Here is a 57671-nt window from a genome sequence, read left to right as displayed (position 1 = left end):
CTACAAAAAATGGTATATCGGATTTTCATGCACCAGTCTTTAGATTAGGCACTCAAAGTGATAACATATGGCTATATGAGGTTTATTAAAAATAAATAAAAGATGGTTGATATAATGGAAACACCATACAGCTTTTTGAAATTCGTTACACAAGATAGAATTGATATTTTAAAAGATGGATATATTAGATTTACTCCCCCTAAAGACTTGAATGACCCCTTCGAAGTTAACCCTGTAGTAATTCCTCATGACCCTTACAATATTCAAATGATAGAATCCGGGTATGATTATCAAAATCATGAATTCACAGCAAGTGATCATGATTTTTCATGGAAACGATTCAATAAAATTGGACACTATAAAACTGAATATTCAAAGTTCTCTAATAAATATGGAATTCTTTCTCTTTCCAGTTCTAAAGATATGTGTTCAATGCCATCAGTAGCAATTTTTAGTGAAGAAGATCCAAGACGTAATTTATTAATGTGGTCCCATTACACAGACGAACACAGAGGTTTTATTATTGAATTCCATAGTGACTTTATTGATGACACTGAAATATCAAAAATAACGTACTCTCATGAAAGGCCAATGGTCACCCAAGAAGACATAGAATCAGGAGTCATTTTTCCTTTTTTTGTTAAAGGTAAGAAATGGTGTTATGAAAAAGAGTGCAGAATCATAAAACCTTTGGAACAAGCTGATAAAATAGTACATTTGGACAATGGCAATACCATACATCTATTTAAAATAAAAAAGTCTCAAATTCGCTCTATAACTACAGGCTGTAACATGGACACGAATAAAATTGAAGAACTAAAAAAAATTGTATTCACTGACCCAGAATTAAAAAACTGTGTATTTTATGTTTCAAAGATAGACAATGAGGGGTTCGCTTTGGATTTCAGATCATATTCAGCCAATGGTTGGACTAATGATGATGTATTTGGATTCCCAATGATATCCAAACATCCCTTATTGATAAACCCTGAGAATGTAAAAAACAAGTATAAGAATAATTAACAAACACCTAAGAGCTAACTTAAGGATATTTATGATTATGTTATATAAATTAATGAATATGAGGGGTTTCTTATTTTGGGGTTATTTGATCAGCATATTAATGTCATCATTAATTTTGATCTGGGTCTACTTCCAGCCCCTTAATTACATTATTTGGCTGTTTGTCCCACTAATTGTCCCTATATTATTTTCAATTTGCATAATAATAACGCGCAATAAGGAACAACGCGATTTAATAAAATCCTTAAATGATTCCACATTGTTCTCAATTAGTGCTATTACAACAGCTTTGGCGATTATCAAAACTATCGATTTAACCCCAGTAGATGCTTTTGACTTACTGATGAAAAACAGAGTCGGATATATTCTGATATGTGGGCACACGATTTTATATACAATAAAAGCCACCATAGCTATGTGTGAAAGTTATGAAAACTGGATTAAAATATCAAAAGAAAAATAATTTATTTTTTTAGCATGACGGCAAAAAACACAATCACAAGCGGAGTTGTGAAAAAAGAGACTATTATAGCACTATAAATTGCTATATATATTTCAGAAGCCCCCTCCACATTAAGTATGTTAAACTCGCTTGCATTGCACAATATAATAACAAAAAACATTATTAATATAAAATAAATTGCTACGATTATTTTCGTTTTCATCTCACTATCTCTCTCTTTAACCTTATAATATATACATATCAATTATAATCTTGCTGTCAATAGCATTTGAGAATGTTAATATGCAAGGGCTAACTTATCGAAGCTACGCTTCACTAAGTTGCCTTGCTTTTCTGCCCTTTGGTTGAAAAGAAAAACAATCTGATTTTTTGGATAATCACATTGCTCACGCACAGCTCCACTTTAAAAAAAATAAGACAGAACAATACTAATTCTCTAAAGAAAATTAGATGTAAGATGCAATACCCACCGCAAATGTGATGTCGATCACGATTTTCACAATTATAGCTAAATCCTATTGATGTTATAATAATAAAATACGTAGAGAATATCGTTTCCCCTTCGCAAGGAGTCATTAGTGGGTGAAGAACGCAGGAACATTAATAATAATACGCATATAGTTTTATATGATGAGGTGAGTGGTCTTTGCCCAAAATGCTCTAAACCTTTGATGGTTCAGAATGGCAAACGGAAAATAAAGATCTATGAAGTAGCACACATATATCCTTTTTCTCCTCGTAAAGGTGAAAAAGAATTACTAAAAAATGAGCCACTTCTTTGTGACGATGTTGATAGCGAAGATAATTTAATTGCCTTATGTAGAGACTGTCATAAGTTGTTCGACAACCCAAGAACGATTGAGGGTTATCGGGAAATATGCGCTATCAAAAAGCAGTTAAGACAAGCTGCACAAATCAAAAACAGGCAATATAATTTTAAGATTGAAGAAGATATAAAAGAGATAATTGATAAGCTATCAACACTTGAGCCAAGAGAAGATTCACAATTATCATACAACGCAATGAGAGTTGATGACAAAATTAATTCTGAATCTGGCCCTGTTTTTAAAATAAAGATCAAGGCTCAAGTTACTTATTTTTACACTGAAATAAAAAAATTATTCCAGCAACTGGATCAACGTATCCCAAACACTTCAGAAATAATATTCAATGAAGTTAAAACATACTACCTAACTTTAAAAAGAGAGAATTTATCTCAATCTGAGATATACGATCATTTAATTAATTGGATAAAAACAAACACTAAAGAAACTAATAATGTAGCAGCGGAAGTATTGGTGTGTTTTTTTATCCAAAATTGCGAGGTTTACTCATGATTACACCAAGTAAATCTATCTCTATCCAAGATTCAATATTATATAAGATGACAATTATTTTAGAAACTGACTTTAACGAAATTAATATTACTGATTTATACAAAAAAACATCAAGTAATTTTTCATCTCTGGACGAGTTTGTTTACTCACTTGATTTTTTGTTTATTTTAGAGAAAATTATATTAAACCCAGCCAATGGGACGGTAACAAAATGCTAAAGAATATATACTGTGAAAAACTAATTAGAAAAGAATTGATTTTCAAAAAAGGTTTAAATACCATATTGGGGCCTAAGAATGGTGCCAACTCCATCGGTAAATCATCTGTTTTAATGTTAATTGATTTTGTTTTTGGTGGGGATGATTTTATAACCTTATGCAAAGATGTTATTTCGAAAGTTGGCCATCTAAATATCGACTTCACTTTTGAATTTGATGGAAAATCATATAATTTCACAAGAAAAACTGAAACTCATAGTAGTGTAATTTTTAAAAGCAACGAAGAAAATATTGAGTGGTCAATTGTAGATTTTAGAACGTTCTTAGCTCAGAAATATGGTTTTTCATCAAACGACCCTTCATTAAGAAATTTAATCTCAAGATTTTCCAGAATTTGGGGAAAAGATAATTACAATCCTAATAAACCTCTTTTGCGCTTTACAGGTGAAGGATATGCTTCAATCAAAGAGTTTCTCATAAAATCTTTCGGCTATTATAATTTAATTGAAGAAATTGAAAAAAAGAAAGCCGAAAATGAAGTGAAAAGAAAAAATATTGATATTGCGTTCAAACAAGGTTTTGTCAAAAAAGTAAATTTAAAAGAATATAGGCAAGCAAAACAAGACCTCAGTGTTATCGACAATAAAATTGACATCATAAAAAAAGATTTAGATCTTTTCGCAGCTAACATAAAAGCTATTCTGGACGAAAAAAGCCTAACGTTAGCTGTCGAAAAGGATAAATATCTAAAACAAAAAAACTCTCTCGCAAGTAAATTATTTAGGATAGAAGAAAATATATCTGATACCAAGCCTATTCCCAAAAGATATTTTTGCAAAGTTGTCGATTTCTTCCCAACTGTTAACATTGAAAAGCTAAATGAGGTAGAAGGTTTCCATTCATCAATTTCAAAAATATTAAGTGATGAGTTGAAAAAAGAAAAAGAAAGTCTTATATACCAATTAAATGAGATTGATATGGGAATTAGTTTAATTGACCTGAAAATTAAAGAAATAGCAGCGTCAGTAGATAGACCGGACGAGATTATTGATGAAGTATTGTCTTTATCTATAAAGAAAAAAGAAGTCGAAGATACTGTTAACTACAGAGAACGCCAGGATGATATCAAGGAAGCCTCAACAGCTATAAAAGTAGAACTTAAAGAAAAAACTGAAGAAATCCTGTCAAAAATCTCTAACTTATTAAATGAAAACCTCAAACTCTTTAACACAAAATTCTATGGTCCAGACAGAATACCTCCCCAGATAATTCTCAGTGATAATAATTATCTTTTCGAACATCATTCTGATTCGGGGACAGGTAAATCTTATGCAAATATGCTGGCATTGGATGTGAGTTTTTTACATACAACAAAATTACCTATAGCCATTGAGGATTCGATTGTTTTCAAAAATGTCGAAGTCGCAGCTATAGAAAAGATAGTTAACACATTAAACACTATTGATAAACAAGTTTTTATATCACTAGATCAACTAAATATTTATAGTGAAAATACAAGATCAATTTTGCGACAAGCAAGTTTTATGAGGATAAGTAGAAAATATCCCGCATTTAAATTTTCATGGAATATCGAATCCCAAAGAAAATAATCATTTAGAATGGCTACTAGGCATTCAGAACGGTGGCCATTTTATGTTATTTACTCCATTATTAAATCACCACATTGACATTCCTCACGAATAAAATATAAATAATAGAGAGCATATGGAATATGCTCAGATATATAAATTATAAGATATGAAAGGAGTTCATATGGATAACATTTTCAACCGAATTAGCAGAGTTAATATATCGAAAAACCTTCTTAGGACATATTGTGTCAGTGTAAGGCTTAACAAAGATGAATTGCAGCTACTCAATGCAAGGCGTGGTGAAAAAAGCAAAGGCGAATGGTTACGCATGGCATCCCTCCAAAAATTACCCCCTGTTATACCTGAAATCAATACAGAGGCTTGGAAAGCTATATCTGATATATCTCAAAAACTAAATCGTATTGCTACTCATATAGATAGTAAAAGCAAAGATAGCAAGCTTACCCATACAGAATTGTTCGCTGTTAAGCGGCAATTAGCAGAGCTTCGCCAGAACCTTCTAAGCGCTGACATATGGAGCAACCCCGATGAAGGGAATGCAGAAGATCAGACGTGGTAAAAGCTTTGTTGGTGTTGTTCTCTATGCATTAAAACAAGCATCTCATCATAAACAAGTTCCCTCCGTGATCGGTGGCAATATGATGGGAAGCTTTGCAGAAGATCTAATCGCTGAATTCGATACAAGCAAACAGCTTCGCCCGGAAGTAGAAAAAGCGGTGTGGCACAATTCGCTTCGCCTACCTGCAGGTGAATCGCTGTCAATAGACAAATGGGTTATGTTCGCAGACGACTATATGCAACGCATGGGGTTCAGTGATACCCATCTCAGGTGTTATGTGTTGCACGACGACGAAGCAGGCCAGCACATACACATTATCGCCAGTCGCATCGACCTCAACGGTGGCAAGCTTTACTTGGGTAGGAACGAAAATCTCATAAGCACTCGTATAATCAGCGAGCTCGAAATCGCTCATGGCCTTACTGTCACTAAAACAGCATCTTCCCTCAAACCAAGACAACCGAAGCGGAAAAGAATCTCTCGCAACGAACAGATGCTATCAGAACGCACTGGTGTTCCCTGCCCCAAGAAATCCCTTCAACAGATCATTGATAAAAGTTTGGCAGATACACCTGACCTTTTAACTTTTATCAAGAGACTTGAAGAAGCAGAAGTCGGCTGGACGGCGAATGTCGCAAGCACAGGTAAAATGAACGGCTTCTCTTTCGAATACACAGGAATAGCTTTCAAAGCTTCACAGTTAGGCAAGGGTTACTCTTGGGCAAATCTTCAAAAGCAACTTAGCTACAACCCTGACCACTTAGAAGCTATACGAACCAACAGACCGACAAAAGACCACCCTGCTCCTGCTCCTGCTCCTGCTCCTGCTCCTGCTCCTGCTCCTGCTCCTGCTCCTGCTCCTGCTCCTGCTCCTGCAAGGATTGTGTCGTATAGACAGAAAGAGTTGAGTATTTCTGAAAAAATTGCTTCTCTCGATTTGAAACTGAAAGTTAAAGAAGATAAGCGACAACGCATAATAGATGCTGTCTTTGAGTTACAAGATGCCAAGAAAACCAGGCAAGTAAGAGCACCGCGCTTCGCATTATGGCTTCCACTTCTTAACCTGTTGAAACAGTACGGTTTTTGTTTGATACATTCATTGCGGAAATTTAAGAGAGTGTTGAAAGTTCACGCTTTAACTCCCGCAATACAAACTCAATTCACTAAAAGTCTAAAACGACAGAAATAACAACCAATTGGATTAACATAAATTTAACCATATAAAACATATGGATTAATCTATTGATTTATCGACAAATTATTGATCTGTAAAACCGATCAATAATTAACACTTGATAGCCAGTGCCTATCATAAATGTAACATCGATCGGTACAAACGTTTTTACTAAAGCTCGTAAACCATCGAGAATTCATCAAGATATCTCCACTCCTGTTAAAGATTAAACAACTTGATGGATACGCAAATGACAACAGAAGTCAGTTTCAAAGAACCTTCTAAACCAACGATCTTCGTTATGAAAAGGGTCTGGGTAGCATTAGCAATACCCGTAGTAATATTCTGCACCTTAGGTTCAGAAGCTGTCTCACAGTCATTCGTTGCATGGTTACTGGCAGGTGCCTTTATAATTTTTTCAGCAATACCTAAGTATCTCGATAAACGCAAAAATCATTCAACTATCGATTATTTTAACGAAAATAATGACGGTTACTACTATCATGAGTTTGATAAAACATCGTTGCTTATAGACATAAATAAGAAAGCTATAAAACTTAAAGAAAAGAACAAAGAAAAGACATATTCTTTCGATGAGCTTCGTGAATGGCGCTATAGCTTGGAAAGTGCAGGAAAAATGCTAGGAATTGGTATTACAAATACACTCATTGCTAAATCACAAAATGATATAAACAAACTTAGAGATGAAAAGAACTCTGGCTTTTTCGTTTCAGTAAAAGATATAGAAAACCCGGAATGGCAAATCAAGTTTTTCCCTAAAAAAGGGCGTTTTAATAATGACGAAGGATTAAGAGATACAGAAATTCAAATGAAGAAATGGATGGAAGTATTCAGTCAAGTTTTTAATAAAGAATAAATCTAATCAAAAAGGATAGCCAGTATGAACAAATTTATTATAGTTTTGCTTACAATTTCAACTTTCAGTGTAGTAGGTTGTTCTTCTTCAGGGAACCAATCTTTGAAGAATGAAAATCAAGCTTCTCTTCAAACAAAATTAATCAAAAACAAAACAACTAAGAGTGATATTGTCAGAGAATTTGGTTCACCTACGTCAACCACGACGAACGATGAAAGTGGTGATATTTATTTATATGATATGAATAATTCGAAAATGAATGCTCTTAATTTTGTTCCAGTTGTCGGTATGTTTATTGGGAACACAACAGCAGAGTCAAGAACTCTATCTATTGTATTTAATAAAAATGATACTGTTAAAAATTGGAGTTTTTCGTCTCACAATCTAAAACTAGAAAAAAGCATTACCAACTAACCTCCTCAGATATTGTGATATCCTCGTCATATAGAACGATATCACAATCTTGGTCTTTTAAGAGGCTTACATGGTGTTGTGATTATACTAATTTCTTTCTTTTCATACTGTGCTTTTAGTTCTACATAGACTTGTTCTAACCTAATTTGATTTCCTTCGATATAATCTACAAGTGCATTTAATTTAAAAATCACGCACTCATTGTTTTTCAATCTTTGTATTAAATTACCTTCCATACAATTACATACGCTACAAAACATTTGCATGATATTGTCAATATTACTAATGGAATTACAGTAAAGAGCATGTGGGTAAAAATACTTAAGGTGATATCCTACTAAAATTAAATATAATTTATATGAAGACATATCATCTTCAAGTTCATATTGATCAGTAAGATACCTATCAATGAGTATGATTAATTGCTCTTCTTTTGTTAAAGATTCTTTTTCATTATACATAAGTTGCATCCTTGCAATCTATTATTGTCATCCTGACATTTAATAAATAGCAGATTTAAATTTAAAATCAATAGATCTGTAAATATATATTTACGAAATGTAATTATTACTTTACTGTGCGTCATTTTTTCTCTGGCAAAGGTTCATTTAATTGATGTAGTTTAATCCCATACTTATAAGAATTATATTGCCACTGCGTGAACTGTTCTTTATATCTGTTGTTTTGTTTTTTAAGAACTTCAATCTCAACCTCCATATTTTTAATTCTTTGCGCAGCAATATTCAAATTAGCAGGTTTTTTTAATGGAGCATAACTTTCCTTTAATTTTTTCTTTTTTAAAAAATAAACGTCAACGATATCTTTATGCATATTTAAAGATTGACGAGTAGGTTTCTTTCCAATAATTTTTTTTAGTGATTCACACAATAAATCCCATGTTAACTTACCATCCCATGTATTGATGGTATTTTTTATTTTATTAATATCTAATTGCGTTAAATGCTTTGCCATACTGCCTCCCATTTTGTAATTTTTATATGCTGCCTTTAATTTTTATCTGTCTTTCTAAAATTGATAACACATTTTCATGGTAAGAAAGCCACTTATCTGCACCGTAAAATCCCTCATGCACAGCTTGCTTTGTCATTTGATGTAGTGAACGTAGCTTTTTTATTACTTGTTCTCGTTGTTGTTCATTCATAGCATCAGAACCAACCCAACCAAATTCCATTGTTTTTAATATTTTTTTACATGGCGGTATTAAATAGTCGTGAATGCAATAGCCATTAGGCGTTAAGTGGACAGCCCCATTATTCAATGTATCCATATCCTCCCCCACATTCAGGGACGAATGGGAATCAGTATGATGGCAGTAGCGATTATTTCCCAATCTCATCCCAGCAACTTTTAGCATCATTTGTTCTTGTGATGTGTGGTTATAGTTCCTGTTCTGAGTTACACAAACTCTTCCTGACCATTTTGCAATATCTAATTCTGATAATTCACCTAAATGAGCAAGAGTATTCAGCAAATGCCTTGGCTGATGAGAACGCAAAGATAATGGCTTACCTTCACTATCCAGATAACCATGTCGTTCAAATATATTCTTATACCGTTGCCCTTTGGGAGGGATCTTTTCTATGTACTGAGAGAAAAAACTATAGGTTGGTCTATAAATAGCATAGCGGGCTGTAAATTTTGCATCATTGCACTGATGCTGATTTAACAAACACAGAGCATTACTGTATCGGACTGATTTTTCTTTATCAAACCACGGAAAATCCGCAGGTAATTTCTTTCTTATCATCTGCCCAAGTACTCTCAATGTATAATGTCCGTCTGCTGGGTTAAGGAATGATCCCCCTCCGTCAAGACTTGTGCATTTTATCTTATTGAAGCATTGCTTTTTATCCGTTAGTGGATAGCCAAGTGCATGACAAACTTGAACAACACCAAGTGGTTCATCCTCCCGCACTGTGGGACAAATATCATGTCTGTAAAATTTATCCGACGAAGATTCATGCCATCTGGCGAGAGAACGTGCATTTTTAGACAACCTACGCAGTCTACTAATGGCTTTCCTTGCAACGGGCACCATAACATCGGGTATCCACTTAATAGTAGCTCCATAGCCTTTTACAGAATAGAATCGAAGCCCATAACGCTCTACTCCGTCTTTATCGTTTCGAGTAATTTCACAGTCAGCAGGCAATGCAAGAATTTCTGAGATGCGACTTGGGGAGCACATCAGTAAAGCAAAAACCGATGACGTAAAAAGATCTCTCTCGCTAAGTTCTTCATCCTGTCGTGAAAATATTTCCGCTATAGCGAGTAATGCTCGCTCATCCGGTAGTTTATTTCTCCTTTCTTCATCTTTTTTCTCTGGAAGATAGTTATTACGGGTATTGGGTTTAATCGGGTTCTTCCAGCTAAGAATACCTATTTTTAAAAATTGTTGCCCAGAAATAAAGCTGGAAAGTCTTTCTAATTCATAACCACATGTATACAATACGTTATTATCATAATATTGACTTGCTATCTTTATTGCCTCATCAAGAACAATGATAGTGGTATTATAAATATATGCTTTTTGACAAACTTGTAAAAGAGCCTCTTCAAGGCATCTCAATGCCATCATTTTACCTCCAAGATTCTTAACAGGGTTCAGAGACTGCTGGTATCTTATATAGCTTTTAGCAAAATTTATAAAATTTGCGTCTAAAGTGTATTCCTCTCTCATAATTCCTTTCCCTGTATTTAACTTTCTAAAAATGGCAATTCCTTTCCATTCAGACTTATTCCAGTCGATAACATCTTCATAAAGAGTTAATTTTTCTTTACAGAATATCACAAAATCATCAATATTTTTTACTGCCCCTAACTCTGATTTTGATTTAAATACAATAACATTCTTCATTTATGACTCCTTAATTAAAAAGACATTATTTAAACTTTTTAAAATAAATACAGCCATTACAGGGTGCTTTTGAATAACTACCCCAGGATGAACAGCCTTTCCTTGTTAACAATTTTTTGTTATTTATGCTCTCATTTATTTTGGTTTTCCCAAGAAAAACATCTGCTAAAAAAGCAAGATTAGTAGAAATGGCTCCATTAATTTTTATAGCATTATCTGGTAGGTTTTCGATATAGATTCCCGCACTTAAAGTCGAAGAATGGTCTAATAGCTCGGCTATAACTTGCACGCTATATCCTTTGTGCGCCAGCCTTGTTCCTAGAGTATAACGTAGCCTGTATGCATTGACCTTCATACACTCCCCTGTTCTTTCAGAAATTACATTTTCTTTTTCAACTATTTTTTTAAGAGACAGGCTTACAATATTAGCTGATGCGTGAAGCCTGTCAGAGGTTAGTAAATAAAAATCTTCTCTACTTCCACTTATAATCTTATATTTTTTACTATCAAGAAAAACCGGAACCTCATTTTTCTCTTCCAGAATTAGAGACCTGCCAATATTATTTTCAATAAGCGATATAGAATAGTTTGCCTGTTTAATTATCGTGTTATAAAGAAACTCATCAATATTCAACATTCTGAAAGCCTGTCTAAAACTAACACCTTGCTTAACTCTGGGAAACTTTAAGAAAAATCCATCATCACCATTGACAAATGTTTCTTTAATTATATCTTTAAACTTTAATGCGATAATTTGTGATGATCTTCGGCCTGTTAAACTAACCAAAAGAGCTAAAGAAAATTCCAAATGTGTTATTTTTTTGTTTTTATAAGCGTTATGCATAGCCAGATTTAAAGTTTTATGTTCATTGTCTGTTAAGGCACCTTTATTTGGGTCTTCTTGCTTTATGATAGCTCCTGGTGTTTTTGCTTTTAATCTCATTGATTTCAGAATAATTATTGCATTATCATCAACTCCGTAATATCCTATTGAATGCCATTTCTTAAAAAAACACCTCAATATAATTAACTTTTGCATATTTATCTCTGAAAGAAATGCTTTGTAATTCAATATATCCAACTCTGAAATAAAAACAGAAGATGTTTTTTTGAGAAAATCCTTCATATTATCATTAATTTTAACCACATAGGCAGAGCTATAATTGCAAGCATAAAAAGCAAGTGTATTTAAATATCCTTCTATTAGTTTTGGACTAAGAATATGTGACACATCTTCAACATTAATAGTATGATTTTTATCTAATTTCCACTTAGATTCATCGATACAAAATAAATATTCAGATTGTCTTGCTTGCAAATATTTCACGGCAGGGTAAACCTTTTTATTATTCATAGAGAATACCCTCCATAATTTCTTTCTGTATAGTAAGAGAGGTTTTGTGAGCTTCTTCGACAAGGTGTCTTCTGTTATATATTTTTGCTGTTTCAGAGCCAATGCACCAGCCCATCAAGTAACATCTTATTTGTTCTTCCTTTTCTTGAGAAATACCATCACTCAGACTATCTACCATCACTGAAAATTCATAATTCCAAGTATGTCTTAATTGATGCCCACATAAACCAGACAAATCAGAATGAGATTTACTGATAACGTTAATAATCTTGTGATAAGCAGATATTGATAACGGCATTCCATTAGTATCACCTGATTGGTAAGTAATGAAAATAAATTCATTTAATCTGGATTTATTTATTTTTCTTCTATCTTTTGTTATATAACTATATATTTCCTCCATTAATTCCTTCCCTATTGGAATTTTCCTTTCACTTGTTTTTACAAGAGGCTGGTTTACTCTCGGATCGGACTTATCATCAGCCCTTCTTTTAATAACGATTGTGGAGTTTAAAAAATCAATATCACTTACTCTAAGATTTAAAAGCTCTCCGACTCTTATACCAAACGAATAAAGCATCAGCATCATTAAGCGATTTCTCACCTGAACTTTTTGTGAAAATGGATTCAGTTCCGATCCAGGGTTTATAATATGGAATAATATATCAAGTTGTTTGCGGTTTAATGTTTTATCTGGTATCTCTTTTTTATACCTGTCGGTGTTTAATGGCCTTTTCTTTTTTAACTCTCTGATAAATGGCTTTATCTTACTTCCAATATCCTTACCACCAGACAATATTAAATATAAATTACAAAGCCATTCCATGTAATCGCATATAACACTTAATCTAAAATACTTTGTTGGCCCTTTTGCTAGAGAAGGTTTATTTTCTGGAGATCCTTTTCTTCTTTTATAATTCATTGACATATAATCTGACAAAGAATCCATCTCATTAAACTCCAAAAAATCCAGCTTGCGAATTCTTTCCTCTATATCAATATTATTATTGTAAAACCAGTTATGCAATAGCACCAGGCTACCCGCAATTAACTGTATAGTATTGATTGAACTTGATCGATTTCTTATCTGAGTGAGCAAATAAAGATTTGGATAATAAATAGGTTCGCCTGATATTTTCTCTACTACATGACAAAACCTTTCTCCATTTTCAAACATAAACGAATTTATAACATATTTTTTCATACATTCTCCTTTAAAATTTCACACCTATATATAGGTGCGATGTATTGTTAAACTACGCTTTTATTTTTTACAAAAAAAATTCACATTAATTAATATTATATTGTTTAAAGTCAATTATTTAATTATAAAAATTTTCGCACCTTATATAAGGTGAATCTAGTTATCCTTATGTACACCTGATACTTAGAAACGAGTGTCAAACCTAAGTAGAATAAGACACTCAATATTTTCGTAAAATATTTTGCAAAGTTTAACCCTACTTTTCTCATTCAAACTTTACATTTTTACAAAAGAGTTTTTAATCCAATATGGTATTGAATTATTCTTTTTGAAAGGCGTTTAAATTCTTCTGGACATTTAATTAATGAAAACCATGTTTCATAAATATAAAATTGGTCAAAAATATCCAGCTTAGAGATAGACTCTAATGGTTCTCTCACATTGCCAACCAGATACTGACTTAACCAGTAAACAATCCTTTTGCTAAATTCATTGTCCGGTAAATCATATATTGCTCCTTTTGCGAAGATCTCATTAAAGAGATTGTCACCAAGATTGCACATATGGTTTTCTTCATTCATAAACTCTTCGATATTCATGATAATGTCTCCCAGATTAAGCAACATTTTTTCGACTTGTTTCGATAACAGACTGAACCCAGGCATCAACCTCACTTTCTACGAAAGCTACTGCACGAACACCGATCTTCACAGGGGCAGGAAATCGACCTTCACTAATAAGACGATAGATCCAAGCTTTACCGAAACCTGTTCTTTGTAAGACTTCTGGCAAACGAATTAAATTTTGGTTTGTTGAGTTCATTTGGTCATCTCCTGTTTTTTCGTTAAGGAGATATTAGCCACACATACTTTTAACTATGAAGGGAGTGTTGATAACTAGGAATTTGGATGAGGAAAAACGGAGGGAATTTATGGGGAAGAAAAAAAATTGCACTCTCCCCTTGACAGCTAACTTGATGATTAGAAACTAAAATCCATCAAGATCCGCAATTGGTATGTTCGCAAGATGACTGTTTTTATTGATGAAATACTCTAAACTACGGCTTGTTTCACCTTTCAAGGTTTTCTCTGCTACCGGTCTGTCGGTATCTTTAATGTGATCCTCTCCTCTAATCTCATTAGTAAAATCTGGGTATAACACGCGAGATATTATCATATTAGAAATATTTACTTTTTTAAGACTGGCCCAAATCAATAGATCCATCATCGGAATGATATTGTGATCGACTAACTTTCTTATTTTTGAAATGCCAACCTTTTCAATCTTCCTTGATTTAATTTCATATTCGCTTCTCCAAACGGGCAACATTGTTTGTAAGGCTGAAATGACTTCCTCATCACTCGATAAACCTAAGTCAAATGAAACATACATTTTGCTATTGTTTTTATTAAGGAAAAGCTCTCTCATTGTTTGAGTTATAGGTTTACCTTTTAACTCTTTTTTGAAATCCCCATTTTCATCAAAACAATCAACATCGAACATTACTAATTTCTTTTCTTGTTTTCTTAAATCTTCAAAACTCACCTGTTCAATATGTGTTTGTCTTTTAATAAAGTGGTCAGAATGATTAACTTCTTGGCTTAAAATTGGATTACCATTTAGTATGGATTTCAGATTTTGATCATCGTCTTCCCATTCAAAGTTTATGCTATCAACAATTAATTCCCTAAATACAAGCTCCTTATATAGCGCCTTGATAGTAAGCGATTTAACTTGAACATAGTTATTTATGTCAAACCAATTTTTCAATTCCTCATAAGGACTTACTACTTTCATTAATCCCTCCGCAAAGTGAATGATTCAATGAGACGATGCTAATTTTTTCATTTTTTAGTGGATTCTCCCCTACCAATTTTTTTTGATAAAGGAGAACCAACAACTATCAGTGATTTACAGATTACACATTTTTGAAATCAAATGGAGACACTTGCCTTACTTTTAAAGCGTCCAGATAATCAGCCCACCACTGAAGCATTAACTTTCTCTCATCAAGGTGTTCTGCTTTATGTATGTAGGCAGCACGAACTGAGTTCCGCTCCTGATGGCTCATTTGCCGTTCAACAGCATCTTTCGACCACAAACCGGATTCAATCAAGGCACTACAAGCCATAGCCCTGAATCCATGTCCACAGACTTCAACGGTAGTGTCGTAGCCCATAGCTCGCAAAGCTTTATTAACTGTATTCTCGCTCATAGGTTTGCGGAAATTATGATCACCAATAAACACGAGTTCATGGTCACCGCTGATCTCCTTAATTTCCATCAGCACAGCCAATGCCTGACAACTCAAAGGAACAAGATGTGGAGTTCGCATTTTCGAGCCACGATGCGAGTGTTTCACTCCGGGTAATGGCTCTCGCTCTGCAGGAATAGTCCACATGGCATTGTCGAAATCTATTTCTGACCAACGAGCAAATCTGAGTTCACTGGAACGAATGAAAATGAGCAATGTCAGCTTTACGGCTAACTTCGTGAGTTTTCTACCTTTGAAGTTTTCAATTCGTTCTAAGAGTGCTGAAAATCGTTCGAATGGCAAAGCTGGCCTGTGGGTTCTTTTGGCTACGGCAATAGCTCCTGCCATCTCCTGAGCAGGGTTGTAATCTATCAGCCCATTCTGGACAGCATATCGCATTACTGCCGTTGTTCTTTGCTGTAGGCGGGAAGCAACTTCCAATCGCCCAGAAGCTTCAACAGCCTTGATAGGGGCAAGAAGATCTCTGGTATTAAGCTCGGATATTTTTCTTTTTCCAATAGCAGTAAAGATACCATCTTCCATGCTTTTCAGAACTCTCTCGCTGTGGGAATCAGACCATTTCCTTTTACAGGCAGTATGCCAGTCCCTAGCGACAGCCTCGAATGTCAGGGCTTCGCTTTGCTCGATTTTGTCGGCTTTTTTCTTCTCAGAAGGATCGATACCATCAGATACCAACTTTTTGGCCTCATCTCGTTTCCTGCGAGCTTCACCAAGAGAGACCATTGGATAAACACCCAATGCTAAAACTTTCTGTTTACCTTCGAAACGGTATTGGAGTCGCCAGTATTTTGAGCCATTGGGATTGATCAGCAGGTGCATACCCTGCCCATCCGTAAGTTTGAAGGGTTTATCTAAGGGTTTAGTTGTTCGAACTTTGATATCAGTGAGCGCCATCAGTTGATACCTCCATTGTTGGTATCAAAATCAATCGAACCGAAGATACCACCAGTTATACCATCATTTGTTGGTATATGTGGATAGATGTGAGTGGACGTCAAGAGACATAGAACAGAGGGGAAACAGCGTAACCGCTGGATTTTATAGACAAAAAAAGACGTCAGTAGACGTCTGATTTTGCATATTTGGTGCCGAAGGCCGGACTCGAACCGGCACGTCTTTCAACGGTTGATTTTGAATCAACTGCGTCTACCGATTTCGCCACTTCGGCACGAAGAGGTATGCGGAAAACGTTGGGGATTATACCTGTCGTGCTTAACCTTGCAAGCCCCATTCTATCGTTTACGTGCTAAGTGCTGAAAAAATCAGCGCATCTTCAATTCCTTACCCTTTCTACTGCTCTGCACAGCCTTTACAGCTCACAAATTCACTAAATCTATCCTTCCTCGGTTTACATCACCTTTCATTTGTTATGTGATCCCGTTACAGGTTTCAGTAACCCAACTCCCCTTCTGCATGACCAAACCGTAACCGGGAAAACGTGAATGGATTTTTATCAGGCTGACCCCACGCTTGAGAATTATTGGCGCGGCGTGATTCTTTTTGGAAGAAACGTCGCATCTTACAAATTTGCCCTCGCGCACGCTTTGTATGATGTGGACAAATCAGGTAGTGATCTCGTCACGCTTGAAGATCTTGCCGTTCCGTTTAGCCGCCATCTTTGCGAGCATCTTTTACATGCTCCAAAGCAAATCACATCCCGGGGCAGTCAATATCTGGAAGCCTGCGCGCAATTTAACAATAGTGAGATAACTCAGGCTCAATTGACGGAAAGAACGGTGCGGCTCGGGTTTAACAATGTGATTGATGCCTTCCATAACGTGAATCAAGGCGAGATTGAGAAACGCTTTTTCCTTGATGAACGTAAAACTCACAAAGGGATTCGGCTTACCGATAACTTTTATCAGCTAAGCGAACGGCAGCAATATCAGAACCTGCCGTTTGAAACGAACGCACGCTGGAATCTCGTTGAACAGGCCTGGGCAATGGGGGTTTCCAAGAATGTTGTTGCGGTTGAATTCGATGAGCAAAATCAGCTTCTGTTTAGCCGAATTAATGAAAGGCGAGTCGATATCACCAGTTGTCGGGATAGTCTGAATGGTTACCAGAAAGGCCGTTGTTTCTACTGTTTTAAACCCATCAGCCTGATACCCGGCGACGCCGAACTGGCTGACGTTGATCACTTTATTCCCTGGTCTGCACGTGAAGCTGTAAACAATATCAATGGCGTGTGGAATCTCGTGTTGGCATGTAAATGTTGCAATCGTGGCGTTGCGGGGAAATCCTCGCATTTGCCAAGCCGCAAGCTGTTAGAGCGGCTTCATGCCCGCAACGAGTATTTTATTCAAAGCAAACTGCCATTGCATGAAACCATTGTGAAGCAGACTGGAAAGCTACCTGCACAGCGGATAGATTTTCTTGAAAGCCACTGGCATAAAGTCAAAAACAACAGGCTGTTCCACACCTGGGAACCGAAAGCAGAAGGCGAGGCTACGTTCTGATGACCCTCAATTATTACCAAAACAACGCCCAAACCTTTTTCGACGGCACGGTAAATGTCGATATGTCTTCGCTGTATGAATCCTTTACCCGCCATTTGCCGCCAGGTGCAAATGTGCTGGATGCCGGTTGTGGCTCGGGCCGCGATGCTAAAGCATTCCATGAAATGGGGTATCAGGTTGAAGCGTTTGATGCCTCGTCTGAAATGGTGGTTTTAGCGAGCCAACATACGGGTTTATCCGTTAAGCAGATGACTTTTGCGGATGTGGATGCTCAGCAACGATACGACGGGATCTGGTGTTGCGCTTCCCTGCTCCACGTCCCATCACAAGAATTACCTGCAGCGATGCTGAATCTGGCAAATGCGTTAAAGCCTGGCGGGATCTGGTATGTGTCGTTCAAGTATGGCGATGGTGAGCGCGAGAAAGATGGCCGCCAATTTACGGATATGAATGAAACAAGCCTTAAGGCTTTGCTGGAAACTATGCCGCAGATAGAAATTGAATCCCTGTGGACGACGCAAGACAAACGCCCTAATCGTGATGAAACCTGGCTGAACGCACTTCTCAGAAAACAGTCATCCACCACTGGTTTTCCCCTGGCATCATGATAGTCTTTCAGGATAATCAGCCTTCGGAGATAGTACCCGTTTATGATACGCCTCGCTGTTATTGGAACTAACTGGATCACCCGTCAGTTCGTCGATGCTGCCCACGAGAGTGGCAAATATAAACTCACCGCGGTCTACTCCCGCTCGCTGGAACAGGCGCAAACCTTCGCCAGTGATTATCCGGTGGAACATCTCTTTACCGACCTGGATGCGATGGCGAAGAGTGACGCCATTGATGCAGTTTATATCGCCAGCCCAAACTCCCTGCACTCCCCGCAAACTTTACTGTTTTTAAGCCATAAAAAGCATGTGATTTGTGAGAAGCCGCTGGCATCTAATCTACGTGAAGTGGAAGCAGCGATTGCCTGCGCGCGTGAAAACCAGGTAGTGTTGTTCGAAGCGCTCAAAACGGCCAGTCTGCCGAACTTTATCGCGCTGCAACAGGCGTTGCCGAAGGTCGGTAAGATCCGCAAAGTGTTACTCAATTATTGCCAGTATTCCTCGCGTTATCAGCGTTATCTCGATGGTGAGAATCCAAATACCTTTAATCCTGCGTTTTCCAACGGCTCGATTATGGATATCGGTTTTTACACGCTGGCCTCGGCGGTTGCGCTGTGGGGCGAACCGTATTCGGTTCATGCAACCGCAAGTCTGCTGGAAAGCGGTGTCGATGCGCACGGTTCGGTGCAGATGAATTACGGCGATTTCGATGTGAACTTGCTGCACTCAAAAGTCAGCGATTCAACTATCCCAAGCGAGATTCAGGGCGAAGCCGGTTCACTGGTAATTGAGAAAATCTCTGAATGCCAGCGCATCACCTTTATTCCACGCGGCGGCAAACCGCAGGATCTGACGCTGCCACAGCATATTAATACTATGCTTTATGAAGCCGAAGTCTTTGCTCGTTTGGTCAATGACAACGAAGTTAACCATCCAGGGTTGATCACCTCACGCTCCACAGCGTTACTGAGTACGGAGATCCGCAAGCAAACGGGCGTCAAATTCCCGGCGGATGACGTCTCTACGCAGCTACCGGCGTAAAGGTGTGTAAAAGCGGGGTAGCGTGATGTTGACTGATTGTAGCAATCGTAATATTTTGTTACCCGCAAAGGGGAGTAACTTCATTGTCGGTTAATCGTCATTACGGTGTGAAAACACCCGGTTACCGAGCAATACGAATGGCTTTTTATACAAAAAACCATTCCGTGTTGTAAGTGAGACCTTGCCGGAAGGCGAGATCCCTGTTGCAAGCATTAGCGGCTGGCGTCTTCCGACGTTGGCCGTTTTTGTTTTTATAGGAATAATTTTATGAATAGTGTCGGCACTCCATTACTGTGGGGCGGTTTTGCCGTCGTGGTCGTCATCATGCTGGCTATCGACCTCCTTCTTCAGGGGCGTAAAGGCTCGCACACCATGTCCATGAAGCAGGCGGCCGTCTGGTCCCTGGTCTGGGTTTCGCTTTCTCTGCTGTTTAACGCAGCATTCTGGTGGTATCTCACCGGGACATCTGGCCGTGAAGTGGCGGATACACAAGCTCTCGCCTTCCTCACTGGTTATCTGATTGAAAAAGCGCTGGCGGTGGATAACGTCTTCGTCTGGCTGATGCTGTTCAGCTACTTTGCTGTTCCTGCTGCATTGCAGCGCCGCGTGCTGGTCTACGGCGTGCTGGGTGCGATTGTGCTGCGTACCATTATGATATTCGCGGGCAGTTGGCTGATTTCTCAGTTCGAATGGCTGCTGTATGTGTTCGGCGCGTTCTTGCTGTTCACCGGTATCAAAATGGCGCTGGCGAAGGAAGATGAAGGCGGCATTGGCGATAAACCGCTGGTGCGTTGGATCCGTAGCCACCTGCGCATGACGGATAAAATTGAAGGCGAGCACTTCTTTATTCGTAAGAACGGTATTTTGTTCGCCACGCCGCTGCTGCTGGTGCTGATTCTGGTTGAACTGAGCGACGTGATTTTCGCGGTCGACAGTATCCCAGCAATCTTCGCAGTCACGACTGACCCGTTCATCGTGCTGACGTCGAACCTGTTTGCAATCCTTGGGTTGCGTGCGATGTACTTCTTGCTGGCTGGCGTGGCTGAGCGCTTCTCGATGCTGAAGTACGGTCTGTCGATTATCCTGGTGTTCATCGGCGTGAAGATGATGATTGTCGATTTCTACCATATCCCAATCGCTATTTCGCTTGGCGTGGTGGGCGGTATTCTGGCGTTAACGTTAATTATTAACGCTATCGTGAATTACCGTAACGATCAGAAAAACCTGGCGAAGTAACCCTTCCCGGAATGAGAGAACCCCGTCAATGGCGGGGTTTTTCTTTTTATAGCGCCAACTGTACGAAGTGTTGCTAATGTCACATATTTGTTAATATTTAGTTATAAAATCTAGCCTGCACCGAAATAATCAGTGATTACTACTTACTACCCTGCGACATTTCCTTATACTCGACCAGGCAAACACATTTCTTTACATCCGGTCAGAAAAGTACCTCAGAGTACAGACACAGGATGGGACGACATACAACACAGGAAGGTTATTCATGGCTACACAATCTCCAGGTATTCTTAAACGCCTGGCACAAGGCAGTCTGGTCAAACAAATTCTGATCGGACTGGTGCTGGGCATCGCACTGGCGGCAATTTCAAAACCTGCGGCAATCGCCGTCGGTCTGCTCGGGACATTATTCGTTGGGGCACTGAAAGCTGTCGCACCGGTTCTGGTTCTGATGCTGGTGATGGCGTCTATCGCCAACCATAAGCACGGCCAGAAAACCAGCATCCGTCCGATTCTGGTGCTCTATCTTCTGGGAACATTTACCGCCGCGTTAACTGCTGTGGTTGTCAGTTTCGTGTTCCCTTCTACCTTGCATCTGGTGACCGGCGCTACCGATATCACGCCACCATCAGGCATTGTGGAAGTTCTGCGCGGCCTGTTGCTAAGCATGGTTTCTAACCCCATTGATGCATTGCTGAAAGCCAACTACATCGGGATTCTGGTGTGGGCTGTGGGCCTGGGCTTTGCTCTGCGCCACGGGAATGAAAGCACTAAAAACCTGATTAACGATGTTTCTGATGCGGTGACGTTCATCGTTCGTGTCGTGATTCGCTTCGCCCCAATCGGTATTTTCGGTCTGGTGGCATCAACACTTGCAACGACGGGCTTCGAAACGCTGTGGAGCTACGCACAACTGTTGCTGGTATTGGTTGGCTGTATGTTCGGCGTGGCGCTTGTCATCAACCCACTGCTGGTGTTCGTAAAAATCCGTCGCAACCCGTACCCACTGGTGTTCGCTTGCCTGCGTGAGAGCGGCGTAACTGCTTTCTTCACCCGTAGTTCTGCGGCTAACATTCCGGTGAACATGGCGCTTTGCGAGAAGCTGAATCTGGATCGCGATACTTACTCGGTTTCCATCCCATTGGGCGCAACCATCAACATGGCGGGTGCAGCAATCACTATTACCGTACTGACGCTGGCTGCGGTGAATACTCTGGGCGTGCCAGTTGATTTACCAACCGCACTGCTGCTGAGTGTGGTGGCGTCGTTGTGTGCTTGCGGAGCTTCTGGTGTGGCAGGTGGTTCGCTGCTGCTGATCCCACTGGCATGCGGCATGTTTGGCATCCCGAATGAGATTGCCATGCAGGTGGTTGCAGTCGGCTTTATCATCGGCGTGTTGCAGGATTCTTGCGAAACCGCACTGAACTCCTCTACCGACGTGCTGTTTACCGCAGCGGCTTGCCAGGCAGAAGATGCACGTCTGGCAGACAATAATCCGTTACGCGGTTAATACTCAAAGCTCCCTGCCCTTCGTGGCGGGGAGTTATCCCTCTTGTTGCTGGACCTCTTTTTCGACCTTAAACGGGTCAATGCCCCGCCGTTGCATCCGCCAGAAACGAATGATATTCAGGCCGTTCATCACCAGAAAACTCCCTTCGATTAACGTTCCGCCAATCGACCCTAGCCAGAAATTATGTGTCACCCAACAAGCCGTGGAGCACCACATCACACAACGAGTGGTCAGCCCTTTGCAGCGGAATAATGCCCAGGTACTGGCTACGGTTCCGGCAATCGGCAGTAATTCCATCGCATGGTTAAATTTAGCCAGACCCAAACCCAGTGTTAACGCAATGAAAATGCTCATCACCCATAGGCTCCGCGTACGCAGGGAGATAACGGTACGGATTGCGTTGAGTTCAGCACTCATGCCTGCCGGGCTGGCGCCCATCAAGAAGAAGTGAATACCGATGATGGCGCTGTAACCCGCCAGTTGTAGCTTGAAGCGCCGCTCGTCGCGATTAATGAACGTGGTAATACCAACCACAAAGGCGAGAACCCCGACGCCCTGGGCAACCCAATACGCGGTCATGACAAATCCTTGTGAGTAAAAACGAGGCGAAAAAAAACGGCATTTCGAATATCAAAATGCCGTTTCATGGTAGCACCTGAGACGCTATTTACAACGTAACGCCGCTCTTAAAGATGGCTAATTCGCGGAAATCATTACGTTCATTACAGGTCTTTTTGCCGTTAGCGATATCAACAATAGTGTCGATAAACTCTGTCAGCAGTGTATTCATGTCGCTGCCGTGCAGCAGTTTGCCTGCGTCAAAATCAATCCAGTGCGGCTTTTTAGTGGCCAGTTCACTGTTGGTTGCGATTTTAACTGTTGGCACAAAACCGCCGTATGGTGTGCCACGACCGGTGCTGAACAGCACCATATGGCAACCTGCTCCAGCCAATGCACTGGTAGCAACCGCATCGTTACCCGGTGCGCTTAACAAGTTCAGGCCAGGCGTTTTCAGGCGCTCGCCATAACGCAGGACATCGACAACCTCGCTCTCACCGGCTTTTTGCGTACAGCCGAGGGATTTTTCTTCGAGCGTGGTGATACCGCCAGCTTTGTTCCCTGGTGATGGGTTCTCGTAGATCGGCTGGTTGTGTTCGATGAAGTACTGTTTGAAATCGTTCACCATGGTGACGGTTTTTTCAAACGTTGCTTCATCACGGCAGTGGCTCATCAGAATGCGTTCAGCACCAAACATTTCCGGGACTTCTGTCAGCACAGTTGTGCCGCCGTTAGCCACCATAAAGTCAGAGAAACGGCCCAACATTGGGTTCGCGGTGATGCCAGACAGGCCATCGGAACCGCCGCACTCAAGGCCGAACTTCAGTTCGCTGATTTTACCTGGTTCACGTTTGTCGTGACGCATGACTTCGTACAGCTCTTGCAGTTGCTCAAGGCCGGCTTCAACTTCATCGTCTTGCTGTTGGCAAACCATAAACTTCACGCGGGATTCATCGTACTCACCCAGCGTTTCACGGAAGGCGCTCACCTGGTTGTTTTCACAACCCAGGCCAATCACCAGCACCGCACCCGCATTTGGGTGATGCACCATGTTTTGCAGCATGGTACGGGTGTTAACGTGATCTTCACCCAGCTGTGAACAACCGAACGGATGGCTGAACAGAAACACGCCGTCAATATCTTCGGCGTCGTGATTCTGTTTCAGGAAACGGTTCTGGATCTGACGCGCGATGCCGTTTACACAGCCCACGGTTGGCAGGATCCACAACTCGTTGCGCACGCCTACTGAGCCGTTTTCACGACGGTAAACGCTCACATCGCGGTCCGCAGCCTGGCTTGCCAGCGACTGGAAATCAGGTTGATAGCTATACTCATCCAGATCGTTCAGATTCGTACGCGCATTGTGTGAGTGAATGTGCTCACCGGCTTCAATCGTTGCCAAAGCATGGCCAATTGGTAAACCGTATTTAACGACGTTCTCACCTTGCGCAATGGTAACCAGCGCAAATTTATGGCCACGAAGCACCGGCTGGCGCAGAGTCACCTCTACACCTTCAACGGTAACCACTTCACCTTCAGCCAGGTCCACTAACGCAACAGCGACGTTATCTTGCGTATGGATCTTAATGTATTGCATATCAACCTCAGAGCCTGATTAGTTCAGTTCAATGCCAAAGTAGTCTCGGGCGTTGTTAAAGCAGATGTTTTCCACCATTTGGCCCAGCAGATTGATGTCAGCTGGAGCTTCGCCCGCTTCAACCCAACGGCCAATCATCTGGCACAGGATGCGACGGAAGTATTCGTGGCGGGTGTATGACAGGAAACTACGGCTGTCAGTCAGCATGCCAACGAAACGGCTCAGCAGACCCAGTTGCGCCAACTGCGTCATTTGACGCTCCATGCCATCTTTCTGGTCGTTGAACCACCAACCGGAACCAAACTGCATTTTTCCTGGCATACCTTCGCCCTGGAAGTTGCCAATCATGGTGCCCAACACTTCGTTATCGCGTGGGTTCAGGCAGTACAGAATTGTTTTTGGCAGTTCGTTGTTTTCGTTTTGCTTGCTGAGCAGGCGAGAAAGTTCTTCAGCCATTGGACGGTCGTTGATGGAGTCAAAGCCCACATCAGGTCCCAGCAGTTTGAACTGGCGCAGGTTGTTGTTACGCAGCGCACCAATGTGGTACTGCTGAACCCAACCGCGACGGGTATATTCCGCAGCCAGCCAAACCAGAACCGCAGTTTTGAACTGTGCAACTTCGTGCTCGCTTGGGGTTTCACCAGAAAGACGACGCGCAAGGATGCCATCCAGAGTCGCTTCGTCAGCTTCGGCGAACAGCACCACGTCTAGTGCGTGGTCGGAAACTTTACAACCATGTTCAGCAAAGTGATCCAGGCGCTTGTTCAGTGCAGTTTGCAGATCAGAGAAACGGCGAATGTCGGTATCAGACACTTCAGCCAGTTTGCCCATGTACTCAGCAAAAGTAGCTTGTTCAATGTTGAACGCTTTATCCGGGCGCCAGCTTGGCAGCACTTTGGTTTCAAACGCGTCGAGCGCGATTTGGCGGTGGAAGCGCAGATCGTCAATTGGGTCATCAGTCGTACCGACCATTTTCACGTTCATCTGCTTCATGATGCCGCGCGCAGAGAAGTTGTCCTGAGCCAGCAGTTCATTACATTCGTTCCAGATTTCATCAGCCGTTGTTGGAGACAACAGTTTGCCAGTGATACCGAATGGACGACGCAGTTCGAGGTGAGTCCAGTGATACAGCGGGTTCCCGATAGTGTGCGGAACAGTTGCAGCCCAGGCATCGAACTTCTCGCGGTCAGACGCATCACCAGTACACAAACGCTCTTCCACACCGTTAGCACGCATTCCACGCCACTTGTAGTGATCGCCTTTTAACCAGATGTCATACAGGTTTTTGAAGCGGTAATCTTCAGCGACTTGCTGTGGCTGTAAGTGGCAATGATAGTCGAAAATAGGCTGGTCGGCTGCAAACTCATGATACAAACGGCGGGCAAATTCGGTATCAAGCAGAAAATCTTCAGTCATAAACTGGGCCATTGTAGGGTTCCTCTGTTCATAGCAGTTCGATGCTTGCGCATAATGCAAATAAAGTTATCACACCAATTTCTGGAGGCCGAGTGGATTTTTGTGGTGTCCGTCACAAAAACCACACTTTTATTGTTAATATTGTGTTTAAAACAAAGCCGCATCCCGCGCCAGTTCTGGCTTGAAAGCCCCTACCCCCTTGGAGTGAGCTGATCGACACTTTTGTGATATCACTCAACTTTTGAAGCTGTATGACAAGTTATCTTTCTGCCGTCGCAATACAGACGTAATGGAATTACTTCAGACGCTGATATCAATAACAGCGCATCACGGTACGGAAACCGGAATTGCCACAGGCAGTTTTTTACATATGGCAAGGTACGGGTCGTACCGGGTGATACCCCCGGATATGAACCCCTTAATAGATCAAACGCTCTGGCAGCAGTGCCGGACGTACGGCCGCATGATGTGCGGTTGTTTATAAGACGGGATGAAATTCAAAATGCGAAAGATTCAAGGCTTGCGCTGGTACATGATAGCCCTGGTAACCATGGGTACCATACTGGGTTATCTGACACGTAATACGATTGCGGCTGCTGCACCGACTTTGATGGCAGAGCTGCATATTTCCACTCAGCAGTATTCCTACATTATCGCTGCTTACTCAGCTTGCTACACCATCATGCAGCCTGTTGCAGGTTACGCGCTTGATGTTCTGGGTACGAAAGTGGGCTACGCATTCTTTGCTGTCGCATGGGCAATTTTCTGTGGTGCAACTGCACTGGCAGGAAGCTGGGGTGGCCTGGCAATCGCTCGTGGTGCCGTTGGTGCTGCTGAAGCGGCTATGATTCCAGCTGGCCTGAAAGCCAGTAGCGAATGGTTCCCGGCTAAAGAGCGTTCAATCGCCGTTGGTTACTTCAACGTAGGTTCCTCTATCGGCGGCATGATTGCTCCACCATTAGTGGTTTGGGCGATTGTGATGCACAGCTGGCAGATGGCTTTCATCATCTCCGGTGTGCTGAGCTTTGCATGGGCGATGTGCTGGTTGATTTTCTACAAACACCCACGCGATCAGAAACGCCTGTCTGAAGAAGAACGTGAATACATCATCGGTGGCCAGGAAGCGCATCACCAGACTAACAACAGCAAAAAAATGAGCGCCTGGAAAATCCTGCAAAACCGTCAGTTCTGGGGTATTGCTCTGCCACGTTTCCTTGCTGAACCAGCCTGGGGTACTTTCAACGCATGGATCCCATTGTTCATGTTTAAAGCTTACGGCTTTGACCTGAAACACATCGCGATGTTTGCCTGGATGCCAATGCTGTTTGCTGACCTGGGTTGTATCGTTGGCGGCTACCTGCCACCAATCTTCCAACGCGTATTCGGTGTGAACCTGATTGTTTCTCGTAAACTGGTTGTGACCATGGGTGCGATTCTGATGATTGCTCCAGGTACTATCGGCCTGTTCACCAGCCCGTACGTTGCAATCGCTCTGCTGTGTGTTGGCGGCTTTGCTCACCAGTCACTGTCTGGTGCTCTGATCACTCTGTCTTCTGACGTGTTCGGTCGCAACGAAGTGGCAACGGCGAATGGCTTGACCGGTATGGCTGCCTGGACTGCCAGCACCATGTTTGCTCTGGTTGTAGGCGCACTGGCAGATACCCTTGGCTTCAGCCCACTGTTCGCTGCACTGGCAGTATTCGATATCCTCGGCGCTATCGTTATCTGGACCGTGCTGCAAAACAAACCAATCAGTGAGTTGAACGACTCGAAAAAAGCGAAGCAAGCAATAGCATAATCGGTGTCTCAAATTTGTTTACAAAGCCGCCCACGGGCGGCTTTTGTGTATCTAGAATGTGGAGCCAAACTTTGAAAAGTGGTATAACAAATAAGGTTACCCGCAGGACCTTTCCCGGAGCTACAGATGGAAGTTATGGAACCACGTCGTCTTTATCAGCAATTGGCAGCTGAACTTAAACAACGCATCGAAAACGGTGTTTATCTGGTTGGGGAAAAACTCCCGGCAGAGCGCTTTATTGCTGAAGAAAAGAACGTGAGCCGCACTGTAGTTCGTGAAGCGATTATTATGCTGGAAGTGGAAGGCTACGTTGAAGTACGTAAAGGCTCTGGCATCCACGTAATCGCCAATCAGGCGAAGTACACCAACCTTCCTGATGAACAATTTGAGTTCGCAAGTTTTGGGCCATTTGAGCTGCTGCAAGCTCGCCAGTTGATTGAAAGTAATATCGCGGAATTTGCGGCCACTCAGGTGACCAAGCAAGATATCGTCAAACTGATGGAAATTCAGGAAATGGCGCGTAATGAGGAAAGTTTCCGTGATTCCGAGTGGGACCTTCATTTCCACACTCAAGTCGCGCTCGCCTCACAAAACAGTGCGCTTGCCGCTATTGTGGAAAAAATGTGGAGCCAACGTATCCACAACCCGTACTGGAAAAAACTTCACGAGCACATTGATAAACGCACTGTGGACAACTGGTGTGAAGACCATGACCAAATTCTTAAGGCACTGATTCGTAAAGATCCACATGCCGCTAAACTGGCGATGTGGCAACATTTGGAAAATACCAAACAGATGCTCTTTGATGCGACCAGCGATGATTTCGAATTTAACGCCGATCGCTACTTATTTGCAGATAATCCGGTCATTCATCTCGATACTGCCGCAAACGGTCAAAAATAGTCATTTTCCCGCGCGAGGGTAAGCAAACCAACCAATAGTGTCAGCGTTTGTAAATACCCTCGCCAGCCCCTCAGCGAGTCATCAAAATCAATCCTCAACAAAGCGCAAATACTGTGACGCATTAGACAGAGCTTTGTTACAATTAGATGCAATTTCACTGTCGGTGTTAGCTTTGCTAATAACCTACTCAGTCGCATTCACACGGAGTTGTGGCGCGTATGGGTAATGAGCTGTGGATTGTAGGCGGCAACTACACCAAGCATAAATACATCAAGCCGCGTTCTACCAGGCTGACTTTGATCAGCGGTCTTAACCGATGTGCCAGGAACACTGAATGGAACTTCTCTCGCAACTGTTGAACGCTCTCTGGAGCCAGGATTTTGAAACGCTCGCCAATCCAGGAATGATTGGCATGCTTTATTTCGTCTTATTCATGATTTTATTCCTTGAAAACGGCCTGTTGCCTGCAGCCTTCCTACCCGGCGACAGTTTGTTAGTTTTGGTCGGTGTGCTGATTGCCAAAGGGGCAATGGGTTTTCCGGAAACTCTACTTTTACTGACAACCGCCGCAAGCCTTGGCTGCTGGCTTAGTTATATTCAAGGGCGTTGGCTTGGTAACACGCGAATCGTGCAGAACTGGCTATCGCATCTTCCCGCGCATTATCACCAGCGTGCACACAACCTGTTCCATAAACATGGCTTGTCTGCATTACTGATTGGTCGCTTCATTGCTTTTGTTCGTACCCTGTTACCAACTATTGCTGGTTTATCTGGTCTGAACAATGCGCGTTTCCAGTTCTTCAACTGGATGAGCGGCCTGTTATGGGTACTAATCCTCACCACGCTAGGATATCTGCTCGGTAAAACGCCGGTATTCCTGAAATATGAAGATGCATTGATGTCCTGCCTGATGCTGCTACCAGTCGTGTTATTGGTAATTGGTCTGATCGGTTCGTTGATTGTGCTTTGGCGTAAAAAATACGGTAACCGCAGTTAAGAGGGATAACGATGAAAACACATTTTTTTCGTGGCCTAAGGGCCACGATGTTGATTGGCGCAATTGCCGCAGCCTCGATACTGATATGGTCGGGAATGCAGCGCACTGAGTCCACACTTGAGATTCGCTCCAGCCAACAAGGCATCAGCATGCCTGACGGGTTTTATGTCTGGCATCACCTTGATGCCAACGGCATTCGCTTTAAAAGTATTACGCCTGACAACAATTCGTTATTGATAAAGTTTGATTCGAGTGCGCAAAGCGAGGCGGCTAAAGCCGTATTGTATAAAACGCTGCCGCATGGCTACGTCATCGCCCAGCAAGATGAAGATGACAGTGCCAGCACATGGCTTACGCGTGTGCTCAACGAAAATATCCGCATCGGTTAACCCTTTCCTGCAATCCTAATTTGCTAACGGGGATTGGGTTTTTACTCGATTTCTGACTATGCTTGTTTTGATATAAATCGCTACAAATCATCATATTCGTATAATTTCTGGATTCTATGTGTAGGTTAAACTCTAAATAATTCGAGTTGCAGCCATATGCGGGGTGAGTAAATGCAGTCCCCCAACGGCTTGAAGTATGAAGGGTATAAACGTGCATTCACAATGGAAGGTCTATCATGAACTATCGTACCGTATTGGCTATCGCCCTATTGTCTCTGACGTCCGCAGCGCATGCTAGCTCGCTGTGCAGTGAAAAAGAGCAGGATATTCAGCGAGAAATTGGCTATGCGGAGAAACACCAGAATCAAAGCCGTGTCGATGGGCTTAACAAAGCGTTGAAAGAAGTTCGCTCTAACTGCACCGATAGCAGTTTACGCGCGGCTCACAAGAAAAAAATCAACGAACAAAAAGCTGAAATCAACGAGCGGAAAGCAGATCTTAAGGAAGCTCGCGAAAAAGGCGATGCTGATAAAATTTCAAAACGGGAACAGAAACTGGCTGAAGCTGAACACGAGCTGAAAACTTTGCAGGCTCGTGATTACTAAGTTCAAGGATCAACCTCAAACACCTGGAGAGAACCATGTCAAAAGATACTACATCAGAACATTTGCGCGCTGAGTTGAAATCCCTGGCAGACACCCTTGAAGAGGTGCTGAGTGCATCGACGGATAAGTCAAAATCCGAACTTGAAAAGCTGCGTGGTAAAGCTGAAAAAGCACTGAAAGAAAGCCGTGTACGCTTGGGTGATACCGGTGATGTTATTGCTAAACAAACCCGTGAAGCCGCCGCGAAAGCTGACGACTATGTGCGTGAAAATCCATGGACCGGTGTTGGCATTGGGGCGGCGATTGGCGTCGTACTCGGTGTTCTGCTGACGCGTCGTTAATTATGCCTGAATCCCATCAACCTCAAGGTCCAGGTAAAGGCGTCCTTGGCATTGGCCAGCGCCTTGTCACTATCATCGTTGGGATGGTGGAAACGCGTGTGCGGCTTGCTGTAGTGGAACTGGAAGAGGAGAAAGCACATCTCATCCAGTTACTGCTGATGCTTGGGTTAACCATGCTGTTTGCTGCATTTGGCTTAATGAGTCTTGTGGTGCTGGTTTTCTGGGCCGTCGAGCCGCAATACCGCCTGAACGCCATGATCGCGACCACAGTCGTTTTGTTGGGTCTGGCTTTCATCGGTGGTATCTGGACTCTGCGTAAATCGCGTCAATCCACCTTGCTGCGCCATACTCGTCGCGAGCTCGAAAACGACCGCTCGTTGCTGGAAGATGACAAACTATGAGCAAACGCGAGCTAGATAAACGCAAAGCGTTTTTACTCAGCCAGATTCAACAACAACGGCTGGATTTAAGTGCAAGCAAGCGCGACTGGCTTGAAGTGACAGCGACTTATGACAGAAGCTGGAACACATTGATTAGCCTACGCCGGTACGCAGTTGTCGCCAGCAGCGTTATGGCTATCTGGACAGTGCGCCATCCAAGCTTCCTGATGCGCTGGGCAAGACGCGGGCTAGGTGCCTGGAGTACATGGCGCCTGATTCGCAACACAATACAGCCGCAATCGCATTAGTACCCAACGCCGCCTGAATAGGCGGCGTTTTTATTAATCAGTAATATTGAAAAACATCGACAGTTTTCCTTGCTAACAATCCCTTAACGTCACGTCTATTATCCTCTCCATCAACCGCAGTCACCGGTAACTACCGGTAACTGCAAAGACAAACATCCCTGGGCTGATAGCACCCACAAGAGATTCGCTGGAGAGTAAAATGAAAAAATTAGATGATGCAGGTGTTCTGTTAGCTCGTGTCCTGATGCCGATTCTGTTCATCGTTGCAGGTTGGGGCAAAATTAACGGTTATGCCGGCACTCAACAATATATGGAAGCGATGGGTGTTCCTGGGTTCTTGCTGCCATTGACCATTCTGCTTGAGTTTGGTGGCGGCCTGGCGATTCTGTTCGGTTTCTTTACTCGTACCACAGCAATTATCACCGCAGTGTTCACGATTCTGACAGCGTTCTTGTTCCACGGTGATTTCAGCCAGGGCATGAACTCAACCATGTTTATGAAGAACTTCACCATCGCCGGTGGCTACCTGTTGCTGGCTATCTTCGGACCAGGTGCATACAGCATCGACCGCATTCTGAAGAAAAACTGGTAAGGCTTTTATACTGATTAGAAGTAAAAGCGAAGGTTAATACCTTCGCTTTTTTGTTTTTAAGGCTCACGAGGAGAATGAAATGGGACAATTAATTGATGGCGTCTGGCACGATGTCTGGTACGACACCAAATCCACTGGCGGCAGTTTCAAACGCTCAGAGTCAGCTTTTCGCAACTGGTTGACGGCGGATGGTGAACCCGGCCCAACCGGTAAAGGTGGTTTTGCTGCCGAGAAAGATCGCTACCATCTCTATGTTTCACTCGCCTGCCCCTGGGCTCATCGCACATTAATCTTGCGTGCGTTAAAAGGCCTCGAGTCTTTTATCTCTGTTTCTGTGGTTCACCCGCTCATGTTACAGGATGGCTGGACGTTTGATGATGATTTCCCAAACGCTACCGGTGATGGCTTATATCAGCATGAATATCTCTATCAGCTCTATTTACAAGCTGACTCAGATTACACCGGGCGCGTTACCGTACCTGTTTTATGGGATAAGAAAACGCAGACTATCGTCAGTAACGAATCCGCTGAAATCATCCGTATGCTCAATTCCGCGTTTGATGCGCAGGGTGCTCGCGCTGGGGATTATTACCCGACGGCATTACGTAGCCAGATTGATGAGCTAAATAGCTGGATTTACGACAGCATTAATAACGGCGTATATAAAGCCGGTTTTGCCACGTCTCAAGAAGCTTACGATGAAGCTGTCACGAAAGTATTCGAGTCTCTGGCACGCGTTGAGCAGATCCTCGGGCAACATCGATATTTAACTGGCGACCAGCTTACCGAAGCGGATATTCGTTTATGGACCACACTGGTGCGTTTCGACCCGGTATATGTCACCCACTTTAAATGCGACAAACACCGCATTAGTGATTACCTGAATGTGTACGGATTCTTGCGTGATATCTACCAAATGCCGGGCATCGCTGAAACTGTCGACTTCGGGCATATCCGCCACCATTACTACCGCAGCCATAAAACCATTAACCCTACCGGGATTATTTCCATTGGTCCCGCTCAGGATTTGAATGAACCTCACGGGCGCGACGAACGGTTTAACAAGGGTTGATAAAATTCATAGGAACTATGATTTACGTAAAATCTATTCACGGCTATTCTTGAAATAGATCGCTTACAGATCAAGTGATTGATAAAAAATCAAGGCGGGCTACAAATGGATTGGTATTTCAAAGTTTTAAAAAATTATCTTGGCTTTAGTGGACGTGCACGCCGCAAAGAGTTCTGGATGTTCATTCTGGTCAACCTTGTGCTCACCGTGGTTTTAAGCATTCTGGACAAGATGTTAGGACTGCGGATTGCAGGGGATGAAGGTCTGCTGACGACGGTTTACGGCGTACTGATTTTTCTGCCTTACTGGGCCGTACAGTTCCGGCGGCTACATGATACCGATCGTTCAGCCTGGTGGCTGTTACTGTTGTTAATACCGTTGGTGGGCTGGTTGATTATTCTGGCGTTTAATTGCCAGAACGGCACGCCTGGCGAAAACGAGTACGGCGCGGATCCAAAGCGCCTGGATACACGATTCGTTAGTGAATAATAATTTAACAATTGTGGCGGGTAGCGCAGCGCTTTCCCACCCAACAAACTCACTAAAATAGGGTGGAGCAGCGCAAAAGCTGCCCACCCTTTTTATTTCAATAATTTTGGAATTTCACGCAGGCACCAGGCTTTTGCTTCGCCCATGCTATCGCGTCGCCACGCCATGATAATGTCAATTTCATTGGTGTATTCAGGGCTCACCACACGTAGCCGTCCTTCAGCAATATCCTGTTCGACCATCGGATAAGGCATCGTCGCTACACCCAACCCGGCCAGCAATGCCTGGCGTTTATCTTCCATGCTACTTACCGTAAGACGCGGCTGTTTATCCAGTAACTGCACTGTCAGCACGGGACGTTCCCGCGCGGTATCAGCAACCGCGATACCGCGATACTTCACGCGCGTCACCTCTGAAAGCGGCTCCGGCTCATTGTGAATCGGGTGATCAGGTGCCGCGACATAAACGCTCATCACCTTATACAGCTTGCGTGAGTTAATCTCAGATGAAGAACGGAAGTGCATATCCGGAGCAATCACAATATCCGCCCGACCTTGCTCTAAACGCTCCCATGAACCTGCCAGCACTTCAGTAATAATCGACAGCTGCGTGTCAGCTTTACCAGCAAGTTTTTCCACCAGCGGATACAGCTTCGCCGTCGGCACCAGAGCTTCTGTAACAATGGTGAGATGCGTTTCCCAACCACGCGCCAGTGCTTCGGCGTCAGTGGTAAGTTTTTCAGCTGCTTCGAGCAAAACTCGCCCACGCTCCAGTAACATCCGCCCGACATTGGTAAATTTGGTGCGATGACCTGAACGGTCAAACAGCACAACATCCAGTTCCTCTTCCAACTTTTGCATGGTGTAGCTCAGCGCCGACGGTACACGCCCCAACTCATCAGCAGCAGCGGCAAAACTCCCACGCCTATCAATTGCGTCCATGACCCGCAATGCCTCTAGCGTCAATGCTCTCTCTTTAGCCATCTCGTTCTCATTCAGGAAATTTGAACATACCAAGCAGATTAACTGGCTAACAATGCAGCGTCCAGAGCTTTACCATGGGTGCAGTGTAAAAAGAGGTCAAGAAATTATGATTACGCCAAGAACTGCCAAACAATGCGGGAAAGCGGACTATGGATGGCTCCAGGCCCGCTATACCTTTTCCTTCGGTCACTATTTCGACCCGAAATTGTTGGGCTATGCTTCGTTGCGCGTACTCAACCAGGAAGTGTTAGCGCCGGGCGCGTCATTCCAGCCACGAACCTATCCGAAGGTTGATATTCTCAATTTGATTCTGGAAGGCGAAGCGGAATATCGCGACAGCGAAGGCAACCACGTTCAGGCTAAAGCGGGGGAAGCACTGCTCATTTCCACCCAGCCAGGCCTCAGTTACAGCGAGCATAACCTGAGTAAAGAGAACTCTCTGACGCGGATGCAGCTGTGGCTTGATGCTTGCCCGGAGCGCGAAAATACGCTGGTGCAGAAAATCACGCTTACTGATGAGTCACAACAATTACTGGCCTCACCGGATGGCAGCAAACAGAGCTTACAACTGCGTCAACAAGTATGGATTCACCAGATTGAACTGGAGAAAGGCCAGCAGCTCAGTTTCCAGCTACATGGCCCGCGTGCTTATTTACAGTCAATTCACGGTACGGTCCACGCTGTAACGTCTGCCGAAGAAAAAGAAGGGCTTACCTGTGGTGACGGTGCTTTTATCCGTGATGAAGCTAACATTACGCTGGTTGCAGATACCCCATTGCGTGCATTGCTGATAGATTTACCGGTCTGACCAGTGTCGACAATGGATAAACAGGAGTCATCAGTGAGTAAGAAATCATCGACGAAGAAAACAGCCATAAAAGCAGTGTCAGCGGTTGTGGTTGCGACAACAACCGCTGATGTCGAGCTGAGTTACGACGAGATGCTCAACGAACTGGAAGCGATTGTTGTCGAAGCAGATGTACGACTGGCGGAAGAAGAAGCCAGCCTCTGAATTACGCGACCTTACTTGCCATAATCGCAATAATCTGACGATCGGTGTGCTGCATTGCCTGGCTTGCCAGCGCACAAAGATTACGGATCGACTGCTCCACATCATGAGCAACGATCCCTTCATTCCCGCTTACCGACGTATTATCGAGTGCCATCAGCACCGCTTTCCATGCCGAAGCGGCGCTGGTAGACACTTTCATCGCGCAACTGTTTGAAGCCCCATCACAAATCATCCCGCTAACATCACCAATCATATTGCTGATAGCCATTGAGATACTTTTGTAGCTGCCGTCGATGAGCCAGGTGATCCCTGCCGCCGCCCCCATCGCTGCTGTGGTTGCCGCGCACAAAGCAGAGAGTGCCGGCAACTGATGGTGGATATAAATCGCCGTCAGATGTGACAGTATCAGTGCTCGCGCCAGTTTCTCACTGTCACAGGCCAGATGTTCAGCCACCACAACCACCGGCATTGTCGCGGCGATACCTTGATTGCCTGAGCCCGAGTTGCTCATTGCCGGAAGACACGCGCCTCCCATACGCGCATCGGAAGCGGCGGCCGTACGGATCATAATGTCGCTCAACAGATCCTTTGCCATCAGGCCACGATCAAGCTGGCGCTGTAACGTCGAACCGATATGCAAACCGTACTGCGCTCGCAAACCTTCCCGGGAAAGCTCGTTATTCAACAAGGCCGCGTCGAGAATAAAACCAATCTCATCAAAGGGGACACCCTGGGCAAACTCAACAATCTGCTCAAGGCTGACGTTTTCCATAGAGCAGGCTTGCGCCTTCCCTTCCGCCTGGCAATCTTCAGCGGCATCAAACAGCACATCACCGTCTTTCTCGATTCTGATGACTCGGGTATGTTCGCCCGCGATGACCACCGTTGCCGACTCTTTGGCGGTAAATACCGTCACGCTGGTATACAAAATCTCATCGCAAGGTTGTTGAATGCTGACCTTCACATCGCCACGTGCCAGCAGCAGTTTTGCGGCTGCAATCGCTTCAACCGGCGCACCTTTGAGCACTTCCAGTCCCGCAAGTGGGTCGCCCCCAAGCGCCCCCACCCCAGCAGCGATAGGCAGACCGACCATCCCGGTTCCCGGAACGGTAACGCCCATACCATTTTTCATTAGATTCGGTGAAACACGAGCCTCGATGCGTGTCACTGGCCCCGCCAGATGCGAGGCGGCCAATGCGCTTGCCAGTGCCAACGAAATGGGTTCTGTGCAGCCCACTGCGGGCTTCACATTTTGTTTCACAGCCAGGATGAGTTCAGCCCATGCCGGGTTAATTGCAGAATTTGCCATTTTTTAGCCTTAACGCTTATATCCAGAAAACACATGCCTGCAATCAGGAGAATGCAAGGAATGGAGAAATACACAATAAGAGGCCAGTGAAAATAATAATGACCAGTGAGACACCTTTATATTTATGCAATGCCGGGACTTTATAGACCAGCCACGCTGGAATTAAGCACCCTACCATGCCAAATATCGGGCTACAGATTGAAGTAAAACTTAATACCGGAGCGTTCAGTACAATCGCACTCCACGCCAGTAAGATGGCGAATACCATAATTCCGCGCTGCACCCATTTCTCATTAATTTTCTCCGCAGGCATTTTGCGACGCAGAATATTAATCACGATACCTTGCGTTGCTTCACGGAACCCGAGATAAACCCCAAAGAAGGCGGTCATAACAGCGAAGATATTTAATATCACGCTGACCACTGTGACCCATGCACCCGCATCTCCGTTAATAAACTGGGCGGCAATAGCCAACGCTGAAATATTTTGCTCATACGCTTTTACCGCCTCGTCATGACCCATCGCCAGAGTAAAAGAGACTGCATAAAAGAAAACGGTCACAAACAGAATGCCGAAAGCGATATTCATCGCACGCAGCGCTTTGAAACGAGCCACTTCGCGTGATTTTTCTTTAGAACGGTAGGAAATAACCATCGGGCTAAGTGTCTGGATAAACAGAATAGACGTCAGCGTAAAGGGCAGCGTAATAATCGCATTCTTCAGCAGCAAGCCCATTGGCGGCAGCGTGCCTGCGTTATACAAGTGCCACATCCCGACCATTGAAACACCCAGCGCGGCGACCACTAAAAGCTTGGTTAGCACCATGTATCTTGAAACTTTAAATAAGAGCTTTTCACCACGCGATGAGATGGCGACCAGAATACAAATCAGCACCAGGCCATAGAAGGGGTTATCTGATAACAGTCCTTCTGTAACGCCAAACGTATGTAAATAAGAGGCGCTGTCATTAGTGATGGCTGTGGAGTAAACAAACATCCAGATAACCAGCATGATGAAATAGAGCAAACCCAATAATATCCCCCAGTTTTTACCCAAATAACCGCTTATCACACTCGGGTAATCTTTACACTCCGGGGACTCTGCCAGAGTATTAATAAATAAACGCTGAAACAGATACATTGCTGGATAGCCGACTATCGAGGAAAGAAGGAAAACCCATAACCCCATTAACCCCACCTGAACGGGTAAGAAAACGATTCCCGCACCAATGGCCATCCCGATACTCATAATGATCCAGCCGACATCAGTGCTGTCAAATTTAGTGGCGGCTTGCCATTCACTTTCAGTCATTCCTGCACGACTCGATGCCGGAATATTAACGGCAGTAATGCTTCCTGTTTCCATAAAAATGCTCGCTTAAATGTGTAGGTTTTAATTGTGAGTGTTAATTACAGAGTGATTTTCCAGACCATTAAAAACCTGAATGCCTGTTTTCTGGTCTTATTCGAATGTAAAAAGGATAGCGCGTGCGGAGGAGAAAAAATTTGCTACTGCATCTGCGTATTCGCAATAAAAGAGCAAATAATTCTCCATTCAGAGAAATATCTTCAGTTTTGATTCACGCTTTGCATTTTGCGTAGGAAATAATTATTTAAGCAGTTGAGGGGTATTTTTAAGTAATTGTTTTTAAAAAGTTTTTAATGAATATTTATCTAAAGCTAAATTCGGACCCAGTAAGGCAGTGTGAGCTGACGCAACAAGCGAGGTTAATAGCCTGTAACATCAGAGAACATGTATTTTGATGCACTTCACACTCTGGCATCGCTTTAGCAGGAACCTCTGATTATTGTTTCAATAAGGTTAAGGTTGAGATTTTTCCCCTGCCATTAAGTCATTTTCTTACAGTAAACGATCACGAGAGACGGTTAACACGCGTCTCCCCATTCTCAATCCCCAATTGATAAAGCGTAAACGGTGTATGTTTTTCAATAAATGTGGCCAATTCTGGCGAATGGCTGGTTAACCAGATTTGCGTGTAACGACTCGCTTCGGCAATCAGGCGAGCCAATGCGGGTAACATCTGTGGATGCAGGCTATTTTCCGGTTCATTCAATGCAATAAAGTGCGGTGGACGCGGGCTAAGTAGCGCCACAGTCAGGCACAAAAATCGTAATGTCCCATCAGAAAACTCAGCCGACTCCAGCGGGCGGTTAATGCCCTGCCGGTGCATCATCATCTGGAAACGTCCGTTACTGTTATCACAGAAAAATGTGCATTCAGGGAAGGCTTCACCCAGCACCTCAAACAGTAACTCGCTATCACCAATCTCAACGATGGTCTGGAAGGCAGCGGCCAGATTCAAACCATCGCCAGACAGCACGGGCGAGCGATATCCCACCTGTGGCAAGCGCAACCCGGCTCCTTTCGTGATATCGAACTCATGGTAGAAACGCCAGTTACGTAGCGTTTCGCGGGCGCTGGAAACTTCAGGGTAAAGATGTGGCTCGCCAAGCTGGCCGAACAACGATTCGTTTTCGTAGAGCGTGGCGGCGTGCGTGACTTTCTCACCGTTAACATCGTTGAGAAAAACGGCCTGGTTGCGACGATGCATAATTGACGAAGAAGGCCGGCGGCGGAAACCACTCAGCCAGATTTGCTCTTCTTTTACGATAGGATCGAGATCGAACATGGTCGGGTACGGCAGTTTATCAGGGAAGCCGACCTGCAATTCGTACTCGAAATCGTCGGTATCGACCGCAAGGGTCATCCGGCGAGGCGCGCTGGCATACCCTTTGGCGCGGGAGCCTGCCCACATAACCTTTTGGATCCCACCTTCATCAGACAGCCAGTGTGACAACTGCCCCATCGCCGCGCCGTGGATCAAATGGATTGCTTTATAGATATTGGATTTCCCGCAGCCATTAGGGCCGAAAACGACGTTCAGCCGCCCCAAATCGATAGAAAGTTTGCGCACTGAGCGGTAGTTGTCGATGTAGATGGATTTGATCATGGCGGCATGGAATCCGGTGATGGCGGGAGTCGTATTATGGCAATTGTTCTATATATACCCTAAATAATTCGAGTTGCATCGCGGCGGCAAGAGAACAAGTGCCGATGAGCTTACTCCAGTAAGCGATTTGGGCGAGTGAGCGTAGCCAACAATGAGGCGGCGCAAAGTATGACGGGTAAAAACAAAAACCCCGCCGAAGCGGGGTTATTGTTGAATGGTTGAAGCTGACCGATAAGCCGGGTTCTGTCGTGGACAGTCATTCATCTAGGCCAGCAATCGCTCACTGGCTCAAGCAGCCTACCCGGGTTCAGTACGGGCCGTACCTTGTGAACCCCTATTTGGCCTTGCTCCGGGTGGAGTTTACCGTGCCACGGACTGTTACCAGCCGCGCGGTGCGCTCTTACCGCACCCTTTCACCCTTACCTGATCCCGCTTGCGCGGGCCATCGGCGGTTTGCTCTCTGTTGCACTGGTCGTGGGTTACCCCCCCAGGCGTTACCTGGCACCCTGCCCTATGGAGCCCGGACTTTCCTCCCCTCCGCCCGTCTCCTTCCGAAGAAGGACGACGACGAAGCGGCGACTGTCTGGTCAGCTTCGGCGCGGATTATAGAGGGTTTGCCCCCCCATGTCACGCATGCTTAACGAGTGATGTTCATCCCAATCTCAACGGTTGCTGCAATATCACGCGAAGCACGGTAAATATTATCGAACGCATTTTTCAGCGCTTCTTCCAAAGTACCGATGCTATTGAGCACGCTAAACACGGCATCAATTCCGTACTGATGAACAATAGCGACATCACTGGTCAGCGAACCGGCAATCCCAATCACCGGTTTGTGGTACTTTTTGGCGACCGCAGCCACGCCTACCGGGACTTTGCCGCGGATACTCTGACTGTCCATACGCCCTTCGCCCGTCACCACCAGCGAGCAATCGTGAATATGTTCTTCAAGGCGCAGAGCTTCAGTCACTATCTCGACTCCGCTACGCAATTCTGCGCCGAGAAACGCCATTAATGCGGCACCCATGCCACCTGCAGCACCCGCTCCGGGGGCATTTTTAACATCGATGCGTAAATCTTTTTTAATCACATCCGCAAAATGGGCAAGATTGGCATCCAGCTCAAGAATCATCGCTTCATCGGCCCCTTTTTGTGGCCCAAAAACACGTGATGCGCCGTTGTCACCAATTAATGGATTCGTCACATCACATGCAACGTTAATCACACAGTCAGCCAAACGGCTATCGAGGCCTGAAATATCAATGCTGTTCAGGCTCATTAAACTGCCACCACCGTGACTAATTTCTTTACCGACAGCGTCACACAATTTCGCGCCCAGCGCCTGCACCATGCCCGCGCCGCCGTCATTGGTTGCGCTGCCACCAATGCCGATAATAATATTGCGCGCACCGTTATCCAGTGCCCGTAAGATCAGTTCACCAGTACCGTGCGAAGTCGTAATCAGAGGATTGCGGTTCACGACTGGCACCAATGCAAGCCCACTGGCTTCAGCCATTTCGATAAACGCGGTTTGCCCGTCACCGGACATTCCCCAGTACGCCGTCACTGGCTCGCCCAGCGGCCCGGTCACTGTCGTGGTGATTTTCTTGCCCTGCGTGGCACTGATCATGGCATCGACCGTACCTTCCCCGCCATCTGCAACCGGGACCGATATATATTCCGCATCAGGAAATATTTCGCGAAATCCTTTTTCAATGGCCTGCGCCACATCAACCGCTGAGAGGCTTTCTTTATAAGAGTCGGGTGCGATTACGATTTTCATAATGTGTCCATGCCAAAAAAGTGCCGAGAAAATCGGGCATCCGGGGATGCCCATCTCTTTTATTTGCTGACTTCTACTTTCGCCAGTTTTTCGTAGTAGCACGCGATTGCGCTGTGGTCGTCATTACCGTGGCCATCTGCGCGCAGCGCTTGCATCATCTCCATCACCGCAGCAGTTAGCGGCAATTGCGCGCCAACACCGTGTGACGTATCCAGCGCGTTCGCCAGATCTTTAATGTGCAGATCGATACGGAAACCAGGCTTGAAGTTGCGATCCAGAACCATCGGCGCTTTCGCTTCCAGAACGGTGCTGCCCGCAAGGCCGCCGCGAATCGCCTGGAAGACTAATTCGGGATTCACACCCGCTTTCGTTGCCAGCACCAGCGCTTCAGACATTGCCGCGATGTTCAGCGCCACAATCACCTGGTTTGCCAGTTTGGTGACGTTGCCTGCGCCGATATCACCGGTGTGCACCACGGAACCGGCCATGGATTTCAGCAGATCGTAATACTTGTCGAAAATCGCTTTATCGCCGCCAACCATAACGGACAGCGTGCCTTCGATAGCTTTTGGCTCGCCACCACTCACTGGCGCATCCAGCATATCGATGCCTTTCGCTTTTAGCGCTTCGCTAATTTCGCGGCTCGCCAGCGGTGCGATAGAACTCATGTCGATAACGACGGTGCCCGGTTTTGCACCTTCGATAATGCCGTTTTCGCCCAGAGCGACTTCTTTAACGTGCGGGGAGTTTGGCAGCATGGTGATAATCACATCACACTGCTCAGCAATTTCTTTTGGCGTCGCTGCAGTTTCTGCACCCGCCGCGATAACTTCAGCAATCACCTCTGCATTACGGTCGGCAACCACCAGCGAATAACCGGCTTTGATGAGGTTTTTACTCATTGGTTTGCCCATGATGCCCAGGCCAATAAACCCAACTTTCAGTGTCATAATTCAGTCTCTCTTTTCAGATGGTGGTTATTTTTTAAAAGAATCAGCCAATTTCTGGGTTGCCGAGCGGAAGCAGCCTAAATCACTGCCCACAGCCACAAAGGTCGCGCCCCATTCCATATAACGGCGCGCATCGGCTTCAGCCGGTGCCAGGATGCCGGCTGGTTTACCGTGCGCTTTAGCACGGGCAAAGATGTGTTTGATGCAATGCTGCACGTCCGGGTGTGAAGCATTACCCAAATGGCCTAATGCCGCAGCAAGGTCACTTGGGCCAACGAAGATCCCGTCTACGCCTTCGGTTGCAGCGATGGCATCAACGTTATCAACACCCTGCTGGCTTTCGATCTGCACCAGAATCGTGATGTTCTTGTTGGACTGCGCGAAGTAATCCGGCACGGTGCCAAACATATTGGCGCGGTGTGAAACGGACACGCCACGAATCCCTTCAGGTGGATAGCGGGTTGAAGAGACCGCCAGAACCGCCTCCTCCTGTGTTTCAACAAATGGGATCAGGAAGTTATAGAAGCCGATATCCAGCAGGCGCTTGATGATCACCGGGTCGTTGGTCGGTGCACGTACCACGGCGGCACTTTCGCTGCCTTTAAGTGCCATCAACTGCGGGATAAACGTCGTGATGTCATTTGGCGCATGTTCGCCATCCAGCACAATCCAGTCGAAACCTGCCAGACCCAGCACTTCTGTGCTGATAGGGTTTGCCAGTGCGGACCAGCAACCAATTTGAGTCTGATTTGCTGCCAGTGCTGCTTTGAATTTATTTGGGAAAACGTTGGTATTCATCTGTTGCCCTTATTTATTCAGTTATCTGTTGAGAGAATTACTTCTGCAATTCCATACGTTTAATATCGCCAACTACGAACAGATAACAAACCATTGCCATCAGCGCCGAGCAGCCAACAAAGATCAGCGCCGCATTGAAGGAGTGAAGTTCAGAAACCAGGTAACCAATCACCAGTGGAGTCACGATAGAAGCCACGTTACCAAACACGTTGAACACCGCACCGCACAGGCCAACCATCTCTTTTGGTGCCGTGTCGGCAATAACCGGCCAGCCCAGCGCACCAAAACCTTTACCGAAGAATGCGAATGCCATCAGGGTGATCACCAGAGCAGTGCTCTCGGTGTAGTTACAAAGAATAATGGTTGAAGCCAGCAGCATTCCGAGAACAATCGGTATCTTACGAGCAACGGTCAGCGAGTAACCGCGTTTGATTAACGAATCGGAGAATACGCCGCCCAACACACCACCAGCGAAACCACATAGCGCCGGGATGGAAGCGACCATACCCACTTTCAGAATCGACATACCTTTATCTTGCACCAGGTAAATCGGGAACCATGTCAGGAAGAACCAGGTGATGGTGTTAATAAAGTACTGTCCAAAGAACACCCCCAGCATCATGCGGTTAGTCAGCAACTGCTTGATGTAATGCAGTTTTGGCCCTTCAACGACCGCACCTGGTTTTTTGTGGTCCATATCAACCACTGCGCCACCTTTAGTGATGTAGTCCAATTCTTCTTGAGACATACGCGGGTGGTCAGTCGGGTTATGGATAAACTTCACCCACAGGAAAGTCAGCACAAAACCGATACCGCCCATCACGGTAAACACATGCTCCCAACCCCACGCAAAGGTCAGCCAGCCGAGTAATGGAGAGAACAGTGCTAATGAGAAATACTGCGCGGAGTTAAAGATGGCAGAAGCAGTGCCACGTTCTTTCGTTGGGAACCAGGCCGCAACAATACGGGCGTTAGCAGGGAACGATGGTGCTTCCGAGAATCCGAGCATAAAGCGCATGATGAACATGGAGATACCCGCATACGCCAGCGGCACCATATCCACAAAGCCTTGCATGAACGTAAACAGTGACCAGAAGAACAGACTGTAGGTGTAAACTTTTTTCGAGCCGTAGCGGTCAAGTAACCAGCCGCCAGGGATTTGCATCAACAGGTAAGCCCAACCAAATGCTGAGAAAATATAGCCCATTGAGATTGCACTGAGCTGTAATTCTTTAGCAACTTCAGTACCCGCAATAGAAAGTGTGGCGCGATCTGCGTAGTTAATCGTCGTGACAATAAAGATAATTAATAATATTAAGTATCGCGTGTTCTTACCTTTTTTAGACTCAACTGCCGTATCCAAAATCATTTTCTACATCCTCTGTTGCGGGTACTTAATTCAAGGATTTTTATTTATATAAAGCAGTATTTCACGAATATATTTTCGGGATAATACTGCTCTCTGAAATTAACCTGGTGTTTGTCATTCGCAACACAGTATAGCCAGCACAGAACAAATGGACATTAGGCATACGCCCAATAGATAACACTTTAAAAGCCAAATAATTAAACTTATGCACATGTTTGTGGGGTGTATTGCACAATTTCATAGATAACCCTGCCTGGTGGGCAATGCCTCGTAATATAAAGTGATCTCGCTCACATTTTTATTTCTCAGGGCCTGACATTCTTTATTTAGCTTGTGAGAAGTCACGATTAGAAAAAATTCTGGAGAATAGCGGCAATGTCGAATATTGAAATTAAACAACAATCCCCTGGTTCATTTTATATAAAAGTTCATGAGACAGATAACGTCGCTATTATTGTTAATGATAATGGGCTGAAAGCGGGCACCCGTTTTCCGGATGGATTAGAACTTATCGAACATATCCCACAAGGGCATAAAGCTGCACTGGTTGATATTCCGGCACATGGTGAAATTGTTCGTTATGGCGAAGTGATTGGCTATGCGGTGCGTGATATTCCACGCGGCAGCTGGATTGACGAATCATTAGTGGAATTGCCAAAAGCGCCGCCGCTCCACACTTTGCCATTAGCCACGAAAGTACCTGAGCCACTGCCGCCGCTGGAAGGTTATACCTTTGAAGGTTATCGCAATGCTGACGGCAGCGTCGGCACCAAAAACCTACTAGGCATCACCACCAGCGTGCATTGCGTTGCCGGTGTGGTGGATTACGTCATCAAAATTATTGAACGTGATTTGTTGCCGCGATACCCGAATGTCGACGGTGTCGTGGGCCTGAATCACCTCTACGGTTGTGGCGTGGCGATCAACGCCCCTGCCGCGGTCATCCCTATTCGCACCATCCATAATATCTCCCTGAACCCAAACTTTGGCGGCGAGATTATGGTGGTGGGCCTGGGTTGTGAGAAATTGCAGCCAGAGCGTTTGTTGGAAGGTACTGATGACGTCCAGTCGATTAATGTCGGCGATGCCAGCATCGTGCGTCTGCAAGATGAACACCACGTCGGTTTTAAATCGATGGTCGATGACATTCTTAACGTCGCTGAGCGCCATCTGGTCAAACTGAATCAGCGCCAACGCGAAACTTGCCCGGCATCTGACCTGGTTGTTGGTATGCAATGTGGCGGCAGCGATGCGTTCTCAGGCGTCACGGCTAACCCGGCGGTCGGTTATGCCTCTGATCTGCTGGTCCGCTGTGGTGCAACGGTGATGTTCTCTGAAGTGACGGAAGTGCGTGATGCTATTCACCTGCTAACACCGCGTGCCATCAACGAAGAAGTGGGTAAGCGCCTGCTCGAAGAAATGGAATGGTACGACAACTATCTTGATATGGGTAAAACCGACCGTAGCGCCAACCCATCACCGGGTAACAAAAAAGGTGGCCTGGCAAACGTGGTGGAAAAAGCGCTTGGTTCAATTGCTAAATCAGGCAAAAGCGCGATTGTTGAGGTGCTTTCCCCAGGGCAGCGCCCAACCAAACGCGGCCTGATTTTCGCGGCAACGCCTGCCAGTGACTTCGTCTGCGGCACACAACAAGTGGCTTCAGGCATTACGGTGCAAGTGTTCACAACCGGACGCGGTACGCCATACGGTTTGCTGGCAGTTCCGGTGATTAAAATGGCTACGCGTACCGCACTGGCAAACCGCTGGTATGACTTAATGGATATCAACGCCGGCACTATCGCCACCGGCGAAGCGACAATTGAGGATGTCGGCTGGGAACTGTTCAAATTTATTCTTGATGTGGCGAGTGGCCGTAAGAAAACCTTCTCGGATCAGTGGGGATTGCATAACGCGCTCGCCGTTTTCAACCCAGCGCCAGTGACCTGATACCCATCATACTTCAAGCTGCAGATGCGTTGGCTGCACCCGTGCGCCCCGGTCACATAGTTTACTATGCTCCCGGGGTCTTACGGCTTGGCCGCCTTTCTGCAACTCGAATTATTTTGGGTATTCTTATTACGGCAATGATTGCCTCACCCCGGCACTTTCTCGCGGCAAACCTTCAACACTAACTGCCGTAGCCAGCGATGCGCCGGGCCTGCTTCCGAGCGCGGATGCCACATTAAAGACACCGTAATCTCATTGGTTTTCACTGGCAGCTCAAAAACATAAAGCCTCGCTTCACCTGAATTGCCATTCAACCCCGGCTGGTTCAGCAGGAATGTAGCTGGCACCAACGCCACCAAATCCGATGCCTGAGCCACCGCAATCGCCGCGGGAAACCCCGGCACCATTGCCGCAATTTTGCGTTGTAAATTCAGCTCTGCCAGCAGCACATCAACCGGGCCAGTTCCTCGTTCATGACGGGAAACCACCACATGCCCCAATTCGGCATACTTCGCGGCGGTAATATCTTCCTCTTGCTCAAGCGGGTGGCCTTTCCTGACTACGCCGACAAACTTATCCCGATAAAGCGCCGTTAATCGTATTTCTGGGCCCATCTCCCCAAGTACACCGATCTCAAGATCAATTAAACCTTCACGCAGATACTTTGCTGTTTTCTCTGGTTTGGGCATAAAGCGCAGCTGGACTAAAGGCGCGACAGCGGCTACCGCAGCAATCAACGCAGCACCAAATATCTCGATAAACCCGGCGTTAGTACGCAGGGTAAAACTGCGCTCAAGTGTTGCAAGATTAAAAGCATCCGATGAAGGGCGAAGTATCGCTCGGGCTTCAAAGACGGCATTTTGCGTGCGCTCACGAATCTCTTCAGCGTAAGGAGTCAGCACCATATTACGCCCTGCCCGCACCAGTAGCGGGTCGCCAGTGGTATCGCGCAGGCGGCCTAATGTTCGGCTCATTGCCGAGGCGCTTAACCCCAGGCGACGCGCAGCCCCTGCCACACTTCCTTCGGCCAGAAGCACATCAAGAGCAATAAGTAAGTTCAGATCGGGTTCAGTCATAAACTCAATACTAGCGCGCGCGTTAAAATGAGAGAAGGCGTTTAGTGCAGGTTATTAATGCAAATGCTGCGCCTTCCGCCTTATCTCTAGTACAGCTATATTTCTGGCATACCCAAGCGAGAGAATTAAAAAATGGCACTATTTTCCGACCAGCCAGGCGATGAAGGTTTGCCTGGCCGTGAGCGTGGCTTAGCGATGGCCGCCGTCATGACCATGACGACCATGGCCGTGTTTGACGGCTCGATGATCAACATTGCCTTGCCGCAAATCGCCCGCTCGCTCGATGCTTCATTGAGTGCCACCGTTTGGGTATCCAACGGATATTTATTATCTGCGGCGATGACGCTGGCAATATTTGCCGCCCTGTCCAGCCGCATCGGATTTCGCTCGATTTTCGCCTTCGGTCTTGGCCTTTTCACGCTGGCCTCTGTGGGATGTGCGCTCTCATCCTCACTGGATATGTTAGTTATCATGCGGGTTTTGCAGGGTATTGGTGGTGCGGCAACATTAAGCATTGGCCCGGCGATACTGCGCTCAGTTTTCCCCAATCGCCTCTTGGGGCGAATACTTGGCCTGAACGCGCTGCTGATTGGCACTAGCACTGCCATCGCGCCGATTCTCGGGGGCACGATTCTTTCCACGTTGAGCTGGCAATGGCTGTTTGCGATTAATATTCCGCTGGGCATAATCGCTTTATTACTCACGCTGCGTGTTATTCCCAATAACCCGGCGTTAAAACGCGAACCATTCGATTATGCCGGAGCCTTACTTTCGGCAGTTGCGTTAGGCGCATTGATTATGGCCGCAGATGCATTTACCCATCCCGGCAACGGTGACCTGACCACTGCTGTGATTTTCGCGAGCATCGCGATTCTCACCGGCCTTACATTCGTCTGGGTTCAGCGCCGCGTGACTAAGCCATTGCTTCCGCTCAATATCTTTTCCTCTTCTCGGTTTTCTCTGGCGGCACTGACTTCACTGGCTTCGTTTGTCAGCCAGGGCATCACGTTTATTGCCTTGCCGTTCCTGTTCCAGAGCGTTTACGGGTACATCGCGTTGGTTTCAGCTCTGCTATTCACTCCATGGCCCATCGGTATAATTCTCGCGGCACCTCATGCCGGACGCCTTGCAGACCGATATTCAGCCGCAATAATCTCAACAGCAGGGTTGTGTATCTTCGCCATTGGCCTTGCATTGCTGGCTATGCTTCCGGAACACGCGCAAGCATGGGATATTTGCCTGCGCAGTTTGATTTGCGGGATAGGTTTTGGCTGTTTTCAAAGTCCAAATAACAAAGAAATGTTGTCCAACGCCTCGCGGGAAAACAGCGGATATGCATCCGGTGTTCTGGCAATCATGCGCACCTTCGGGCAGTGCCTGGGCGCCGCGTTTGTCGGTGTGATGATGTCGATTTATGCGCAGAACAGCGCGGTACATTTCAGTTTGTGGATGGCAGTGGTTGCGACAGTTTTAGCGATTATTCTCAGCGTTAGCCGCTTGCGCGGGTATAAGTTAGCTAAGGTGTAGTCAGATAAGGCCAACGTTCAATTTCGCGTTGGCCTTCAATAACAGATTATTCCCCAACCAAAACCACTTCAATGCCACCTTTACGCAACCCGTTCAGGCTCTCTTCAGGAATACCTGCATCCGTAATAACCATATGAATGCGTTGGGTATCAATGATCTTATGCAAGCTGGAGCGGTTAAATTTACTGGAATCAGTGACCACAATAATACGCTCGGCCACTTCACACATCCGGCGGTTAAGACGTGCTTCATCTTCGTTATGGGTACTAACACCACGCTCAAGATCAATGGCATCCACGCCAAGGAACAGCATGTCGAAGTGATAGTTTTGCAAAGATTGATCGGCCTGATCGCCATAGAATGACAACGACTGGCGGCGCAGGTGCCCGCCGGTCATCAGCAATTCCACACCTTCAGCTTCAAGCAGTGCATTCGCCACGTTCATGCCGTTGGTCATCGCAATCACTTCCTTATGGTGGCGCATATGACGCGCAATCTCATAAGTTGTGGTGCCTGAGTCAAGAATGACACGATGACCTGGTTTGATGAGATCCGCCGCTGCACGCGCAATGCTGCGCTTGAGCGAAGTATTCAGAGAGCTTTTATCCTCAACGGTCGGTTCAACCGCAGCAGTTCCCGAATCGCAAACTAGCGCCCCGCCATAAGCTCGCACCGCAACGCCTTGCTTTTCCAGAAAAGCCAGATCGTTACGGATCGTCACCGTCGAGACACCAAAAAATGATGATAGATCATTAACCTGCACGCTCCCTTGTTGGCGAAGACGCTGAATGATCTGCTCACGCCTTTCACTTGTACCTGTTACACGCTTGTCCGTTGCTGCGTCGGTATTATTCATAAATGATCCTTTCATAAAACCTTTCGTTTCATTTCACTTCGCCTATTAACACCTTTCTTTTCGCGGAAAGCAAGCCTTTACATCGTGTGCTGCATTCACTGCTATTGTGTCAAATAGGCTTTCATTATGTTTCTTTTGCGAAACAGATCTCAATTCTATTATCTTTCGTTTTGTTTTTATCGCACGATACACCACTATTAAATGAAACAAACCGAAAGATAAACTAACACCCCACCCATACGGAGAGGAAAGTGAAACATTTAACCGCGTTTGTGGCCGACCATAAACTGGATTCACGATGTGGCATTTTTGCCGTTTGTTCAGCTCACCCGTTAGTTCTCGAAGCGGCGATGCGCCATAGTCGGGACGAAAAATCTCTCTTATTAATAGAAGCAACGTCTAATCAGGTCGATCAATACGGCGGTTATACCGGAATGACACCGGAACACTTCCGTGGTTTTGTCGAACAAATGGCAGATAAATATCACTTCCCACGCGAGCAACTCATTCTGGGGGGCGATCACCTGGGTCCGAACCGTTGGCAGGCTCTGCCCGCAGAAGAAGCCATGCGTAACGCGGACGAGCTCATCCGTTGCTATGTCGCGGCAGGTTTCAAAAAGATCCATCTCGACTGCAGCATGTCTTGCGCAGATGACCCGGTTCCGTTGACCGATACCATTGTTGCCATGCGTGCCGCCCGGCTTGCAAAGATCGCGGAACAAACCTGTATTGAGAAATTTGGTGCTTCCGATTTGGTTTACGTTATCGGCACTGAAGTTCCAGTGCCAGGTGGCGCGCACGAAACGCTGGCGGAACTTGCCGTCACTACGCCATCGGCTGCCAAAGCCACACTCGAAGCCCATCGCCATGCGTTTGAATTACAAGGTTTGAGCGACTTGTGGCCACGAATTATCGGGCTGGTTGTCCAGCCAGGTGTCGAATTCGATCACACGCAGGTCATTGATTATCAATCTGAGAAATCACTGTTCTTAAGCCAGATGATTGAAGCCTTCGACACTATGGTGTTTGAAGCGCACTCCACCGATTATCAGACGCCACAAGCCTTGCAGCAGCTAGTGCAGAACCATTTTGCGATTTTGAAAGTCGGCCCGGCACTGACCTTTGCACTGCGTGAAGCACTGTTTTCATTAGCCGCTATCGAGCGCGAATTACGCCCGGCACATAAATGCTCCGGGCTTCGCGATGTTCTTGAAAGCGTGATGCTTGAGCAACCTGAATACTGGAAACACCATTATCACGGCAATGACAGCGATCGCCGTCTGGCACGTGGATACAGCTTCTCCGACCGCGTTCGCTACTACTGGCCAGATCATGACATTGACGAGGCGTATTCAAGACTTCTTACCAACCTGGCTGGTGAATCCATTCCTTTGCCACTGATCAGTCAGTTTCTGCCACTTCAATACGCTAAGGTCCGTGAAGGAAAAATCGCGGCAACGCCGCATGAACTGATTATCGACCATATCCAGGACGTGTTGCGCCAGTACCATTGCGCCTGTCTTGGCACACAACAATCCAAATAACACAATGATAATAAAAGGAAAACAACATGCCAAATATTGTATTAAGCCGCATTGATGAGCGACTCATTCACGGCCAGGTTGGTGTTCAATGGGTCGGTTTTGCTGGTGCAAACCTCGTCCTTGTTGCCAACGATGAAGTCGCAGAAGACACAGTGCAGCAAAACTTGATGGAGATGGTTCTGGCTGAAGGGATAGCCGTACGTTTCTGGTCACTGCAAAAAGTTATCGACAATATTCACCGTGCAGCAGACCGCCAGAAAATCCTGCTGGTTTGCAAAAATCCGGATGATTTCCTGACCTTAGTGAAAGGCGATGTGCCTGTTACGCGGATTAACGTCGGCAACATGCACTACGCAGAAGGCAAACAACAAATCGCGAAAACCGTCTCTGTGGATGAGCAAGATATTGCTGCTTTTAATGGCTTACAAAAGGCCGGAGTAGAATGTTTTGTTCAGGGTGTGCCGACGGAATCCGCTCAGGATCTCTACAAACTCCTCTGAGGTATTTTCTATGGAAATTAGCTTATTACAGGCATTAGCGTTGGGGATTCTGGCCTTTATTGCCGGTCTGGATATGTTCAACGGCCTGACGCACATGCACCGTCCTGTTGTATTAGGGCCGCTGGTTGGTTTGATTCTTGGTGATCTTCATACCGGTATTTTATGTGGCGGTACGCTGGAACTGGTCTGGATGGGGCTTGCGCCACTTGCAGGCGCACAGCCACCAAACGTGATTATCGGCACCATCGTCGGCACCACTTTTGCTATTACCACTGGCGTGAAACCTGAAGTTGCGGTCGGCGTCGCCGTGCCATTCGCCGTTGCGGTACAAATGGGGATTACCTTCCTGTTCTCCATCATGTCAGGTGTGATGGCTCGCTGCGACCAAATGGCGGCGCAAGCTGATACGGATGGCATTGAACGCGTTAATTATCTGGCCCTTCTGGCCCTCGGTACGTTCTATTTCTTGTGCGCGTTTTTGCCCATCTATTTTGGTGCGGAACATGCCAAAACCGCGATCGATGTTTTACCCACCCGCTTAATTGACGGCCTGGGTGTGGCAGGCGGCATCATGCCAGCCATCGGCTTTGCCGTGCTGCTGAAAATCATGATGAAAAACATTTATATCCCCTATTTCATTCTCGGTTTTGTGGCTGCTGCCTGGCTAAAACTGCCGGTGTTGGCGATTGCCGCTGCCGCATTAGCAATGGCGCTGATTGATTTCTTACGCAAAGACCCGGCTCCACAGCAACCTTCCAGCGTTCAGAAAGAGGAATTTGAAGATGGCATCTAATATCCAGACTTTGCCAGATACAGACGTTACGGAAACCTCCCTGACTAACGGCAACGACAACATCTATGAAGACCAGAGCATCGGTGTAGAGTTAACCAGAAAAGACATCAATCGTGTGGCATGGCGCTCCATGCTATTACAAGCATCATTCAACTATGAACGTATGCAGGGGTCCGGTTGGCTATATGGCCTGCTACCCGCACTCAAAAAAATCCATACCAATAAAAGCGACCTGGCGCGTGCCATGAAAGGCCACATGGGGTTCTTCAATACTCACCCTTTCCTTGTGACCTTTGTTATCGGCATTATTTTGGCGATGGAACGCTCAAAGCAGGATGTGAACAGCATTCAGAGCACGAAAATTGCCGTGGGTGCACCGCTGGGAGGGATTGGCGATGCGATGTTCTGGCTGACCTTGTTACCTATCTGCGGCGGTATCGGGGCGAGCCTTGCCTTACAAGGTTCAATACTCGGCGCGGTTATCTTCATCGTGCTGTTTAACGTCGTGCATCTCGGCCTGCGTTTCGGTCTTGCGCATTACGCTTACCGCATGGGTGTGGCCGCCATCCCGCTAATCAAAGCCAACACTCGCAAAGTCGGTCATGCCGCGTCTATTGTTGGGATGACGGTGATTGGCGCGCTGGTTGCAACTTACGTTCGCCTGTCCACTACGTTGGAAATCACAGCGGGTGATGCGGTGGTGAAACTGCAAACGGACGTTATCGACAAGCTGATGCCGGCCTTTTTACCACTGGTTTATACCTTGTGCATGTACGCGTTAGTGCGTCGTGGCTGGAGCCCGTTGCGCCTTATCGGTATCACCGTCGTTCTGGGTGTTGTTGGGAAGTTTGCCCACTTCCTGTAAGTGGCATCCTGTAAGCGAGATAAAACAATATGTTAAGCATTATTCTTAGCGGTCACGGTGGCTTTGCCACCGGTCTTGAAAAAGCGATGAAGCAGATCCTGGGTGAACAAGAGCAGTTTATCGCCATTGATTTCCCCGAAACGTCTTCAACGGCATTGCTCACGTCACAGTTTGAGACAGCCATTAGCGCATTAGACGAAAGTGAAGGGCTGGTGTTTTTAACTGATTTACTTGGCGGCACACCCTTCCGCGTTGCTTCAACCATGGCGTTAGAGCAGCCTGGGCGCGAAGTCATCACCGGTATCAACCTGCAACTGCTGCTGGAAATGGTGCTGGAACGCGACGGTCTGAGCAGTAAAGAGTTCCGCCTTCAGGCGCTGGAATGCGGCCATCGCGGGTTAACCAGCCTGGTCGATGAAATGGGGCGTTATCGCGAAGCAGAGGCGGTCGAGGAAGGAATATGACCAGGCTACTGAGAGCCAGGCGCGTTCTCACCGAACAAGGCTGGCTGGACGATCACCAGTTACGTATTGATAACGAAACGATTGTCGCCATCGAACCCATTCCTGCGGGAACGATGGCGCGTGATGCTGAACTGTTGTGCCCGGCGTACATTGATATTCACGTTCACGGCGGCGACGGGGTTGATGTGATGGACGACGATCCTGGCGTCCTTGCACGGCTTGCGATGCACAAGGCACGCGAAGGTGTGGGCGGCTGGCTGCCCACCACCGTCACAGCACCGCTTGCCAACATTGAAAGCGCGTTGCGGCGGATCGCAGAGCGCTTTTATCTCGGCGGGCCTGGTTCAACCGTGCTGGGCAGTTATCTCGAAGGGCCATACTTTACGCCGCTCAATAAAGGCGCTCATCCGCCAGAATTGTTCCGCGAGCTGAATATTGCCGAGTTGGACAGGCTAATCGCCGTGTCGCAAAACACCTTACGAGTGGTAGCACTGGCACCTGAAAAACCAGAAGCACTCGAAGCAATTAAGCACCTTAAAAACCGGGATATACGGGTCATGCTTGGCCACAGTGCCGCCAGTTACGAGCAAACCCTTGAGGCATTTGATGCCGGGGCCGACGGGCTGGTGCACTGCTTTAACGGCATGACAGGCTTGCATCACCGTAACCCTGGTATGGTCGGAGCCGGGTTAAGCGATAAACGGGCCTGGCTGGAACTGATTGCCGACGGGCATCACGTTCACCCTGCGGTCATGAATATTTGTTGTAGCTGCGCGAAACCTCGCGTTTTGCTAATAACCGATGCCATGAGTGCAGCAGGTATGCCTGATGGCGACTACTCGATTTGCGGATACCCGGTGACAATGCGTGAGGGGATCGTACGCACTGAAAGCGGAGGGCTTGCGGGAAGTACGCTTTCGCTTGATGCCGCGGTGCGAAACCTGGTGAATGACGTGGGCGTTTCTGCCGAAGATGCCATTCATATGGCGTCGCTGCACCCCGCAAAAATGCTCGGTTTGGATAACGATCTAGGTTCGCTGGTGGTGGGAAAACGCGCCAATATGATTGCGCTTAATTCCCAGTTAGGTCTTCAAAATATCTGGATTAATGGCCAGGTTCTCCCCCTGTAGTACTTTCGTTGCTTCTCACTTTTGTCTGTCGCCTGCCCCGCGACAGACCTTTCTTTTCCTTTCGTTTAAAATCACCCCAACTATCCATTATTTAAAAATAATCATTTAAATCAATAAAATAACTAAAAAAGATCGTTTTCCGGATCACATTTTTCGTTTTATTGTTTTTCTTACATTGACCTTTCGTTTTCTTTTCTATAGATTTTATTTAAGCATGAAGTTGAGTAAATGAAACAAAACGAAAGATTGTCCTGTACTGCTTTGTGCTACTTCCGATGATCTTGCACTGCTAAGGACTGAGTAATGAGCGAAACCCAATCAGCCTGTCTTTCCGGCACATTAACCTGGACTGAAAAAGAGATCCGCCAACAGCCGGAAAGCTGGATCCGATCGTTAAAAAATATCGGTAATCAACGTAGCAGCATCAACGCATTCCTTGATCCTTTGCTGCAAAACACCTCGCTAAAAATTATCCTGACGGGTGCAGGAACCTCCGCATTTATTGGCGATATTATTACGCCGTGGCTATCGCGCCACACCGGGAAAAACTTTGTTGCAGTACCGACCACCGACCTTGTCACCAACCCGCTTGATTACTTATCCGAGCAGGAACCGACGCTACTGGTTTCTTTTGCCCGCTCCGGCAACAGTCCGGAAAGTGTGGCGGCGGTCGATTTAGTCAACCAGGTGGTGAAGGATTGCTATCACCTGATCATTACCTGCAATGAAGCCGGCAGCCTTTACCAGAACGCCGCGACCAGCGGTAACTCACATGCGCTGCTGATGCCACCGGAAACGCACGATCGTGGCTTCGCCATGACCAGCAGTATCACCACCATGATGGCAAGCTGCCTGGCCGTGTTTGCACCGGATGTTATCAACAGCAGCACTTTCCAGGATGTGGCTAAGCACTGCGAAGAAATCATTGCTTCACAAGGTGACTTAAGCGAAAGCGTGTTCGGTGATTTGCCTTTCAAACGTGTCGTCTACCTCGGCAGCGGCGGCTTGCAAGGTGTTGCGCGTGAATCTGCACTGAAAGTTCTGGAACTCACTGCAGGGAAATTGGCGGCATTTTATGACTCCCCAACCGGGTTCCGTCACGGCCCTAAATCACTGGTTAACAACGAAACGTTAGTTGTGGTCATGATTTCAAGCCACCCGTATACCCGCCAGTACGACCTTGATTTACTGGCTGAGTTGCGCCGCGACCAACAGGCCCTGCGCGTCGTTGCTATCTGCTCGTCACCTTGCCCGGAAGTCGAGTCGGGGCCACATATCTGGCTGCCACCTTCCCGCGATTTCATCGACGTTGAACAGGCTTTCTGTTTCCTGATGTATGCGCAGATTTTCGCGCTGACGGAATCCGTCAAAGCGGGCATTACCCCTGATACCCCTTCCGCAAGCGGCACGGTAAACCGTGTTGTGAAAGGTGTCGTTATTCATCCGTGGAAAGGCTGAGAGGATTACAACATGAGCATTATCTCCACCAAATATCTTCTGCAAGATGCGCAAGCCCGTTGCTACGCCGTCCCTGCGTTTAATATTCACAACGCAGAAACTATCCAGGCGATTCTGGAAGTCTGCAAAGAGATGCAGTCGCCAGTGATTCTTGCGGGCACTCCGGGCACTTTTAAACACATTGCTTTTGAAGAGATCTTCGCATTGTGTGAAGCCTATTCAGAAAGCTATGACATGCCGCTGGCACTGCATCTTGACCACCATGAATCACTGGCAGATATCAGCCGTAAAGTGAACGCCGGGGTGCGTAGCGCCATGATAGATGGCAGCCACTTCCCGCTTGCCGAGAATGTGCGTCTGGTGAAATCAGTAGTCGATTTTTGCCACCGCCATGATTGCAGCGTGGAGGCAGAATTAGGCCGCCTCGGCGGTGTGGAAGACGATATGGATGTCGACGAAGAAAGCGCCTTCCTGACCGACCCACAAGAAGCACGCCGTTTCGTCGAACTCACCGGTATCGATAGCCTCGCGGTTGCCATCGGCACCGCACACGGGCTTTATACCAAACGCCCAAAAATTGATTTCCAGCGCCTGGCTGAAATTCGTGAAGTCGTGGATATTCCGCTGGTTCTGCATGGCGCAAGCGA

Annotated in this window: 59 protein-coding genes, 1 tRNA gene and 1 other RNA gene (1 of these 61 running past the window's edge); 37 read left to right on the top strand and 24 right to left on the bottom strand. The window is 45.7% G+C overall.

All coding sequences use genetic code 11. The features are described 5' to 3' along the window. Positions 1 to 114: 114 nt before the first annotated feature. From M977_RS13795 to M977_RS13750, 9 genes are all read left to right on the top strand, one after another. Complete coding sequence (locus M977_RS13795; RefSeq protein ID WP_064515985.1) at positions 115 to 1023, top strand: DUF2971 domain-containing protein; 909 nt, start codon at positions 115 to 117, stop codon at positions 1021 to 1023. A gap of 31 nt (positions 1024 to 1054) precedes the next feature. Further along, positions 1055 to 1486 carry a hypothetical protein gene (locus M977_RS13790; protein WP_245163509.1) on the top strand — a complete coding sequence of 144 codons (432 nt, stop codon included), beginning with the start codon at positions 1055 to 1057 and terminating at the stop codon, positions 1484 to 1486. 578 nt (positions 1487 to 2064) lie between these two features. After that, on the top strand, positions 2065 to 2823 hold the full coding sequence (locus M977_RS13780; RefSeq protein WP_064515981.1) for an ABC-three component system protein: 759 nt from the start codon (positions 2065 to 2067) through the stop codon (positions 2821 to 2823). Then, a complete protein-coding gene (locus M977_RS26040) occupies positions 2820 to 3041 on the top strand; it encodes an ABC-three component system middle component 7 (RefSeq protein WP_064515979.1) in 222 nt (73 codons plus the stop codon). The genes M977_RS13780 and M977_RS26040 overlap by 4 nt, the downstream gene beginning before the upstream one ends. Further along, on the top strand, positions 3035 to 4651 hold the full coding sequence (locus M977_RS13770; RefSeq protein ID WP_064515977.1) for a DUF2326 domain-containing protein: 1617 nt from the start codon (positions 3035 to 3037) through the stop codon (positions 4649 to 4651). Before M977_RS26040 ends, M977_RS13770 begins: the two co-directional genes overlap by 7 nt. 163 nt (positions 4652 to 4814) lie before the next feature. Continuing rightward, complete coding sequence (locus tag M977_RS13765) at positions 4815 to 5213, top strand: hypothetical protein (protein WP_064515975.1); 399 nt, start codon at positions 4815 to 4817, stop codon at positions 5211 to 5213. Then, positions 5182 to 6402, top strand: a complete 1221-nt coding sequence (locus tag M977_RS13760) for a relaxase/mobilization nuclease domain-containing protein (RefSeq protein WP_064515972.1) — start codon at positions 5182 to 5184, stop codon at positions 6400 to 6402. The genes M977_RS13765 and M977_RS13760 overlap by 32 nt, the downstream gene beginning before the upstream one ends. A gap of 235 nt (positions 6403 to 6637) precedes the next feature. Then, on the top strand, positions 6638 to 7264 hold the full coding sequence (locus M977_RS13755; protein ID WP_064515970.1) for a DUF4755 domain-containing protein: 627 nt from the start codon (positions 6638 to 6640) through the stop codon (positions 7262 to 7264). Between the two features lie 24 nt (positions 7265 to 7288). After that, a complete protein-coding gene (locus tag M977_RS13750) occupies positions 7289 to 7678 on the top strand; it encodes a hypothetical protein (protein ID WP_064515968.1) in 390 nt (129 codons plus the stop codon). A gap of 41 nt (positions 7679 to 7719) precedes the next feature. On the opposite strand, the gene M977_RS13745 is transcribed toward M977_RS13750, so the two are convergent. From M977_RS13745 to M977_RS13700, 10 genes are all read right to left on the bottom strand, one after another. Beyond that, positions 7720 to 8139, bottom strand: coding sequence for a hypothetical protein (locus M977_RS13745; RefSeq protein WP_157092074.1), 420 nt, complete (start codon positions 8137 to 8139; stop codon positions 7720 to 7722). Positions 8140 to 8260: 121 nt separating this feature from the next. Continuing rightward, complete coding sequence (locus M977_RS13740) at positions 8261 to 8650, bottom strand: hypothetical protein (RefSeq protein WP_064515964.1); 390 nt, start codon at positions 8648 to 8650, stop codon at positions 8261 to 8263. A gap of 22 nt (positions 8651 to 8672) precedes the next feature. Continuing rightward, complete coding sequence (locus tag M977_RS13735; RefSeq protein ID WP_064515963.1) at positions 8673 to 10556, bottom strand: hypothetical protein; 1884 nt, start codon at positions 10554 to 10556, stop codon at positions 8673 to 8675. Positions 10557 to 10581: 25 nt separating this feature from the next. Continuing rightward, positions 10582 to 11910: a site-specific integrase gene (locus M977_RS13730; RefSeq protein WP_083962944.1), complete on the bottom strand. Its 1329-nt coding sequence runs from the start codon at positions 11908 to 11910 to the stop codon at positions 10582 to 10584. After that, complete coding sequence (locus tag M977_RS13725; protein WP_064515962.1) at positions 11903 to 13114, bottom strand: tyrosine-type recombinase/integrase; 1212 nt, start codon at positions 13112 to 13114, stop codon at positions 11903 to 11905. Before M977_RS13725 ends, M977_RS13730 begins: the two co-directional genes overlap by 8 nt. Positions 13115 to 13398: 284 nt before the next feature. After that, a complete protein-coding gene (locus tag M977_RS13720) occupies positions 13399 to 13713 on the bottom strand; it encodes a hypothetical protein (RefSeq protein WP_064516009.1) in 315 nt (104 codons plus the stop codon). A 16-nt stretch (positions 13714 to 13729) separates the two neighbouring features. Then, positions 13730 to 13936 carry a helix-turn-helix transcriptional regulator gene (locus M977_RS13715; RefSeq protein ID WP_064515959.1) on the bottom strand — a complete coding sequence of 69 codons (207 nt, stop codon included), beginning with the start codon at positions 13934 to 13936 and terminating at the stop codon, positions 13730 to 13732. Positions 13937 to 14101: 165 nt separating this feature from the next. After that, positions 14102 to 14911 carry a DUF6387 family protein gene (locus M977_RS13710; protein ID WP_064515956.1) on the bottom strand — a complete coding sequence of 270 codons (810 nt, stop codon included), beginning with the start codon at positions 14909 to 14911 and terminating at the stop codon, positions 14102 to 14104. A gap of 121 nt (positions 14912 to 15032) precedes the next feature. Then, positions 15033 to 16283 carry a tyrosine-type recombinase/integrase gene (locus tag M977_RS13705; RefSeq protein ID WP_064515954.1) on the bottom strand — a complete coding sequence of 417 codons (1251 nt, stop codon included), beginning with the start codon at positions 16281 to 16283 and terminating at the stop codon, positions 15033 to 15035. Between the two features lie 189 nt (positions 16284 to 16472). Continuing rightward, a tRNA-Leu gene (locus tag M977_RS13700) sits at positions 16473 to 16557 on the bottom strand. Between the two features lie 274 nt (positions 16558 to 16831). Between M977_RS13700 and M977_RS13695 the strand changes: the two genes are divergently transcribed. From M977_RS13695 to sstT, 5 genes are all read left to right on the top strand, one after another. Continuing rightward, positions 16832 to 17848 carry an HNH endonuclease gene (locus M977_RS13695; RefSeq protein ID WP_064515952.1) on the top strand — a complete coding sequence of 339 codons (1017 nt, stop codon included), beginning with the start codon at positions 16832 to 16834 and terminating at the stop codon, positions 17846 to 17848. Beyond that, the gene (locus tag M977_RS13690) at positions 17848 to 18456 is read left to right on the top strand and encodes a class I SAM-dependent methyltransferase (protein ID WP_064515950.1); all 609 of its coding nucleotides are present in this window, start codon (positions 17848 to 17850) and stop codon (positions 18454 to 18456) included. Before M977_RS13695 ends, M977_RS13690 begins: the two co-directional genes overlap by 1 nt. A gap of 42 nt (positions 18457 to 18498) precedes the next feature. Further along, the gene (locus M977_RS13685) at positions 18499 to 19497 is read left to right on the top strand and encodes a Gfo/Idh/MocA family protein (protein WP_064515948.1); all 999 of its coding nucleotides are present in this window, start codon (positions 18499 to 18501) and stop codon (positions 19495 to 19497) included. A 267-nt stretch (positions 19498 to 19764) separates the two neighbouring features. After that, entirely contained in the window at positions 19765 to 20733 is a 969-nt protein-coding gene (locus M977_RS13680) for a TerC family protein (protein ID WP_064515946.1), read from the top strand. A gap of 265 nt (positions 20734 to 20998) precedes the next feature. Beyond that, positions 20999 to 22243, top strand: a complete 1245-nt coding sequence (gene sstT, locus M977_RS13675) for a serine/threonine transporter SstT (protein ID WP_064515945.1) — start codon at positions 20999 to 21001, stop codon at positions 22241 to 22243. A gap of 33 nt (positions 22244 to 22276) precedes the next feature. Here sstT and M977_RS13670 read toward each other — a convergent pair whose 3' ends face one another. The 3 genes from M977_RS13670 to uxaC form a co-directional block, all read right to left on the bottom strand. Beyond that, on the bottom strand, positions 22277 to 22822 hold the full coding sequence (locus M977_RS13670; protein WP_064515943.1) for a YgjV family protein: 546 nt from the start codon (positions 22820 to 22822) through the stop codon (positions 22277 to 22279). Positions 22823 to 22910: 88 nt separating this feature from the next. Next, the gene (locus tag M977_RS13665) at positions 22911 to 24398 is read right to left on the bottom strand and encodes a UxaA family hydrolase (RefSeq protein WP_064515942.1); all 1488 of its coding nucleotides are present in this window, start codon (positions 24396 to 24398) and stop codon (positions 22911 to 22913) included. 18 nt (positions 24399 to 24416) lie between these two features. Beyond that, complete coding sequence (uxaC, locus tag M977_RS13660) at positions 24417 to 25826, bottom strand: glucuronate isomerase (protein ID WP_064515940.1); 1410 nt, start codon at positions 25824 to 25826, stop codon at positions 24417 to 24419. 490 nt (positions 25827 to 26316) lie between these two features. Between uxaC and M977_RS13655 the strand changes: the two genes are divergently transcribed. The 11 genes from M977_RS13655 to M977_RS13605 all read left to right on the top strand — a co-directional run bounded on the left by M977_RS13655 (position 26317) and on the right by M977_RS13605 (position 33688). Next, the gene (locus M977_RS13655; protein WP_064515938.1) at positions 26317 to 27612 is read left to right on the top strand and encodes an MFS transporter; all 1296 of its coding nucleotides are present in this window, start codon (positions 26317 to 26319) and stop codon (positions 27610 to 27612) included. Positions 27613 to 27738: 126 nt separating this feature from the next. Beyond that, positions 27739 to 28515 carry a transcriptional regulator ExuR gene (exuR, locus tag M977_RS13650; RefSeq protein ID WP_034461334.1) on the top strand — a complete coding sequence of 259 codons (777 nt, stop codon included), beginning with the start codon at positions 27739 to 27741 and terminating at the stop codon, positions 28513 to 28515. A gap of 334 nt (positions 28516 to 28849) precedes the next feature. Further along, positions 28850 to 29512 carry a DedA family general envelope maintenance protein YqjA gene (gene yqjA, locus M977_RS13645; RefSeq protein ID WP_064515935.1) on the top strand — a complete coding sequence of 221 codons (663 nt, stop codon included), beginning with the start codon at positions 28850 to 28852 and terminating at the stop codon, positions 29510 to 29512. 11 nt (positions 29513 to 29523) lie between these two features. After that, on the top strand, positions 29524 to 29901 hold the full coding sequence (mzrA, locus tag M977_RS13640) for an EnvZ/OmpR regulon moderator MzrA (protein ID WP_034461332.1): 378 nt from the start codon (positions 29524 to 29526) through the stop codon (positions 29899 to 29901). 236 nt (positions 29902 to 30137) lie between these two features. Beyond that, complete coding sequence (locus tag M977_RS13635; RefSeq protein ID WP_064515933.1) at positions 30138 to 30506, top strand: DUF1090 domain-containing protein; 369 nt, start codon at positions 30138 to 30140, stop codon at positions 30504 to 30506. Between the two features lie 35 nt (positions 30507 to 30541). Continuing rightward, the gene (locus tag M977_RS13630) at positions 30542 to 30847 is read left to right on the top strand and encodes an ElaB/YgaM/YqjD family protein (RefSeq protein ID WP_034461328.1); all 306 of its coding nucleotides are present in this window, start codon (positions 30542 to 30544) and stop codon (positions 30845 to 30847) included. Between the two features lie 2 nt (positions 30848 to 30849). Then, on the top strand, positions 30850 to 31248 hold the full coding sequence (locus M977_RS13625; protein WP_064515930.1) for a phage holin family protein: 399 nt from the start codon (positions 30850 to 30852) through the stop codon (positions 31246 to 31248). Next, the gene (locus M977_RS13620) at positions 31245 to 31535 is read left to right on the top strand and encodes a YqjK-like family protein (RefSeq protein ID WP_064515928.1); all 291 of its coding nucleotides are present in this window, start codon (positions 31245 to 31247) and stop codon (positions 31533 to 31535) included. Before M977_RS13625 ends, M977_RS13620 begins: the two co-directional genes overlap by 4 nt. A gap of 199 nt (positions 31536 to 31734) precedes the next feature. Next, entirely contained in the window at positions 31735 to 32127 is a 393-nt protein-coding gene (locus M977_RS13615) for a DoxX family protein (RefSeq protein WP_064515925.1), read from the top strand. Between the two features lie 79 nt (positions 32128 to 32206). Continuing rightward, positions 32207 to 33199: a glutathione S-transferase family protein gene (locus M977_RS13610; RefSeq protein WP_064515924.1), complete on the top strand. Its 993-nt coding sequence runs from the start codon at positions 32207 to 32209 to the stop codon at positions 33197 to 33199. 105 nt (positions 33200 to 33304) lie between these two features. Then, positions 33305 to 33688 (top strand): DUF805 domain-containing protein, encoded by a 384-nt coding sequence (locus M977_RS13605; RefSeq protein ID WP_064515922.1) that lies wholly within the window; start codon positions 33305 to 33307, stop codon positions 33686 to 33688. Positions 33689 to 33780: 92 nt separating this feature from the next. Here M977_RS13605 and M977_RS13600 read toward each other — a convergent pair whose 3' ends face one another. Beyond that, positions 33781 to 34671, bottom strand: coding sequence for a LysR family transcriptional regulator (locus tag M977_RS13600; protein WP_034461321.1), 891 nt, complete (start codon positions 34669 to 34671; stop codon positions 33781 to 33783). Positions 34672 to 34777: 106 nt separating this feature from the next. On the opposite strand from M977_RS13600, the gene M977_RS13595 reads away from it, so the two are divergent. Both M977_RS13595 and M977_RS25495 read left to right on the top strand, forming a co-directional pair. Next, entirely contained in the window at positions 34778 to 35479 is a 702-nt protein-coding gene (locus M977_RS13595; protein ID WP_064516008.1) for a pirin family protein, read from the top strand. A gap of 33 nt (positions 35480 to 35512) precedes the next feature. Continuing rightward, on the top strand, positions 35513 to 35683 hold the full coding sequence (locus M977_RS25495; protein ID WP_167351092.1) for a hypothetical protein: 171 nt from the start codon (positions 35513 to 35515) through the stop codon (positions 35681 to 35683). A 1-nt stretch (position 35684) separates the two neighbouring features. Here M977_RS25495 and M977_RS13590 read toward each other — a convergent pair whose 3' ends face one another. The 8 genes from M977_RS13590 to M977_RS13555 form a co-directional block, all read right to left on the bottom strand. Beyond that, complete coding sequence (locus M977_RS13590; RefSeq protein WP_064515920.1) at positions 35685 to 36992, bottom strand: L-cysteine desulfidase family protein; 1308 nt, start codon at positions 36990 to 36992, stop codon at positions 35685 to 35687. A 43-nt stretch (positions 36993 to 37035) separates the two neighbouring features. Beyond that, a complete protein-coding gene (locus tag M977_RS13585; RefSeq protein WP_064515918.1) occupies positions 37036 to 38358 on the bottom strand; it encodes an SLC5/6 family protein in 1323 nt (440 codons plus the stop codon). Positions 38359 to 38866: 508 nt separating this feature from the next. Continuing rightward, entirely contained in the window at positions 38867 to 39964 is a 1098-nt protein-coding gene (locus tag M977_RS13580) for an AAA family ATPase (RefSeq protein ID WP_064515916.1), read from the bottom strand. Positions 39965 to 40180: 216 nt separating this feature from the next. Continuing rightward, an RNA gene (rnpB, locus tag M977_RS13575) (RNase P RNA component class A) lies at positions 40181 to 40559 on the bottom strand. Between the two features lie 42 nt (positions 40560 to 40601). Beyond that, complete coding sequence (garK, locus tag M977_RS13570; RefSeq protein WP_064515914.1) at positions 40602 to 41747, bottom strand: glycerate 2-kinase; 1146 nt, start codon at positions 41745 to 41747, stop codon at positions 40602 to 40604. 59 nt (positions 41748 to 41806) lie between these two features. Further along, a complete protein-coding gene (garR, locus tag M977_RS13565; protein ID WP_064515913.1) occupies positions 41807 to 42697 on the bottom strand; it encodes a 2-hydroxy-3-oxopropionate reductase in 891 nt (296 codons plus the stop codon). A 27-nt stretch (positions 42698 to 42724) separates the two neighbouring features. Beyond that, entirely contained in the window at positions 42725 to 43495 is a 771-nt protein-coding gene (gene garL / locus M977_RS13560) for a 2-dehydro-3-deoxyglucarate aldolase (protein ID WP_064515911.1), read from the bottom strand. Positions 43496 to 43532: 37 nt separating this feature from the next. Continuing rightward, positions 43533 to 44864, bottom strand: coding sequence for an MFS transporter (locus M977_RS13555; RefSeq protein ID WP_064515908.1), 1332 nt, complete (start codon positions 44862 to 44864; stop codon positions 43533 to 43535). Positions 44865 to 45239: 375 nt separating this feature from the next. Between M977_RS13555 and garD the strand changes: the two genes are divergently transcribed. Next, positions 45240 to 46811: a galactarate dehydratase gene (gene garD / locus M977_RS13550; RefSeq protein ID WP_064515906.1), complete on the top strand. Its 1572-nt coding sequence runs from the start codon at positions 45240 to 45242 to the stop codon at positions 46809 to 46811. 146 nt (positions 46812 to 46957) lie between these two features. On the opposite strand, the gene M977_RS13545 is transcribed toward garD, so the two are convergent. Further along, entirely contained in the window at positions 46958 to 47887 is a 930-nt protein-coding gene (locus tag M977_RS13545; protein WP_064515905.1) for a LysR family transcriptional regulator, read from the bottom strand. A gap of 132 nt (positions 47888 to 48019) precedes the next feature. Between M977_RS13545 and M977_RS13540 the strand changes: the two genes are divergently transcribed. Then, complete coding sequence (locus M977_RS13540; protein ID WP_064515903.1) at positions 48020 to 49414, top strand: MFS transporter; 1395 nt, start codon at positions 48020 to 48022, stop codon at positions 49412 to 49414. Between the two features lie 46 nt (positions 49415 to 49460). Here the strand turns inward: M977_RS13540 and M977_RS13535 are convergent, their stop codons facing one another. Beyond that, positions 49461 to 50270, bottom strand: a complete 810-nt coding sequence (locus tag M977_RS13535; RefSeq protein WP_064515900.1) for a DeoR family transcriptional regulator — start codon at positions 50268 to 50270, stop codon at positions 49461 to 49463. Between the two features lie 251 nt (positions 50271 to 50521). Here M977_RS13535 and kbaZ point away from each other — a divergent pair, with 251 nt between their 5' ends. From kbaZ to kbaY, 8 genes are all read left to right on the top strand, one after another. Then, on the top strand, positions 50522 to 51814 hold the full coding sequence (kbaZ, locus tag M977_RS13530) for a tagatose-bisphosphate aldolase subunit KbaZ (protein ID WP_064515899.1): 1293 nt from the start codon (positions 50522 to 50524) through the stop codon (positions 51812 to 51814). A gap of 26 nt (positions 51815 to 51840) precedes the next feature. Beyond that, positions 51841 to 52314, top strand: a complete 474-nt coding sequence (gene agaV, locus M977_RS13525; RefSeq protein WP_064515896.1) for a PTS N-acetylgalactosamine transporter subunit IIB — start codon at positions 51841 to 51843, stop codon at positions 52312 to 52314. A gap of 10 nt (positions 52315 to 52324) precedes the next feature. Continuing rightward, positions 52325 to 53107, top strand: coding sequence for a PTS N-acetylgalactosamine transporter subunit IIC (agaW, locus tag M977_RS13520; protein ID WP_064515895.1), 783 nt, complete (start codon positions 52325 to 52327; stop codon positions 53105 to 53107). Next, complete coding sequence (agaE, locus tag M977_RS13515; RefSeq protein WP_064515894.1) at positions 53097 to 53972, top strand: PTS N-acetylgalactosamine transporter subunit IID; 876 nt, start codon at positions 53097 to 53099, stop codon at positions 53970 to 53972. Before agaW ends, agaE begins: the two co-directional genes overlap by 11 nt. Positions 53973 to 54001: 29 nt before the next feature. After that, complete coding sequence (gene agaF, locus M977_RS13510) at positions 54002 to 54436, top strand: PTS galactosamine/N-acetylgalactosamine transporter subunit IIA (RefSeq protein WP_064515892.1); 435 nt, start codon at positions 54002 to 54004, stop codon at positions 54434 to 54436. Then, the gene (gene nagA / locus M977_RS13505) at positions 54433 to 55566 is read left to right on the top strand and encodes an N-acetylglucosamine-6-phosphate deacetylase (protein WP_064515889.1); all 1134 of its coding nucleotides are present in this window, start codon (positions 54433 to 54435) and stop codon (positions 55564 to 55566) included. The genes agaF and nagA overlap by 4 nt, the downstream gene beginning before the upstream one ends. 303 nt (positions 55567 to 55869) lie before the next feature. After that, positions 55870 to 57024 carry an SIS domain-containing protein gene (locus M977_RS13500; RefSeq protein ID WP_064515887.1) on the top strand — a complete coding sequence of 385 codons (1155 nt, stop codon included), beginning with the start codon at positions 55870 to 55872 and terminating at the stop codon, positions 57022 to 57024. A gap of 12 nt (positions 57025 to 57036) precedes the next feature. Continuing rightward, positions 57037 to 57671, top strand: the 5' portion of a protein-coding gene (gene kbaY / locus M977_RS13495; RefSeq protein ID WP_064515885.1) for a tagatose-bisphosphate aldolase subunit KbaY. Its footprint extends 244 nt past the window's final position; only the first 635 of its 879 coding nucleotides appear in the window; it begins with the start codon at positions 57037 to 57039; its stop codon lies beyond the right edge, outside the window.

Origin of the sequence: Buttiauxella gaviniae ATCC 51604 (assembly GCF_001654835.1) — a bacterium.
GTDB classification, from domain to species: Bacteria; Pseudomonadota; Gammaproteobacteria; order Enterobacterales; family Enterobacteriaceae; genus Buttiauxella; species Buttiauxella gaviniae.
The sequence above is the reverse complement of the archived record's forward strand: the minus strand, read 5'-3'. Positions and strand labels throughout refer to the sequence as shown.

Excerpts from the sequence above, each read along its gene's own strand:
- M977_RS13795 (WP_064515985.1), top strand. The coding sequence starts at position 115 with ATGGAAACACCATACAGCTTTTTGAAATTCGTTACACAAGATAGAATT.
- M977_RS13790 (WP_245163509.1), top strand. The coding sequence starts at position 1,055 with ATGATTATGTTATATAAATTAATGAATATGAGGGGTTTCTTATTTTGG.
- M977_RS26040 (WP_064515979.1), top strand. The coding sequence starts at position 2,820 with ATGATTACACCAAGTAAATCTATCTCTATCCAAGATTCAATATTATAT.
- M977_RS13770 (WP_064515977.1), top strand. The coding sequence starts at position 3,035 with ATGCTAAAGAATATATACTGTGAAAAACTAATTAGAAAAGAATTGATT.
- M977_RS13765 (WP_064515975.1), top strand. The coding sequence starts at position 4,815 with ATGGATAACATTTTCAACCGAATTAGCAGAGTTAATATATCGAAAAAC.
- M977_RS13760 (WP_064515972.1), top strand. The coding sequence starts at position 5,182 with ATGAAGGGAATGCAGAAGATCAGACGTGGTAAAAGCTTTGTTGGTGTT.
- M977_RS13755 (WP_064515970.1), top strand. The coding sequence starts at position 6,638 with ATGACAACAGAAGTCAGTTTCAAAGAACCTTCTAAACCAACGATCTTC.
- M977_RS13750 (WP_064515968.1), top strand. The coding sequence starts at position 7,289 with ATGAACAAATTTATTATAGTTTTGCTTACAATTTCAACTTTCAGTGTA.
- M977_RS13745 (WP_157092074.1), bottom strand. The coding sequence starts at position 8,139 with ATGTATAATGAAAAAGAATCTTTAACAAAAGAAGAGCAATTAATCATA.
- M977_RS13740 (WP_064515964.1), bottom strand. The coding sequence starts at position 8,650 with ATGGCAAAGCATTTAACGCAATTAGATATTAATAAAATAAAAAATACC.
- M977_RS13735 (WP_064515963.1), bottom strand. The coding sequence starts at position 10,556 with ATGAAGAATGTTATTGTATTTAAATCAAAATCAGAGTTAGGGGCAGTA.
- M977_RS13730 (WP_083962944.1), bottom strand. The coding sequence starts at position 11,910 with ATGAATAATAAAAAGGTTTACCCTGCCGTGAAATATTTGCAAGCAAGA.
- M977_RS13725 (WP_064515962.1), bottom strand. The coding sequence starts at position 13,114 with ATGAAAAAATATGTTATAAATTCGTTTATGTTTGAAAATGGAGAAAGG.
- M977_RS13720 (WP_064516009.1), bottom strand. The coding sequence starts at position 13,713 with ATGAATATCGAAGAGTTTATGAATGAAGAAAACCATATGTGCAATCTT.
- M977_RS13715 (WP_064515959.1), bottom strand. The coding sequence starts at position 13,936 with ATGAACTCAACAAACCAAAATTTAATTCGTTTGCCAGAAGTCTTACAA.
- M977_RS13710 (WP_064515956.1), bottom strand. The coding sequence starts at position 14,911 with ATGAAAGTAGTAAGTCCTTATGAGGAATTGAAAAATTGGTTTGACATA.
- M977_RS13705 (WP_064515954.1), bottom strand. The coding sequence starts at position 16,283 with ATGGCGCTCACTGATATCAAAGTTCGAACAACTAAACCCTTAGATAAA.
- M977_RS13695 (WP_064515952.1), top strand. The coding sequence starts at position 16,832 with ATGGATTTTTATCAGGCTGACCCCACGCTTGAGAATTATTGGCGCGGC.
- M977_RS13690 (WP_064515950.1), top strand. The coding sequence starts at position 17,848 with ATGACCCTCAATTATTACCAAAACAACGCCCAAACCTTTTTCGACGGC.
- M977_RS13685 (WP_064515948.1), top strand. The coding sequence starts at position 18,499 with ATGATACGCCTCGCTGTTATTGGAACTAACTGGATCACCCGTCAGTTC.
- M977_RS13680 (WP_064515946.1), top strand. The coding sequence starts at position 19,765 with ATGAATAGTGTCGGCACTCCATTACTGTGGGGCGGTTTTGCCGTCGTG.
- sstT (WP_064515945.1), top strand. The coding sequence starts at position 20,999 with ATGGCTACACAATCTCCAGGTATTCTTAAACGCCTGGCACAAGGCAGT.
- M977_RS13670 (WP_064515943.1), bottom strand. The coding sequence starts at position 22,822 with ATGACCGCGTATTGGGTTGCCCAGGGCGTCGGGGTTCTCGCCTTTGTG.
- M977_RS13665 (WP_064515942.1), bottom strand. The coding sequence starts at position 24,398 with ATGCAATACATTAAGATCCATACGCAAGATAACGTCGCTGTTGCGTTA.
- uxaC (WP_064515940.1), bottom strand. The coding sequence starts at position 25,826 with ATGGCCCAGTTTATGACTGAAGATTTTCTGCTTGATACCGAATTTGCC.
- M977_RS13655 (WP_064515938.1), top strand. The coding sequence starts at position 26,317 with ATGCGAAAGATTCAAGGCTTGCGCTGGTACATGATAGCCCTGGTAACC.
- exuR (WP_034461334.1), top strand. The coding sequence starts at position 27,739 with ATGGAAGTTATGGAACCACGTCGTCTTTATCAGCAATTGGCAGCTGAA.
- yqjA (WP_064515935.1), top strand. The coding sequence starts at position 28,850 with ATGGAACTTCTCTCGCAACTGTTGAACGCTCTCTGGAGCCAGGATTTT.
- mzrA (WP_034461332.1), top strand. The coding sequence starts at position 29,524 with ATGAAAACACATTTTTTTCGTGGCCTAAGGGCCACGATGTTGATTGGC.
- M977_RS13635 (WP_064515933.1), top strand. The coding sequence starts at position 30,138 with ATGAACTATCGTACCGTATTGGCTATCGCCCTATTGTCTCTGACGTCC.
- M977_RS13630 (WP_034461328.1), top strand. The coding sequence starts at position 30,542 with ATGTCAAAAGATACTACATCAGAACATTTGCGCGCTGAGTTGAAATCC.
- M977_RS13625 (WP_064515930.1), top strand. The coding sequence starts at position 30,850 with ATGCCTGAATCCCATCAACCTCAAGGTCCAGGTAAAGGCGTCCTTGGC.
- M977_RS13620 (WP_064515928.1), top strand. The coding sequence starts at position 31,245 with ATGAGCAAACGCGAGCTAGATAAACGCAAAGCGTTTTTACTCAGCCAG.
- M977_RS13615 (WP_064515925.1), top strand. The coding sequence starts at position 31,735 with ATGAAAAAATTAGATGATGCAGGTGTTCTGTTAGCTCGTGTCCTGATG.
- M977_RS13610 (WP_064515924.1), top strand. The coding sequence starts at position 32,207 with ATGGGACAATTAATTGATGGCGTCTGGCACGATGTCTGGTACGACACC.
- M977_RS13605 (WP_064515922.1), top strand. The coding sequence starts at position 33,305 with ATGGATTGGTATTTCAAAGTTTTAAAAAATTATCTTGGCTTTAGTGGA.
- M977_RS13600 (WP_034461321.1), bottom strand. The coding sequence starts at position 34,671 with ATGGCTAAAGAGAGAGCATTGACGCTAGAGGCATTGCGGGTCATGGAC.
- M977_RS13595 (WP_064516008.1), top strand. The coding sequence starts at position 34,778 with ATGATTACGCCAAGAACTGCCAAACAATGCGGGAAAGCGGACTATGGA.
- M977_RS13590 (WP_064515920.1), bottom strand. The coding sequence starts at position 36,992 with ATGGCAAATTCTGCAATTAACCCGGCATGGGCTGAACTCATCCTGGCT.
- M977_RS13585 (WP_064515918.1), bottom strand. The coding sequence starts at position 38,358 with ATGGAAACAGGAAGCATTACTGCCGTTAATATTCCGGCATCGAGTCGT.
- M977_RS13580 (WP_064515916.1), bottom strand. The coding sequence starts at position 39,964 with ATGATCAAATCCATCTACATCGACAACTACCGCTCAGTGCGCAAACTT.
- garK (WP_064515914.1), bottom strand. The coding sequence starts at position 41,747 with ATGAAAATCGTAATCGCACCCGACTCTTATAAAGAAAGCCTCTCAGCG.
- garR (WP_064515913.1), bottom strand. The coding sequence starts at position 42,697 with ATGACACTGAAAGTTGGGTTTATTGGCCTGGGCATCATGGGCAAACCA.
- garL (WP_064515911.1), bottom strand. The coding sequence starts at position 43,495 with ATGAATACCAACGTTTTCCCAAATAAATTCAAAGCAGCACTGGCAGCA.
- M977_RS13555 (WP_064515908.1), bottom strand. The coding sequence starts at position 44,864 with ATGATTTTGGATACGGCAGTTGAGTCTAAAAAAGGTAAGAACACGCGA.
- garD (WP_064515906.1), top strand. The coding sequence starts at position 45,240 with ATGTCGAATATTGAAATTAAACAACAATCCCCTGGTTCATTTTATATA.
- M977_RS13545 (WP_064515905.1), bottom strand. The coding sequence starts at position 47,887 with ATGACTGAACCCGATCTGAACTTACTTATTGCTCTTGATGTGCTTCTG.
- M977_RS13540 (WP_064515903.1), top strand. The coding sequence starts at position 48,020 with ATGGCACTATTTTCCGACCAGCCAGGCGATGAAGGTTTGCCTGGCCGT.
- M977_RS13535 (WP_064515900.1), bottom strand. The coding sequence starts at position 50,270 with ATGAATAATACCGACGCAGCAACGGACAAGCGTGTAACAGGTACAAGT.
- agaV (WP_064515896.1), top strand. The coding sequence starts at position 51,841 with ATGCCAAATATTGTATTAAGCCGCATTGATGAGCGACTCATTCACGGC.
- agaW (WP_064515895.1), top strand. The coding sequence starts at position 52,325 with ATGGAAATTAGCTTATTACAGGCATTAGCGTTGGGGATTCTGGCCTTT.
- agaE (WP_064515894.1), top strand. The coding sequence starts at position 53,097 with ATGGCATCTAATATCCAGACTTTGCCAGATACAGACGTTACGGAAACC.
- agaF (WP_064515892.1), top strand. The coding sequence starts at position 54,002 with ATGTTAAGCATTATTCTTAGCGGTCACGGTGGCTTTGCCACCGGTCTT.
- nagA (WP_064515889.1), top strand. The coding sequence starts at position 54,433 with ATGACCAGGCTACTGAGAGCCAGGCGCGTTCTCACCGAACAAGGCTGG.
- M977_RS13500 (WP_064515887.1), top strand. The coding sequence starts at position 55,870 with ATGAGCGAAACCCAATCAGCCTGTCTTTCCGGCACATTAACCTGGACT.